A 41,012-nucleotide genomic window follows, 5' to 3' on the forward strand; every position below is an offset into this window, starting at 1 on the left:
CAATTAGTATAAAAAATTGTAGGAAAACCGACAATTTCAAATCGGTGTTTTCCTACATTTTAGAACCGGTGTTAACAGCTAGTTTCAATGCGCATTATGGGGTTACTGGTTTCCATCCGCTAGTGGCCTATATCGCGCAGCTGAATTTGCTTTTAGGAATCAAGCAACGTCCAGGCAATCAGTACACCAGCACTGGTGTCAAAGAATTCTTAGCCCCGATCTTTGCGGCTTTTTGCGAATTACCGTTTGATGTTCAGTTGATTTTACGAGGTGATAGTGGTTTTGCGACGCCTGAGCTTTATACGCTCTGCAAATTTTATGATGTAAAATATGTGATCCGCCTGAAGCGAAACGCCGCTTTAGACCAACTAGCTGATGAATTCACACCAGTAGTGCCCAAGCATTTTGATCAGAATTCGGTCATCTATGGTGAATTCAACTACGCGGCCAAGAGCTGGTCGATTGATCGGCGCGTCCTAGTAAAATCGACGCATCAAGTAGGCGAACTATTCTTTGAACGGCAATATGTGGTCACTAACATGACTGAAGCCGGGGTCAAATTATTGTACTTAGCCTATCAAAAGTGTGGGGCCATGGAAAACCTGATCAAAGAAAGTAAAGCAGGCTTTTTTATGGATAAGACGAATAGCCACACTGTAGCAATTATCGAAGATTTATACCGCAAATGGACCACAAGTATTTGATTTGAAAAGCGCTTTCACAACTGTTATAGTATTAGTGTAACCAATAGTTATGAAGAGGGGGGGTCATTATGACAACTTACAATTATGACTTTCCAAAATCAAAAGCACAACTCAATCAACTGATTGCCGATATCAGCCAATTAAAGGTCAACGTTCAACAAACACACTGGTATATGCGCGGTGAAAACTTCTTCCGCCTCCATCCGCTGATGGACGAATATAGCGATCAACTAAGCGAACAGCTCGATCAAATTGCAGAACGCTTGATTGCTTTAAACGGCAGCCCACTGGCAACAACTCACGAATTCATTGAAAATACTGGCCTACCAGATGACAAAGTCGCTTTTGATCAATTAACGATGACTGAATTCATGCAGCGGCTAGTTGATCAATTCAAGTACCTACGTGACCAATACCAAAAAGGAATCGAGGTTACTGACGAAGAAAAAGACTTCCCAACTCAAGATATGCTTAATGGCTTCAAGGATGAAACCGATAAAAATATTTGGATGATCAGTGCTTATCTAGGCAAAGCACCATTCGCTGACTAATATAAAAGACCATATGGCTATAAACGAGTAGCAATATGGTCTTTTTCTTATGCGGCGAATTGTCAAACTAAGTGCAACGGTTTATCAAAAAATACTTCATATGGGGTTTCATAATTTAACACTTTGCGCGGACGTTGATTTAAGGAAGCTAATACTGATTCTGAATTAAAACGAATGATGGATTGGAAGAAGCAAGTACGGGCGCAGTTAGGGGACTTGTATGTGAACCATATTGCACCGCTGCTTGATGACTAGCTGCTTTATAAAAGCAATATTTTACGAAGCTGCTTTCTTCGGCCTTAAAAAATGACATAAGTCAGCAAGTCCCAAAGCGATCAAGGATGATCGCTTTGGGACTTGCTTCGTATAAAAATGTATTAGTTCATGATTACCTTTTCAGAATAGATGAAAGATAAGTTCCAAGCTAAATAATCGATCAACTGTAGGTATCGTCATATAACCGTGGCGTGAATAGCCTTAAGGCTAAAATAATGCCACCGGAAAATAGTATAATAATCTTGAAAAGGCATTCACCTTGTTTAGATAGTGGGAAGAGGCGTCATTATTATGCTCAATGATAAGCAAAAAAAGATCGTTCATCATCGGTGGGTGATCTTTGCGATCATTATCGCGGTCCTAATCACCGTGCTCGGACTCTGGCCAATAGTCTTCTACTTTGGCGCTGGATTATTAATGTTATACCTTACCCTTGAAGGAATCAGCTGGTTGATCACGTGGCTCAGTGGTGAGGACCTAACCAATCCGAATAACCGGCACACTCCGGACGAGCATCACGACGACTCGGTGTCCGATACGCTGTGGGACATTGAAACCCTGCACGCAATGCACCACCACGATGACAGCTATGCCCATTACCATGATTACCTCAACGATGATGATCATAACGATGGCAACAATGATTTCAACTAAGGGAAGGGCAGGCTCTCTATAAGTCATGGAGTCAGGTGAAAACTGTGTTAACTTGATACCCCCTAGGCAAAGTTGCCTGGTTAATCATGAATAGAAGGATAATACTGCTTGACTTAAGTATCAGTAAGGTACTTTGTAAAACCAATATTTTACAAAAGACGTAACTAATAAAATAAGCTGGTACCTCACATTTGTGAGATATCAGCTTATTTTTAATCTCCTAGCAGTTCGCTAATACTAATTGTATTTTCCTGATTCTTACCGTCAGCTGTAGCTTCTCCGTCTTTTTGTGTCCAGTAAGTTACGGTGTCACCGTTAATTTGAAATGGGATGGTACTGTCGGCGGTTCCTTGACCAACGTCCCATTTATCGCCATCTTGTTGACAATATTCAGGATCATCATCTGTATCAAATACATATTTGTAAAGTGCGGTTCCAACTTCTTGAGGATCTGCATCTTCCTGTGGCTGTGTGCTACTTGAGCCTTCGCTGGACTGTTCCTCGGTGTTTGTATCCTTGGAATCATTTTCAGAATTATTTTTGCTCTTCTTGGCTTTGATTCCATCATCTTTTTTACTGTCTTTATTTGTTGATCTATGTACTCCTATACTCTGAGAAGACTGTTCGTGACTCTCATAGGTTTTAGATCCTATTAATACTACGATTAAAATAACTAATACCCCAATTACACTAATTAATTGGTATTTGAATTCCCGGCCACTTAAATGTCTTAATTGGCGTATACCAATCGAGATCTTCTTGCTTAATCTGCGTCACTAAATTCGTTCAAGTTATTTCTTGCAATCTGCCATATTCATTAATACATTCAAAAGAGGAAAGTGGCTGCAAAAGTCACTTTCCTCTTTTACTGGTATAATGGCAATACTACTAAAAAAGGTGGAACAGATCTTGTCAATTGGTACTGATCTAAAGACGACGTTTACCTATCTGATTGCAGTGCTGGGGATCCCGGTATTAGCAGTTATTGCCCTCACTTATATTAATCGGAACTCAAAGCAACGATTAGCCCAGCGTCTTGGGGCAAAATCGATTATTTACGTTAGCGGACTCGGGGTGATTGTGCATGAGCTCAGTCACCTTTTGGTCGCCCTTCTTTTTGGCCACCACATCAATAGCTTTCGTTTACTTATCACGGACGTTCCGGATGATGGAGGAGCGCTCGGTTATGTTAATCACTCCTGGAATAAGAAAAACTATTATCAGTTTCTGGGTAATGCGTTGATTGGGACAGCACCAATCTTTGGCTGTACACTTACCCTCATCCTGTTGACCCGGTTCCTGGTTCCCGGATTTTATCAATGGGGGTTGCAATATCTGGGAAACATACTAGGCTTGGCTACTCCTGCTAATGTACCGGCAGGATCTGGCAACTGGCTATTGACTATCATCTGGGTTATCCTGTCAATCAACATTACGATTGGTGGCTTTGACCTAAGTGATGCCGACCTTAAGAGCACCCTGCCGGCATTCGGTACCCTTCTGGTTATTATTAGCCTCGTATTGTTCTTGATGATTAAACTGGGGATGGCAGTAACCATCCATCACTATCTGCTCATCCTATTAACCTGGTTTGCCCTGGTCATGGTCCTTTCCTTTACCTGGTCGATCCTCGTAAACCTCCTTGTCCGAATATGAAACGAACCTCCAGAATGAATTATCTCTGGAGGTTCGTTTAATTTTACTAGTGCATTTTGGGCTGCTGCCAAAAGGGATAGCTTCGACATTCTAATTTAAGATCAAAGGTGTGTTTGCCGGGCTCCTCACCGTCGATTTGCCCATACTGCGCCGGGGTGATCCGGTAGTGAAGCTGTTGGCCGCGGAAAAGGTGGGCATAGTGTGACGAGGTCAGGCGACTGCTGGCAAACATCAGCATTGACCAGAGGAGAATGGGCCAGTGGCGCTTCTCGACCACGACCAGTTCCAGTTGCTTTTGATCAACCCGCTGGTCAGGTGCAATCCGCATACCACCGCCGATGTAGGGATGGTTGCTGGCTACTAGGAGAAAGGCACGGTCAAAGCAGCGGGTTTGTTTTCCGGCCTTTACCTGGACCTGGAAGGCCGGTTGGGTGAAGAGAACATGGATGGCCTTAAAAATGTAGGAAAAGGTTCCCAGGTGGTGGTGGTTGAGGAAGTCCTTGGCACGCGAGTTATTGGTGGCGTGCACGATCGCTGAATCGAAGCCGATTCCGAAGTTATTGATGAAGATTCCGCTCTGTTGGCGGCAGGCATCATGGTAATGGCCGATGTTAATCACGTGAGCGTGCTGATTGGTGAGGATCTGTTGGAGAGCCTGCAGCGGCTTGGTTGAGATCCCGTAGCCCCGCGCAAAATCATTGCTGGTTCCCGCTGGAATATAGGCAACCAGAAACGTTTTTTCCTGCTGACTTTCCATCAGACCAGTGATGGCTTCGTGAAGGGTACCATCACCGCCCACCACGACTAAGCAGTCGAGGTCGGTCCGCTGGGCAGCCTGCATTGCCAGCTCGCGGGGATGACCAGCATATTGGCTGACGACGTGGTCAAACCGAATTGAGAACTTGGCTGCGAGAAAGCTGTTGACCTGTTGCCAAACCAGTTTCCCCTTGCCTCCGCCGGCGCACGGGTTAACGAGAAAGAGATATTTCATTGATTAGCCTCCTTTCTTGCATAATTAACGATTACCATTATAGCGCACGACAAGGTATCTTTATAAGAAGTTAGATGGAAGCATGAGTCAATAAATGACATCTGTAGCACTATAAAACGGTGTTAGCGCAAACGTTGGTACAACCATGTAGTATGATGGAAGATAGTCAAATTAATGGTAATGGCAACTCTTTCCGTATTAAACTAATAGGGGCCTATAAAATTGAGAGGGGAATAACGTGGCAACACCAATTGACATTCTACATATTAACTTTGGTTTTGATCATTTCCGCGATGGGCAGGAGCAGGTTATCACCCAGGTCCTCAACCACCAGAATACCCTGGCCGTTATGCCGACCGGGGGCGGGAAGTCCCTATGCTACCAGATTCCGGCGCTGATCAACCCGGGAGTGACGATTGTGGTATCGCCCTTGCTTTCCCTAATGAAGGATCAGGTGGAATCCCTGCGCCAGAATGGCATTGCCGCCGTAGCGCTCAACAGCGCAACCCCGCGGGAAGAGGTCAACCCCATCCTGCGGAGTGCCTACAACGGGGAGACCAAGCTACTGTACGTTACGCCCGAACGGCTGGCAATGGAATATTTCCAGTACCAACTGAGTTTTCTTAATATTAACCTAGTGGCAATTGACGAGGCCCACTGTATTTCACAGTGGGGCCATGATTTTCGACCGGCTTATCGGCAACTCAATGCGGCAATCCAGCGACTTAAAACGAATCCGACTATTCTTGCCCTCACGGCTACTGCGACGCCGCAGGTCCAGGCCGATATTGGCGAGCAGCTGACGATCCCCCGGGAGAACTTTGTCATCACCAGCTTTGCTCGCCCCAACATCAGCTTTCGGGTGACCCATCCGCAGGGCAGTACCCGCCAATACATCGTTAAATATCTGACAGCTCACCAGGGAGAGGCAGGGATTATCTATGCCAATACCCGGAAGCGGGTGGAGTCTCTGACGTCTTTCCTCAATGACCGGGGCTTTCATGCGGCAATGTATCATGCGGGGATGACGCCGGAAGACCGGGCAAAGGTGCAGGATGACTTTCAATTTGACCGGGTCCCGGTGATCGTGGCCACCAATGCCTTCGGAATGGGGATCGATAAAAGCAATGTCCGCTTTGTCCTGCATGCGACCAGTGCGAAAAGCTTGGAGTCTTACTACCAGGAAGCTGGCCGGGCCGGACGTGACGGTTTACCGAGCGAGGCAGTGATGCTTTACCATGCCAATGATATCCAGCAGTATCGCTGGTTCATTGATCAGTCCACGGCCGATGACCAGTACCGGGAAGTTCAATACGAGAAGCTCCAGGCAATTACGGATTATGCCAATACTCCGCGCTGTCTTCAGCAGCAGCTCGTCGAATACTTTGGCCAGTCTTGTGACCCTTGTGGCCATTGCAGCAACTGCACCGATGACCGGCAATTGGAAGACATTACTCCTGTTGCCAAGGAAATTATCGCAACCGTCAACGAATTACATGGTCGTTTTGGCAAGTCGCTGGTCGCCAAGGTGGTTACCGGATCTCACGACCAACGGGTGCGTCAACTCCATGTGGACCAGCTTGACCACTACGGCGCCCTTAAGCTCTCCCAGCAAGCCGCCGGAAGCCTCGTGGATTATCTGGTGGCCACCGGCTTCCTTGAACTAGAGGGCGGCCAATTCCCGGTTGTCAAGGTTGGCAAGCCCGGTTGGCGGGTTTGGGCTGGCAAGGCCACCATTCAACGCCGGGTTGAGCCGCAGCCAACCAAGGTGGCAACTAAGATCGAGGAGACCCCAGAGCAAGCGGCCTTATTTGAGTGCTTGCGCAAGCGGCGGTTAGAGCTCGCCCGCGACCAGGAAGTCCCGCCATTCATGATTTTCTCTGATCGCACACTCCATGATATGGCCCGCTTACAACCACAGACACCTGCCGAATTTCTTGAGGTGAATGGGGTTGGTCAGGCCAAACTGAAAAAGTATGGGCAGATCATGATGGATGAGATCGGCGCTTACTTATCCGGAAATGAAGATTAGAAATAAAGCCGTATCTATGATGACTGAGGGTCACCGCAGATACGACTTTTGTTATACATTGGTTTTCATCAGCATCATTGTGCAGATGACGCCGATGAGGGCGAAGAGGGCCCCAACGTAACCAACTTGGCTGACTGGCATGAGATTAACACTGATGGCAGCCACCAGCGAACCAATCGAAACCCCAACGTTGGTACAGATCGGGTTGAGCGATGATGCCAGACTCATAGCTTCCGGGTAGTCGCGCTCGGCAACGTTGAGGAACATGACTTGCAGAATTGAACCAGGCATCCCCAGAATAAAGCAGATCAAACACAGCAGCGCAATGCCCGGCCAGGACAGACGGAAGGCCAACCCCATCAACAGCAGGAGGGCCAGACAGGCGGTGCTGATCAACGGCATCTTCCTGATCCCATAGTGGTTGGAGATAATCCCGGCACAGGTGTTACCGATGATAAACATCACGCCAATGATCCCCAGCAGCCAGTTCAGTTGGCTGGCGCTGAAGCCGAGAACGTCCGTAATGATTGGTCGGATATAGGTATAGAAGGTATACTCGGCCGCCATCAGGGCAATTCGCCGGTCGGTCATCAGCCGCAGCTGACTCTTGATCGAGCCGGTGACCTGCTTGGTTCCCCGTGGTACCAGCCAGTATAACCCGGCACCAATGAGGATTGTCAGGACTGAAATCACCAGAAAACTGATATGCCATGACGAGAGCATGCTGATAGTGGTTCCGATCGGGACCCCGATGATGGTGGCGGTGCTGAAACCAGAGAAAACAGCCGCGACCAACATTGACCGTTTCTCTAGCGGGGCAATTACACTGACGAAGACCAGGATCAACGAGATGATGGTTCCGGCCATCGCCGCGGTGATGATTCGGGAGATGAAGAGCCACGGCAGGCTTGGTGCTAAAGCCGTCATGGTGTTGCCCATCCAGAAGATTGCCAGCATGACCATCAGGACCTTGAACCGATCGTACTTACTGGTGATCGTCGTCAAGATCGGCGTGCAGATTGCGTAGGTGATGGCAAAGATCGTGACCAGTAGTCCCACAGTAGACAGCGAGGCGTGGTAGCTCTTGGCAATATTCGAGATTACCCCGACCACCATGAATTCGTTACAGCCGAGCAGGAAGGCCACGAGGACAAAGACAAGACTTTGCAAACGATCTTGATATTCAATTAATCCAATCCCTTCTTCAAGCAGATTATGCGGTAAGTTTGGTTAAGGCACGTTTTGTTTTTAAGGGGACAAAATGGGGAGATGCTTCTAAAACCCCGGAACAATAGACGAACAATTAATCATTATACAATATTCATTCGTTGTTAAAGCGATTCACTTTCTAACTACAAAAAAGGCCACTCGGATTAAAATGAGTGACCCAAATCTTAATGAGCAGGATGTTCAATCTTATGGTAGAGCTGGCGACTGAGGATCAGCGAGATGATCAACAGCAGCAGGCAGAGCAGGAAACCAGCTTGGATCCCTAGGTGAGAAGACGAGTTATGGATGATCCCGTTGACGATTCCGACCATCGCCACGATTAGGGCTGTCCCAAATGAGGCGGCAATTTGGCGGAAAGTGTTGAAACTAGCCACGGCATCCGGCACGATTTCGTTAGGGAGCAGGGACAGGGCCTGCGTCTGCAGTGGAATCAGCATGGTGACCAGGCCAAACTGGCGGACAGTTTGGAAGATGGTAATGATCAAAACAGAACTGTTAGCCCCGATCATTGCCTGACCGAGGGTCCCAATGATGTCGATGATCAGTCCGGTACCGACCAGGACCCGGATCGGGTAGATATCATAGAAACGGCCGCTGGTTGTCGAGAGCAAACCGGTCAGGCAGGCACCGGGCAGCACGGTCATGGCAGAGATGATGGTACTCTTGCCGAGGACGATCTGGACCAGGAGGGGGATCAAAATGGTGTTTCCGTACATCGTCGCCGTGATCAGCATGTTAATGGTGGTGGCGAGAACGAACTGCTTGTGATGGAAAATTGATAGGTTGATCAACTGGTGATCGCTGTGGCGCTGGGTGAAGTAGAAGAGCACCAGGAAGGCGAGCCCAGTCAGAACATAGCCGCAGACATTGAAGGAGACCAGCCGGTTGGCAGAGACATTGGACAGGCCCATCAATAGTGACCAGAGACCAATCGTGATCGTGACCAACCCGGTGGTATTGAACCGTGGCGATTCATTATGCGGAATGTAGGGCAGGAAGATGAATGATAGCACGAGGACAATCGCCAGGAAGGGGATGATCAGGATGAAGAGGTAGCGCCAGGAGAAGTAGTTGAGTAAGATCCCGGAGAGGACCGGGCCAAAGATCGGGGCACAGTTGAAAGCCAGCCCGATGATCCCCATGATTCGCCCTTTTTTGCCGGGATCGGCATAACGGATCGCCAGCACATTAACCAGCGGCATCATCATTCCGGCACCGATTGCCTGGATCATGCGGGCGATAACGACCATGTTGAAGTTAGGGGCGGTGGCACCGATGACAGTTCCCACTAGGAAAACCCCGCAGAAGAAGATGAAAAGCCAACGGAACGAGAAACGTTTGATCAGGTACGAACTGACCGGAATCATCAGAGCGTTGACCAGCATGTAGCCGTTAATCACCCATTGAACATGGGCTTCACTGATATTGAAGACCTGCATGAAGGTTGGCAGGGCGATGTTCATCAGGGTGGAGCAGAGAATACCGAAGAAGGTTCCGAGCACCATGATGATCAGGGCGTGCCGAATACGTTTGTTTTGCATTGGGTTTGTTATATGCTCCTTTGTCATTAATTACAGTGTATTAGTTTACCAAGTTCGGGAGGGAAGTCAATTCGGCTTGCGGCTTTGCAAGAATGCGAAATAATGTTAAAATTACAACTGTAATCGTAACGGAAAGGGGCAGTAAAATGACGAAAGGATTAGAGATTACCCCGGCTGAATGGCAGGTAATGCGGATCGTTTGGACGTTGGGGGAAACGACTAGCAACCAGATCATCACCATCTTACAGCGGAAGGTGGACTGGAAGCCAGCCACTGTAAAGACGCTTCTGCGGCGTTTAGTGGCTAAGGGAGCCCTTTCGACCACGCGGCAGGGCCGGTCGTTTATTTACCGGCCGCTCGTGGCGGAACAGTCGACGATGAACCAGGTGGCCGATGACCTCTTCAACAGTATTTGTGAACACTGTGTCGGCCAGACTCTTAACCATGTCGTTGACCAGGCTACCCTGAGCCAGGACGACATCAAGCGCCTGCAGCAGACGCTCAAAGAAAAGCTGGCAACAGCGCCGGAAAATGTTCAATGCAACTGTGTTCCGGGTGAGGATGCCCATTGCCAGCACTAACGAAAATAACCCGTTCAGAATTCTGAACGGGTTATTTTTAATAGCTATTTTTTCTTGTTACCTTTGTCTTGATTATCCTCATCCGTCTTTTTCTTCTTTGGCCGAATGTAGATAACCTTGAACTTGTTAACGTAGGCATTCTGAAGGTCCAGCGGAATGAAGGAGAAGTTGTCGACTCTAATCGGCTGGCCGACCTTCAGATCATACTGCCGCTCCAGGAAGAAACCAGTCAGCGTGGTTACTTCTGAGTTATCGAATTGCTCGATGCCGGTGTGGAAGTAGCGCTCAAAGTCCGCCAACGGCATCTTACCGGAGACCTCGTAGGTTGGGTTGCCCTTGCTGTCGGGTTCCTTCTTTTCAATCATGTCTGAGGTAGCGTGATCGATTTCTTCGCCAACCGTACCGAACAGTTCCTCGTAGATATCCTTGTCGGTGATGATTCCGGAAGTTCCACCGTACTCGTCTTGAACAACCACGATTGGCACTTGTTTCTTCATCATGATCTGCAGGACACTGGTGATTGGTTCGTTCTCGTAGACAATCGGAATCTTCCGCATAATCGTCCGAATTGACTGTTCGGGGTTGATCTGGCTCTGCCGCATGATGTCATAGGAGAAAATGTAGCCCAGGATGTGGTCCTTATCGTTATTGGCGACAACCGGGAACCGGGTAAACTTCTTCTCAAAGTACAGTTTAGCGGCGTCATCAATGGTAGCCTTGATATCGATGACGGACAACTGGGTCCGATCAATCATGATATCTTCGGCCACCTTATCATTCATCTGGAAGGCCCGGCGCATGAAGAGCACGTCCTCCTTGTCCATTTCCCCAGCCTTTTCGGATTGCTGGGAAAGGGTCATAATTTCGTTTTGGGAGTAGGTATCCTCTTCCGGTTGAACGTTGTAACCCAGCATCTTGGTGATCTTAGCCGCGACAACGGCGAACAGCCAAACAAATGGGTAGAAGATCGTGTGGAAGAATTGAACCGGGTGCACGATCGACAAGAGGATCGGCACTGGCCGGTCGATCGCCATGTTCTTTGGTACCAGGTCGGTGAAGACGGCATGGAAGAAGGTGAAAATCAGGACACCAAGAATTGGTGAAATGATTTCCCGTACCGTTGCCGGAACCACCGTGATCTTAAGCAGCAGGTCTGTAATGAACTGGTCACCAATCCAACCTAATACCAGGGAGGTCATCGTTACCCCAACCTGGGCGGTCGAAAGGTATTCATTAAGATTACCGACCATGTGCTCGGCGCGCTTGACTTTGCGTGTCTGCTTGAGCTCCTTCAGCTCGCTCGGCCGAACCTTAACGACTGAGTACTCCAGCAGCGTAAACAGCGCCGCCAGCAGTAAAATCAGAATAATAACAATTAGCTTAAACCAATATGAAGACCATAATGCAGCCATATTTGATAAACTCACCTATTTCCATAAAATAATTTCCGTAACTATTGTATCAAGTTTGTTATAGCCTGACCAACATTTTGTCGATTCTTTTTGCCGCGCTTTTGCGGTAAAATCGAAGTAAATATTCAAATCAGTAAGGATGATCAGCATGAATAGTGAGGCCGACATTGAAATAAAGAAGGGGCAGCGTCTGCGGGAGATAATGCAGGTGATGCGCGACCATCATTTTCTCAGCAACTTCTACCACCAGAAGAACCCTGAAGAGATCTACGCTGCCCTCCAAGAACTGGGACCGACCTTTATCAAGATGGGGCAGATCCTGTCGACTCGGCCGGACCTCATTTCGCCAGTCTACGTCAAAACCCTCCGTCAGCTCCAGGACCAGGTCAAGGCGGACCCCTTCAGCAGTGTCCAGCAGACGTTTAAGGAACAGACTGGCCACGATATTGATGAGGTCTTTGCCAGCTTTGATAAACAACCCTTTGCCTCGGCCTCGATCGGTCAGGTTCACCATGCGACATTGAAGGATGGCACTCCGGTGGTGGTCAAGGTCCAGCATCCGGCGGTCAGTCAGCTGGTCAACACCGACATTGCCCTGCTGCGGCGGGCAGTCAAACTGCTCAAGTACGTTCCCAATGAGATGACCGTGGTCAACCTGGACCGGGTTTTAGATGAGCTGAGCCGATCGCTTTTGAGCGAGGTCAACACGATGAATGAGGTCCACAACGGCGAGGAGTTTTACCGGCTCAACAACGGGGACGATATCGTCACGGTTCCTAAGGTCTATACCAAGTACTGTGCACCGCAGATCCTGGTCAACCAGACGATGGTGGGGAAGAGTGTGCGGCACCTCTTTAAGGAGAATTTCAAGGGGGAGGAAACACCGGAAGTGCTGGCCCAGCGTAAGTACATTGCCAACGTCCTGGTCAAAAACTTCATGAAGCAGGTCTTTGTTGACCACTTCTTCCACGCCGACCCGCATCCTGGAAACATCCTTATTCATGAACTCGATCCGGCTAGTCAGGCCCAGCCCGCAATGAAGATCACCCACCAACACCAAGTCCAGGTGGGGAACACAAACCTCAGTTACCACCAGGAGACGCCGTTGCCGCCGTACCGAATTGTGTACCTGGATTTTGGGATGATGGGAACGCTGACCCCGGCCATGGCTGACGGCATTGCCAATGTGGTTCTGGCGATCACAACCAAGAATGTCCGCCGAATTTCCCAAGCCGTCCTGGCCATCTGCAATCAGACGGGGCCCCTGGACGAGCCGGCATTTACCAAGGAACTGGGGAGTTTCATTCGGCCATACCTGGCGATGGGTGTGGGCGAGATTGACTTCTCAACGATGGTCTACCAGATTGTCCAACTCTGTCAAAAGAATCACCTGCAGATGAAGCCTGAGGTGACCCTATTGATCAAGGCCTTTGGGACCTTGGAGAGCACCGTGGCCCGGCTTGACCCTGACATTTCAATGATGGAGGTGGCCCGGCCATTTGGTTTGCAATACCTCAAGCGGAAGTTCAAATGGCGCGACAGCCTGGATGACCAGCTGATCGGCCTGGTCACCACGGCGCAGGAGACGGCCCACCTGCCTGATCGGATCAATGCTACCCTGGAGACGATCGCTAATGGGGACGCCCAAGTTAACTTCAAACTCAAGGGGCAGGATCGCCTGATCAAGCAGATTGAACGGATCACCAACCGTTTCCTGATTGTGATCATCCTGGCAGCAGTGATCCTCGGATCCTCGGTCCTTGTCGAAGGAAGCAGCCAGCACCCCCACATCTTCCGCCTCGGGGTCATCGGTTATTCGATCTCGCTGGTGGTAATTCTTGCCCTAGTATTGAGCGAACTCGGTCATCGCTGGAAGAATTGGCGTAATAAGAATAAATAGACGAAGGGGCTGTGACATAAGTCTTTCTATATAGAGCAAAAGCGAATAGCGCGGTACACAAATGAGGTCCAAAGCTCGGCAAAAGTCGAATTCTGGACCTCTATTTGTGCTCGCGGGGGCTCCCAACGGCTAGCTTCGCGTCGAAAAACGAAGTCGTAAACGACTTCTGTCCCGCTTCCTCTTTTAGCGCAATGTTGAAAGTTACTTATTCTTGTAGACCGCAATCTCAACCAGGTTATTATCTGGGTCGTGAACGTAGATTGAGGTCATCTCACCCTCGGAACCGTGTTTTTCAACCGGGCCGGCAACTACATCAACGTAATAACTCCGCAGGTGGTGGAGAATATCCTCGACCTTGTCTCCGGCAACCACGCACAGGTCTGCACTGCCAATGATTGGGCGGGCCGCCTTCAGATCGGTTGACCGGTCTGTTTTCTGCAGGCGGATCAATTGGTGCCCGCAACGCAAGGTGATGATATTATCGTCCGTCTGCCGGTCAATGATGGGCATGTCAAAGACCTCGTGGTAAAAGCGGCTGCTCTCCTCCAGGCTCGAAACAGTTAGTACAATGTGGTCAATCCGACGCATTTTCATGGTATTACTTCCTTATCTCTTTATTTGCCCCTTATTATACAGGCTGGAAGGGCTGATTGGCAAAGGCGGGGGAAGCGTAGTAATATAAGAGAGCATTTTTAATTAAGGGAGTTTTTTGGAAAATGAAACTGAAGAATGTCGTCAGTGTGGCCGCATTCGGCTTTGCTGGCGGGTGCTTCCGCTACCTCCTCAGCATGGCCTTCGATGCCCGGGGAGTCCTCATCGCCAACCTGCTGGGCTGTTTTTTGCTGGCTTTTCTGACGTATTACGTAATTGAACGTGACCTCTTGGCTGGTTGGCTGAACGCTGGACTCGGGACCGGACTGATCGGGGCTTTCACCACCTTTTCCTCGTTTACCACCACGACCATCAAGCTCGGTCAGCATAGCCTGCTGGGGGCCGGTGTCTACCTGCTGCTGAGCATGGTTGGCGGCCTGGTAATGGCGGGCTTGGGAATGCTTCTGGCGCGCCGCCTAGGAAGGACGGTGGAGCAGCATGCTTAGTGTCGGTTGCGGTTCTGCCCTCGGTGCCCTGTTGCGGTATTGGCTGACGACTTGGTGGAAGAGACAGCAGGTTGATTGGCCCTTGGCAACCCTGCTGATCAACTTGACGGGAGCCCTAGTGCTGGGAATATTGACCGGGCGCCTCGCTGCTACTGGATCAGCGATGCTCTTCTGGGGCGTCGGGCTTCTCGGCGGCTATACCACCCTTTCCACCCTCAATACAGAGATGATTGCCATGGTTGACGAGCACCGGTGGGGCAGCTTAGTTATCTACTTCGTGGTTTCTTACGTCGGCGGACTGCTGGCGGCGTGGCTTGGAATGAGTATATAAGAAAAGACCGTCAGTTAGACCGGCGGCCCTTTTTATTTGGCGAAGCGGTGCCAGTATTCAGCAAGGTACTTCGTGGTTAGACTGGTCGGGTTCTTGATCAGGTCCCGCGGGCGCCCGGTGGCAACAATCTGCCCACCATTCTTCCCGCCACGGGGACCCATGTCGAGGATGTAGTCCGCATTGGCGATCAGGTTGAGATCATGGGTGATCGTGATGATCGTCGCCCCGCGGTCCAACAGACGCTGCATGACGCCCAGCAGGGTTTTGACATCCAGGGGATGCAGCCCAATTGTCGGTTCATCGAAGACAAAGAGGGTTGTAGCCTGATTGCGGTCCAGGTGCTTGACCAATTTCAGGCGTTGGGCCTCACCACCAGAGAGGCTCGGAGTACTCTCGCCGAGGTGAAGGTAACCCAGGCCAACCTCTTCCAGCAGCTTCAGTTCCCGTTCGATCTTCGGTACGTCCTCAAAGACTGGCAGCGCAGCACGAACGTCCAGGTTCAGCAGGTCGACAATGGAGTAGTTGTGCCATTTAACCGCCTGCACGGCATTGTTGTAGCGTTCACCGTGGCAGACGGGACAGGTCTGCTGCATGTCGGGCAGAAACTGAATATCCAGGGTCACGATCCCGCTCCCGCCACAGTTCGGGCAGGCCCCCTGCTTGTTATTATAGGAGAAATAGCTCGGCGTGTAGTGCTTCTCCTTGGCGAGGGGCTGGGCGGCGAAGAGCTTGCGGAGGTTATCCATGATGCTGGTGTAGGTGGCTACTGTTGACCGCATCGTCTTACCAATCGGGGCCGCATCGACACTGACGACTTCCTTCAGTGGAGCATTCAGCTGCTTGACCTGTTTTGGCAGGCCAACCTGCTTCGCCTGGTCTTTAATGGCGGGAACCAGACTGTCGAGGATTAAACTGGTTTTACCGGCGCCAGAGAAGCCAGTTACCGCACTCAGCCGGTTAATTGGCAGCTGACCCTGGACGTCTTTGAGGTTATAGTAGTCAGCAACCTCAAAACTGATCTGCTTCTCAGCTTCCTCGTCAGCTACCCGGCGGGCCAGCAACTCTGCTGTTCCGTTAAGGTAGGGACCGATCTTGGAATCGGGGTCCTGGGCAATCTCTTCCGGGTTCCCCTGATCGAGGATCCGCCCACCATTAGCACCGGATCCAGGGCCAATTTCGATAATCCAGTCTGCCGCCCGAATGATATCGACGTTGTGGTCGACAACGACCAGCGAATTACCCTGGGCGACCAGCTCCCGAAAGACGTTCAGCAGGCCGGAAACGTTGTCGGGGTGCAGGCCGATCGATGGTTCATCCAGGATGTAGAGGACACCGGTTGTTTGGGTCCGCAGGGTGCGGGCCAGCTGGATTCGCTGCAGTTCACCAGTCGAGAGGGTATTCCCGTTCCGGGACAGGGTGAGGTAGTCGAGGCCCAGTTCAAGTAGGGGCCGGAGATTATCATCGAACTCCTTGAAGAGGGAGTGGGCCATCTTATTCATGTCGGCTGGCAATTCACTGAGAACGGCCTTTTTCCAGCTTGGTAAGTTCCCGAGGGTCAGTTGATTGACTTGGGCGATATTCAGCTTGCCGGCTAGCTGGGTGAGCAGGACCGGCTTAAGACGGGTTCCGTGGCAGATGGGGCAGGTGGAGTAGTGGAAGAATTCACTGATCCGCTTCTGGGCCCGTTCACTCTTGCTGGTTCGGGCTGACTCGTAGACTGCTTCGTGGGCGTTTTCGTAAAGGGCGTTGAAGTCGTGGAAGACCCGGCCCGTCCCGGAACGAAAGTCCATCTTGAATTTCTTCTTGGGACCGTTGAGCACGAACTCCTTTTCCTTAGCCGTCAGGTCGCGGTACGGGACGTGAATCCGGACTCCAGCCTGTTCCGCCACGTTGGGCATGAAGTTCCGGCCGGGGAGGTGCCAGGATGCCACGGCGCCGTCCGCCAGGCTGAGGTTTTCATCCTCGATCAGCTTGCTTTCGTCGATTTCACGAATAACCCCGGTTCCCTGGCACTTCTCGCAAGCGCCGGCCGAATTAAAGGCAAAGTCCTCGGCACTGAAGGCGGGGAACTTAGCACCACAGGTTGGGCAGGTGATCATCCCCATTTCGTCCCCGGACTTGCTCATTGACTCCGCAATTGCCAGACTTGGCTTAATCTGGTGGCTGTTGGGACAGCGGGGTGACCCCAGCCGGGAGAAGATCAGCCGAATTACGTTGAAGATCTCACTCATTGTACCAACAGTTGCCCGCTCGGACGGGATGCTTGGCCGCTGCCGGAGAGCCAGGGCCGATGGAATGTGCTTGACGCTAGTAACCTCCGCCTGGGCACCGAGCTTGATCCGCCGCCGGGTGTAGGTGGACAGAGCCTCCAGGTAGCGCCGGGACCCTTCTTCATAGAGAATTCCCATGGCCAGGGAGCTCTTTCCCGAACCGGATAGGCCGGAGATGGCAACGAACTTGTAGAGCGGGATATCGACGTCAATATTTTTCAAGTTGTGAACGCGGCCGCCCCGAACCTCAATCTTGGTCGGCAGGGTAGCTTGCTGCTTATTCATTCTTTAAGACACCTTTCTTCGTAATCTTATTTCAATTTTAGAATAGGCACGCTGGCCTTGGCAAACAAAAAGCCGCTTTTATCTTTTGTCAGAAATCACGTATAATAGCGGTGAGATGAGGTGAAAAGCTTGAACTATGAAGAACTAATTCCGAAGATTGCTGAGTGGGCACACGAACGCAAGATTGACGAGGCCGATCCACGGGTTGAATTCATGAAGATGGCCGAAGAACTCGGCGAACTGTCCGCAGCTTACAACAAAAAGAACCACGCCAAGCTGGTCGACAGTATCGGCGACCTTCAGATTGCCCTGCTAATTTTCTGCCGGTTAGTCGGCGTTGACCATAAGGAAGCCCTGAACGCGGCCTACCAGGAGATTGCCCACCGGACGGGGATGACGACGCCGGATGGGGTTTTCATTAAGAAAAGTGATATTGAAAAGGAGAACTAATTTTGAAATTTATCTCATGGAATATTGATTCAATTAACGCGGCCCTGACCGGAACCTCCAAACGGGCCGGCGAGACGCGGGACGTCCTGTACAAGATTGCCGCCGAAGACCCGGATGCCATTGCTATTCAGGAAACTAAGCTTTCAAAGAATGGCCCTACCAAGAAGCACCTGCAGGTTCTAGACGAGCTTTTCCCTGATTACGCCGTTGCCTGGCGGAGTTCCGTTGAACCAGCACGGAAGGGGTATGCCGGGACGATGTACCTCTACAAGAAGGAATATCAGCCAGCAGTCACCCAGCCGCAGATTGGGGCACCGGAACCAATGGATGACGAGGGCCGGATCATTACGCTGGAGTTCCCTAAATTTTACCTGACCGAGGTCTATACCCCTAACTCGGGTAGCGGCCTCAAGCGATTAGATGAACGGCAGGCCTGGGACGACCAGTACCGGCAGTACCTGCACCAGCTAGACCAGGACAAGCCCGTGATCGCCAGCGGGGATTTCAACGTTGCCCACGAGCCGATTGACCTGGCGCATCCTGAGAACAACCACCATTCCGCTGGCTATACTGACGAGGAGCGGGAGCACTTTACCAAGCTCCTGGCAGCGGGTTTCACGGACAGTTTCCGTTACCTGCACCCTGACCAGGCGGGTGCATACTCCTGGTGGGCCCAGCGAGTGATCACCAGCAAGCAGAACAACTCGGGGTGGCGGATTGACTACTGGCTGGTCAGCGACCGCTTAGCCGACAAGCTGCAGAGTTCAACCATGATTGATAGTGGGGCCCGCCGCGACCACGCGCCGATTATGCTGGAAATTGATTTATAAAATAGGACTATAAACGAAAACGCTCCTGATGTGCGAGATAATCACACGTCAAGAGCGTTATTTTAATATTTGATCTTAGACGGCCTCGTGTTCGGGGTGCGCATTAGCCATTAATTTACGCACGATCAGGTAACCGAGCAGAATGACCACGATGGCAATCACTGCGATGATGATCCGCTTGCCGTCGCCCCGGAAGATAGCATCCCCACCAAAGGCGTAGATAAAGGATGTCGGCGCCATCCCCACAGCGACCATGGTTAAGAAGTGCGCCCGGCTTAATTTCAGCCGCGCCCCTGCATAATTAACCAGGGCGCTGGGAATGATCGGGATCATGTAGCTGATGGTCAGCCCGACCAGGGGATGCTTCTGGTGAAGCAGGTAGGTCAGCAGCTTGGACTTTTTGGTACGTTTGGAGATATCGACCTCCCGGATCAGGCTCATCACGGCACAGTTACCGAGAATATTGCCGAGCCAGTTGATCAAAAAACCGATCCAGGGTCCGTAACAGAGACCGGCAAAGATACAGATGACAGAATTGGACATTCCGGGAATGGCATTAAAGATGGCGATCAAAAGCAATAGCAGCAGCATCGTCGACAGGCCGTGACTGCGGATCAGGTGCAAGAGGATCACCTGGTTATGCGAATTGAGGTGCAACAGCAGGTTAATCTCCGGGCGGTAGTCACGGTAAATGAAGTAGATGACTACCAGCGCTGCAATAAAGGCTAAGATAATCAGCGCAGTTTTATTAAGGTGCTTTTTCATCGGGCAATCCTCCTCTTTTGGCAGTTGCAGACCCGCGGCAGCAAACAGTTCGCAGAGGGTTTGCCGCAGCAGGGGGTCATGGGCGTAGATGTAGGTTCCGTAAACGCCGCGTTTGAAAAGAACATTCAGCGAGTTCATAATCATCCGTTTCTCCAGCCGGGTGATCTCCTCAGGATCGGTGAGGTCGGCCCGCTTCTTAAAGGCCTCGGTATCGGTGTAACGATCCAGGTTGATCTGGAGGCGTTGGGTGTTAGGGATCTGGCTGATCGGCGGCCCCAGGATGATTCCAGTATAGTTGAGGTCAAAGCCCTGGCAGGTATAAATCGAACCCACCTCGTCAATTGTCTGGGGAAGCTCGGCCCACGGGGTTACCGTGTAGTTATATTGGTCCCACGGCATCTTGAAGCGTCCCTCCTTGATATAGTGCTTGCCGCCATCAAGGGTGGACGGGTAGCCAGATGTCGAGAGGATTCGGGAAAGGCCAACCTCCTTATTGCGGCGAACGATCGCCCGACGCATCTCTTCCGCATCATCGTAGATTCGAAAATCGTAATGCTCGCGGGCATTCTTCGGCAATGGGGTCAGCTGGTAGTCATTAGTGAAAGTGTTGAACCAGTTGACCAGCTGCGGGATGGCATTCATCCGGAACATCTTCGTGAGGTGGTACTCCTTGTGCGGGTATTGATCCGTAATGTGGTGCAGCCGTTCTGGGGTCCAGAGGCTCTTCATCCGCAGTACCTGGTATTGGTCAAAGACGATTACTACGACCTTGGCCCGCTTGATGATTTCAACCAGCTGGTTATCGTGGTAGAAGTTGTTATAGTGGTCCGGTTTGGACAGGAGCAGGTGAGCCTCGTCAATGATGGCCACATCGATGTTCGCTTGCTCCTTGTCGAGCTGGTTAATCAGTGAGGTTGGCCGAGCAAAATCCTTCTTGTATAGCTCTGGGAGGTGTCCCGCAATCTCGCGATAGACCTTCAGAATCTCCGGGTGGTTGACCAAAAAGTAATTGGTTGTCCGGTAAAAGGGTGAGGAAGGATCCTTCCGAGCAGCCTTTTGCAGCCGGTCAAAGAGCTGGGAGAGGACAACACTCTTCCCGGTTCCGGCGTCTCCGACAATGGTGTAGGTTGCTGGATAATTCCCTTTGAGATGGTGCGCTGTGAAGTCGAGGATATCTTCAACCAGTTTTTCCTGTTCAGTTGTCAGTTGCTTGAATGGCGAAAGCTTATCAATCGCTGCATTACTTGTATCTATCATTATTTATTCGGTCCTTCATGCATAATCTCCTTAATGGTATCTTAAGAAGCCGCTAATCGTCAATTTGATTACTAAATGATTTTCTTAATTTTACTAAGTAGTGTTAAAATATAAGTTAGCAAACCAAAAAACATAGACGAAATTTTAGCTTAAAGGAGTGGGTATTAGATGAATCTGCATCCTGATTACCTCTTAAATGATGTAAATGAGCCTAGCGACATCAAGCGGATGTCTTTGGATGAACTGAAGGAATTAGCAACGGAAATGCGGCAACTGGTTCTAGAACGCGACGCTGCAATCGGCGGCCACGTCGGTCCCAACCTTGGCGTCATGGAACTGACCATTGCCTACCACTACGTCTTCAATTCACCACACGATAAGGTGATTTGGGATGTTTCCCACCAATCCTATGCCCACAAGATGTTGACGGGGCGGAAGATCGGCTTTATGGATCCCGATCACTACGAAGACATTACGGGCTATACCTCTCCTGAAGAGAGTGTCCACGACTTCTTTGAAATTGGTCATACATCGACCTCAATTTCATTGGCAGTAGGCATGGCTCAAGCGCGAGATCTTTTGCGGCCAGAAAAGCACAACAACATCGTCGCCGTCATTGGTGATGGTTCGCTGAGCGGTGGGTTAGCCTTTGAGGGCTTGAATAACGCTGCTAAGTTGCACTCTAACCTGATCATCGTAGTCAATGATAACCAGATGGCAATTGATAAGGACCAGGGCGGATTCTACCAGGGGCTCAAGGAGCTGCGTGACAGCGATGGTAAGTCGCCAAACAACATCTTCAAGTTCATGGGCTTAGACTACCGGTACGTTGCCGATGGGAACGACCTGCAAACGATGATCGATGCCTTCCGTGATGTTAAGGATATCGATCACCCGATTGTCCTGCATGTTAATACGCAAAAGGGGAAGGGCTTTGCCCCAGCCGAAGAACACAAGATGGAGTATCACTGGCGCGATCCGTTTGACCTCAAGACAGGTGAGGACAAGCATCCGGTAGTCAATGGCTACAACAAAGCCGTAATGGCCGAATTGGATCGGCAGGTCAACGCTGGTGCGCCGGTGGTTGCCATCAACGCTGCCATTCCTGATGTCTTCGGCCTGAAAGAGTTCCAGAAGAAGCACCCTGGCCGTTACTTTGACGTTGGAATTGCTGAGCAGGATTCAATCACGACGGCGGTTGCTATGGCCTCTGCCGGTGCCCGGCCAGTGGTTTTCCAAAACAGTACTTTCCTGCAACGGGCTTATGACCAGCTGATCCACGACATGGCTCTTAATGACTCGCCAGTAGTAATGATTGTCCGGGGCGGAACCATTGCCAATACTTCGGCAACCCACCAGGGATCATTTGATATCTCAATGATCAGTGATTTGCCGAACATCGAATATCTGGCGCCTACCAACGTGGAAGAGATGATTTCCATGCTGCGGTGGGCAATCAAGCAGACCGATCAGCCAGTCGTTATCCGCCAACCAGAGAAGACTCTTCTGCATGGTCAACCGAGTCAGGATGATTACAGCACCATCAACTATGACGTGGTTCACCACGGAAGCGAAGTCGCTATCATGGCCGTCGGTGACTTCTGGCAGCTTGGCGAGGAGGTCTGTGAGCAGCTAAAGAACAAGCTCAACATCGACGCTACCCTGATTAACCCAAAATCAGTTACCGGGATTGATCAACACGACCTCCACCACTTGGCGGAAAACCATGACGTGGTGGTTACCCTGGAAGATGGCAACCTGAGCGGCGGGTTCGGTGAGACGATTGCCCGTTACTATGGTCCAACCAATATGAAGGTGCTTAACTTTGGGGCCCCACGGGAGTTCGCCGATAATGTCCCATTGGAGGTCATGAATGAATGGTACCACCTGACGCCTAAGCAGATTGTTGACGATATTGAGAAAGTCATTCATTCGTTATAAAAGATTATTTTACTGTCAACAGACACTTAAGCCTGTTGGCAGTATTTTTTTAGTTTGATTCGCGTGATTTCTTCTTTTGACCGTATATATCTAGTGAAGGCCATAATAGTAAAGGAGAAATCAAATGAATATGAAATTATCACATCACAGCTACCGTTCATCACTGATCGGAATCTTGTCAGCGTCGGTATTGCTGTCCTTGTCAGCGGGAAATGTCCTGGCTGATGCGAATACGGGGCAACCAGCGTCCCATCTAACCACAGCGAAAAGTCATGATCACGGTCAGGTCACCACTAAGGAAGTCACCCGTACGATTAACTATGTCGACCCTTTGACCAAGGAAAAGCACACTATTAATCAAGTAGTCCGCTTTCAATTTGACCAGGATGGCAAGCTTATTAAGAAGGGGACTGTCTCAGCCTGGCAAGCTTATTTTGTGCCATATTTTGAAGGGTACGCTCCAAACTGGTGTGAAGTTCCACCTAAGGTAATCACTCCAGATTCTGCAAATGAAACGGAAGATGTCATTTATACAAAAGTGTTAAGTGAAAATCCTATTGGTTCAGTTTTGATTAAATTTATTCCAATTGATGGAAGTAATGTTCAGTACCTGACGATTGGAAATTCTGATGGTAAGCCATTGTCGACTTTTGAACTTCCTGAACCCCCGGAAGGCTGGAAATATGTGGGCAAGGATCAATTACCAAAAATAGTGCAAATTACGCCCGGCGCAACCCGCTTCAATTTTTTAATTCAAAAAAACGATACGGACACCCATCAGGAGAAGAAACAGGAGAACAAAGAACTCAGTCGAAAGATCATCTTGCACCTGCCAACAGGCGATAAGGTTATTACACAACATGCGCGCGCAACTCGTGATGTATCAGTAGTTGATGGCAAAAACAGCTACGGGGAGTGGCAGATAAGTCCATTTGACGAGTTTGTATTACCGCAGGTTGACGGTTACCAATCATCACTGACTAAGGTTGCCTCGCTCCAGCTGACTGCCGACCAATTAGAGAAGGAGCCGGTTACCATCAAGGTTGATTATCATAAGGTCAATGACGAAGGGACCAGCACAGATCCTTCAAAGGATGCATCGACGGAAACAGATCCCGTACCAGGTGTCGATGAGGGTACCCAGACCGATCCTTCTATCGGTACTGGTACGCAGACCGATCCACCAGCGATGAGTGATGCAGGAACTCAAACGGAACCATCAACTGGCAAGGATGAAGGTACGCAGACCGATCAACCGACAAAGGAAGATGAGGGGAATCAGACAGACGACACTCCAACCGTCGATACTGGTGTCGGTGATGACACAATCACAGGAACTGATGAGGGTACGCAGACCGATCATCCAACCAAGAGCGACGAAGGGAGTCAAACCATTGATACGCCAACTACCGATACAGGAGTGGGTGATGATTCAATTGCAGGAACTGATCAGGGCACGCAAACTGAAACAGTCCCGGGCAAAGATGAAGGTACGCAGACCGATCAGTCAACTAAGAGCGACGAAGGCAGTCCAACAGTTGATACACCAACTACTGATACGGGAGTAGGTGATGACACAATCGCAGGGACTGATGAGGGTACGCAGACCGAACCATCTACTAATGAGGATCAGAGTACCCAAACAGGTACTACAAAAGATGACCAGGGAGCATCAGCTGTACCAGATCAAACAAGTACTCAACCAACCATTCAGGAGAAGGCAAAAGGACAAGATGCAATTGATCCAGTCGCATTTCATAATGAACTGAATCAATTGCAACGGCCACTAAAAGAGTTGGCAACGAGCCCTCAACATCACCAAGCCGCTGTCCTTCCTCAAACAGGAAACCAAACGAATTTGAAAGTATTTTTAACAGGGATCCTGACAGTGCTAACGGGGGCTTTACTGGCGATGTTCCACCTGCAAAAGCGTCACTAATTATAAGGCTGATTGTATAGCTAAAGAAAAGTTTAAGATTTTCCTTGCAATTTTAATTTTCTAATAGTATTCTAATAACAACGAAAGAAAAGGGAATTGGAGGAATGCAACTATGCAATTACAGTTTAAATCGATTATTCATCTAACCTCCACCTCAACCACAACAACAAGCACCGTGGTTGAGCACCTTTAATATATTCGAATAAGATATGCTAATCAAAAGCTATCCAAAACGACTCAACCACTTAACTAATTTGTAGTTTTACTGGTTGGCGGTCGCAATGGGTAGCTTTTTTCGTATTAAGAAATGGGGTTATAAGATGGATAATCAAAAGAAAGTTAAGTTAAATCGGACGATGACGCCTGGACAGATGGAAATGATTGCCATCGGGGGAACCATTGGGAGTGGGCTCTTCATGGGGGCAACTTCAACCATTAAGTGGACCGGGCCATCAGTTCTTCTGGCCTACGCCTTCGTTGGCCTAGTGCTGTACGGAGTCATGCGGTCCCTCGGGGAGTTGATCTACATCAGTCCCGGAACCGGGTCGTTTGCGGACTATGGTTCCAAATACATTCATCCCCTGGCCGGCTACCTGACCAAGTGGAGTAACGTCTTCCAGTTCATCATCGTGGGGATCTCGGATATCATTGCGATGAGTCAATACCTGAACTACTGGTGGCCGAACCTGCCAGACTGGATCTCCGGATTGGTCATGATCACGATTCTGACTCTGGCTAACCTGGCAAGTGCCAAAGCCTATGGCCGACTTGAATTCTGGTTTGCGATGATTAAGGTGGTAACGATCATCGCCATGATCATCCTGGGACTGCTAGTTATCGTCGTTGGGCTGGGAAACAATTGGCACCCAGTTGGGATCTCCAACCTCTGGACGCACGGTGGCTTCTTCACCGGCGGTTTCATGGGCTTCATGTTCTCACTGTCCGTGATTGCTGGTTCATATCAGGGAATCGAACTGCTGGGGATTACCGCTGGTGAAGCGGCCTCACCACGGAAGGCCATTGTTAAGTCTGTCCGGTCCGTTATCTGGCGGATCCTGATCTTCTACATCGGTGCTATCTTCGTGATCGTTTCGATTTATCCATGGAATCAACTGAAGGCGGTTGGTTCACCATTCGTTGAAACCTTTACCAAGGTCGGGATCACCGGTGCTGCCGGAATCATTAACTTTGTTGTCCTGACGGCGGCGCTCTCAGGTGCCAACTCCGGGATCTACAGTGCCAGTCGGATGCTCTTCAAGCTTTCTATCGATGGTGAAGTGCCAAAGGTATTCAGTAAGCTTTCCAAGCGGGTCGTGCCAAACGTGGCCATCCTGACGATTGCCTTCTGGATCTTCCTCGGCTTTGCCATCAACATGTTGCTGTCCGCATTCAGCTCAAGTGCTCGGAATGTCTTCGTGGTCGTTTACAGTTCTAGTGTTCTGCCAGGGATGGTACCATGGTTTATCATCCTGCTGTCCGAATTGAACTTCCGGAAGAACAATCCTGATCAGCTGGTCAACCACCCGTTCAAGATGCCACTGTACCCGGCTTATAACTACTTCAGCCTGATCGCCTTGACGGTTATCTTGATCTTCATGTTCTTCAACCCAGACACGCGGGTTTCAGTATCTGTCGGTGTAATCTTCCTGATCATCATGACCCTGATTTACCGTTTCCACACTGCACACAAACTGCAAAAATAATTATAAAAGGTAGGCAATTCAGCCTGCCTTTTATTTTTTGGGACCATTTGTTCGCCCAAATATTGTACAATAGAAGAAAAGCATTCAAAGAAGGAAGATTCTATGTATCGCATAAAGAAAAAGATCTGGCATATTGTCTTCGGCCTGATCGCCCTGCTAGTGGTGGGTGGGGTAATCCAAAAGCCAACCGAGGGCGATGCATCCCTCACCCAGGGTATTCAGCGTTTCATGGCCTGGGGGCAGAGCAATTCTGCTCGTTCTGGCAACTATGGAAGCCAACAGCAGCTGCCGCCGACCAAGCAGCAGGCAGCGGTCGTCCTGACGCCGGCAGTTCGCCAGCAGTTAGGGAATAATATCGTGTGGAACGGTCATGGTGCCTTTATCATCAATAACAACCAAGCGGGCCTGAACACCAACATCAGCAGTGCCCCTTACGCCGTTAACCAGCTGGATAGTCAGGGCCGGGCCTGGCGCGGGGATGCCTGGCTGAACAAGACGACACGGCAGTATCAGAATCGTGCCGCCACCGGTAACGGGGCAACGGATTGGAAACCGGCCGGCTTCTTGCAGGCCCGCAACCTGACCGGTGGTTACAACCATGCTTATGACCGGGGACACCTGCTGGGGTACGCCTTGGTGGGCGGAATTCAGGGCTTTGATGCCTCCGAGTCCAATCCCAAGAACATTGCAACCCAGACGGCCTGGGCAAATGAGGCCCGCAGCAGCACCTCGACCGGGCAAAACTACTACGAGGGAATTGTCCGTAAAGCCCTCGACCAGGGCAAACAGGTTCGTTACCGGGTAACCGATATCTATAGCGGCAATAGCGTTGTTCCTGCCGGTGCCCATATCCAGGCCCAATCAAAGGATGGCAGCGTTAATTTCAACGTCTTCGTGCCGAACGTCCAACGTAATATCGACATCAACTACGCCAACGGGGCGGTTAAGCAACGATAGCTAAATAGGGCGGCAGAAACCCAATGTTCTGCCGCTCTTTTTTTACTGCCATTACCAAACAATCAAGATGGACCTTGCAAAATCCGCTTAAATCAACGAAAATAGGCTATAAATATACTAGATTGTAAAGGATAACGTTTATGGTTAATGATCCAAGCTTAAAAAAGATTCACATTGTATTTAACGGTCAGGAAACGCCGCCGATGAAGATCAGTCAGCTGTTCGACGCCCGGCGTTTCAACCGGCTTACCGCGGTCACGGGGAACGTCACCGCCGACTTCTTCAACCGCTACCTCAGCAACTTCATCAAGGTCGAACTGGCTCTGCAGACTCCTAAGGCCAGTGATGCCAAGACCGCGGACGAGGTGATCACCAAGGAAGCATTAGCCAACGCCCTGCTTGCCGTTGCCAATAAGCGGCCGGCTAAGCTTTTTGAGGGGCTGACCAGCAGCAACCAAGCCAATGTTCTGAGCGGCTTGTTTACCGTGGAGATGTCACCTGTTCAGGCCCTGCACTCCCGTTTCTACCTGCTGAGCAACCATGAGACTCACGATACGCGGGTCATCCTGGGAAGCATTGACCTGACGGCGGACTCGTTCGACAAGGATCGGAACCAGTTTGAAGAAGTGCTTGTTTTCGACAATGACATCCGTCTCTTCCAAAACCTCAGCGAACACTTCAAAAAGGATATTCGTCCGGTTCTGCGGCCGTACTTCACCGATAACCTCCTGAAAGCAGCCCAGGCTCAGTTGGACGAGGGGGCTAAGGATCAGAAACAGGCAGTACCGGAGAACCAGGTGGTTATTTTAGATAATGACACCACCGACCAGATCGCGGCTGCCGACATGACTGATATCATCAGCCACGATGTCCAGAAGCAGATGGATGCCAAAATTATCCCAACGACCACAACCAATGCGATGCGGGAGGTCACGACGGCCCGCTCCCAGACCAAGGATGACATCGCCCGGGACGTCAAGCAGCACGATACCGTCTACAACCTGCAGAAGACATCCGTGTCCCCGCGGGCGGCCAAGCCAAAGATCAAGACCCGTGAGAAGATCTACCAGCAGGTCCAAGAAGCGCTGATCAGCGGGATGACTCCGCAGCAGCGGCAGGCTGAGAAGAAGTACACCACCTTCCTCTACGACCGGCCAATGGAACGGAACCTGGTTCGCAATAACAGCGGGCTCTATGTTCCTAATGATGCCGGTACCCACCCGATTCCGTTTGGCAAACTGGCTACTACCAGTCAGATCCGTGATGGCCTTCGCAGTATTGACGCAGTGATGAAGGGCTATCAGAAGTTCGTCGTTGACTATACCGATGACTACGGCAAGCGTTTCTACGAAGCCATCCTTTATACCTTCACCGCCCCATTCCTGTGGGAAATTCGCCAAAAGGCTAGTCTCAATCCTGAGGACGGTAACGATGTGCCGAACTTCTTAGTGCTGGGAGCGACTGCCGGTTCCGGCAAGTCAACCCTGCTGCGGATCATCAACCAGCTGACTTGGAATACCGACCGGTCGCTGATCGACTTTGGGACCATTTATCCCACGGAAACGGTCCAGCGGAAGGCTAAAACGGTCGAGGCGATTGAGCACTACATGAAGCAGGGGAGTTCTTACCCGGTGTTGCTGGATGAAATCGAACCATACTTCTTCCAACAAGATCAGTACAGTCGGCACCTGGTGGTTGATACCATGAATGAACTGGTCAACAACCCGCATGCCATCGCCCCACTGATCGGGACCACCAACTATGACTCTGGGTTCACCATGTTGCGGGAAACTGCCCGGCGGACCTACTACCTGCAGATCGATAAGGTTATCAACGACCAGCTCAAAGGCGAGGCCAACAAGTACATCTACAACGTTCGGCAAACCCTTGACAACACGCTCTTCAAGGACTTTGTAATGCGGATGGCCAACCTCCTGGAGGACGATGAGACGCCATGGCGGGACTTCAACACCGAGAACGGCCGGCTTGACTTCCTGTCCAACACCCGGAAGATCTTCCGCGACTACTACCAGATGGCTGGAATGGATGTGCCTTCCTACTTTGCCGACCAGATCTGCGATGACTTCCAGGAAAGTTCCCGGAACAGCTGGGCAAAGCTTTACGTCACCCAGGCTGAAGATTTCAAGTACCGGGAAGCGGATAAGAGTCTGCTCTTCGATATTTCAAAGCTCAATACCTTTAACGGCTTCACCGCGGACAGTATTGAGAAGTACCGGAATGCCCTGCCGATTGAGCTCTGTGTCGATGGGATCAACGGCAAGCGGGGGAAGTTCGTGGAGATCAAGGCACCAGAGTTCTTCAAGTGGATCGGCGAGCGCAATCCTTACGAGACACCGCAACCCGTTCATACGGAACAGCCAGCAACGAAGATCGAAAATTCCAAGCTGCCATCATCGGCCATTACGACCGAGAAACCGAAGAAACGGGGCTTCTGGGCCCGGCTGTTCGGCTAGAAGCGATACTTAGCCTAAAATGAAAAAAGCGTTGTGTGTTTGAAATTTTTCAGACACGCAACGCTTTTGTATTATCTGAATTAGTATGTCCGACCGTAGATCAGCAGGTCGTGCAGGCGATCGTTGAGAGTGGCAATGTGACGCAGTGTGCCCCAGTAGGTGAAGCCGGCCGCCTTGAAGAGCCCTTGACTTGGCTGATTTCCCTGATAAATATAGGCCACGACCGATTTAATTGGCAAGCCGGTTCGGATTTGCTGGTCAACGAAGGCCAAGAAACGGCGGCCGAGCCCCTGGTGCTGGGCCGCCTGACCGACGTAGATCGAGATCTCGGCGGAGAAGCGGTAAGCTGGATGAGGATAGAAGGGTTCCAGACCGCACCAGGCCACGACATTCCCGCCATCATCGGCCACCCAAAGCGGGTAGTCATCATTGAAGCTTGCCAGCCATTCCCGCCGACTTTCCGGCGTGATCAGCTCAACCTCATCATTGATTGGCAAGTCGACCGATTCGTTGAAGATTGCCACGATTTTGTTAAGGTCCGCAGGTTGGGCTCGCCGAAAGATAATTGCCATTTTTATCACTCTTTCATTTGTTAATTTTTTCGCCGGTGCCGGTACTTCCTTACCCTCTTCACTCCGCACTTGATGACCAGGTATAAGCAGCAAAGCAAGAGGAAGATAATTACCAGCGGAATCAGCTGCTTGAACTTTAAGGCAGAGATAGCATGGCCGCTATATGCGTAAAGGAAGGTTATTGGTAACGTTCCTAACGCCACGGTAGCCAGATAATAGCTCTTCTTGATTTTGAGCCGCAAAGATGCGTAGTTAGTGATCAAGTTAGGAATAATTGGGACTGCAAAGGCGGTTGCCAACCCCAGAATCGGGTACCGTTGGCGAAGCAGGTAGCGATAAACCCGATTTTCCCGGGTCTTAGTAGAAATCTTACTCTTGTCGATTGCTATTCTAACTAGGCAATTACCTAGGATATCGCCGCACCAGCTGATCAAAAGCCGAACAGCGGTCCGTAGCAAACCCCGGTAAAAATGCAGACAACCGAGTTAGGCGCCCCGGGAATCCCACAGAGGATCGCAATCAGGATCATAAGCAGCAAAACGTCTGTGATCCCGTGACTATGCACCAAGGTAAGCAGCTTGGCCTGGTTGGCGGGCGAAGGATTAAATAAGAGGACTAATTCGGTCCAATAAGTTTTGATAATCAATGCGGTCAAGGCGACGATAACCACTGTTTCGATGACCGTAAGTGCCTTTTTATTGATATGCATAAAACACCATTTTCTTTATTGCAGAAATAATTATTTTAATTTTAGCATTGACCGCCTAAAATGGGAATCCATTGGGTTGCATTATTATCTGTCGCCTTAATTGTGTAAGTGAAAAATTCGGTATGAAATATCCGCAGTGCGGCAAGGATAGCGATATAATAGAGGCATTAAGGCAATAAGATACTTGTTGAAGTGGGGTGGGTTGCTTGCAACGTTTGAAGAAGATCAGTAAGGTGCTGGGATATAGTATTGGAGGAGTTTGTGTTCTCCTCTTGCTCACCCAGGCCTTTTTGTTGCGGGGTACTCCGGGAAAAGCGATTGATCCTGCAGCGGGGCCCAAAGTAGTCCGCTACTCAAAGGTGCCAACCCTGCTGATTCCTGGCTGGGGCGGCAATACCGTTACCTATAATCACCTGATCAAGTATTATCAGAAGCGGAACATTGCTCAGAAGGTGATGACCGTCTGGGTTTCGCCGCATCATCATATCCGAGTCAGCGGCGATTGGCACGGTCAAAAGAACGCGTTGATTCAGGTACTCATCGACTGGAATTACAATGCCAGTTATCATCCCCAGGTGGGGCAGCTGCGCCAAGTCCTCATCTATCTCAATAAGCGCTACGGGATAAAGCAGACTAATATCGTCGCGCATTCCTACGGTGGAACAGAATTCATGCACGCCTACATGGGATCTAAGTACCTGCAGCGTGCAACAAGGTAGTCCTTCTGGGGGTCCCGGTTGAGGAAAAACTGAGTGACCACCTGCCGTACCACTACCCGCTGATTCATGATTCCAAGGACAAAAACTTTTACCGGCTCCGGACTCAGATGAAGGAGTGGCAGCTGAACTATCCTATTGAGATCTATAACCTGATGGGATCCAAGGATGGCAGCAAGCTGACCGATGGCGCAGTGCCTCATATTCAGTCCGAGATGCTGCGGGCACTGATCAAGTCGCACCCAACGATCACGTATCATCAGAAAATCTATCCTAATACGACCCATAGTCAATTGCACGATCGGCCATTAATTTTAAGGCAGATTGAACGAATCCTGTGGGGAAAGGAGTAATTGTAATGAAGAAAGAACATGGCCAGGTAACCGGCATTATCTGGCGGGGCCCTGATGACCTCGCTGCCTACCAGCAACTACGCGATTATGCTGAGCAGCACCATTTAACCGTATCGGCGGCTGCCAAGGAGCTGGTGGTACGCGCCCTGAATGATGCAAAATCCTGATAGGTAGCAATGAATAATAATTATTTTACTTCTGTGATGGTTCTTACTAAAATAAAGTTACCAACATTCGACGAAAGAAGGACGTCTTAAAATGAAAGAAATAATTGACCAATACTTCGATGGTGAACGGCCGCTGTTTGGTGAACATGATGCCAAGATTACCCGGACCACCTTTGGCGAAGGGGAGTCACCACTGAAGAATGCCCATGACCTGGAGCTGAATAAGGTGATTTTCCAATGGAAGTACCCGCTTTGGTATGATCAACACGTCAAGGTCAACGATTCCATCTGGGAGACCATGTCGCGTTCTGGGATCTGGTACACTAAGGACATCGAGATCAATGACAGTGCAATCCAGGCGCCGAAGCAGTTCCGCCGTTGCGACGATATTCGGCTTAACAACGTCCACTTTGGGGATGCCGAAGAGACCATGTGGTCCTGCAAGAACATCAAGATGAACAATGTCCAGGTCAACGGTGACTACTTCGGTATGAATAGTGAAAATATCTACGCTGACCACCTTAACATCATCGGCAACTACGCCTTCGATGGGGCCAAGAACGTGGAAATTCACAACTCCACGATGGTCACTAAGGACAACTTCTGGAATTGTGACAACGTGGTGGTTTATGACTCATTCCTGAATGGGGAATACCTGGCCTGGAACACCAACCACATCACCTTGATCAACTGTACGATCGAGAGTGACCAGGGCCTCTGCTACACCAAGAACTTGACCTTGAAGAACTGCCGCCTCCTGCACACCGACCTGGCCTTCGAGTACTGCGAGAACATTGATGCGGAGATCAACTCCGACATCATGAGTGTCAAGAACCCGATCAACGGGAAGATCAAAGCGCACCACATTGACGAGATTATCATGGATCCACACGAGATTGACCCAAGCAAGACGACGATCACCACGGACGATGACTCAGCTCAGCACATCAAGCAGCACTAGGAGGTAGACGTACAAAATGCAATACGATTTCGACACAATTCTAGATCGGAAACACACTAATTCCGAAAAGTGGGCGGTCAAGGACGGTGAATTGCCGATGACGACTGCCGACATGGACTTCAAGACAGCGCCAGAGATCATGGCTGCCATGAAGAAGAAGATCGACCAAGGTGCCTTTGGCTATGAGTACCCATCGCTGGAGTACTTCCAGGCCGTGGCAGAATGGTATGCGAAGGAACACCACGCGGCTGCTGAGACCGATTGGATGCGGTTCGCAACCGGGGTCATCCCGGCGATCACAGCCAGTGTCCACCACTTCAGTCATGAAGGGGATAATGTTCTCCTGATGGAGCCGGTCTACAACACCTTCTACAACTCCATCATCAACAGCGGCCGGCACGTCATCGCCAGCCAGCAGCTGTATGACCGTGACCAGCACACCTATCATGTTGACTGGTATGATCTGGAGGACAAGCTGGCCAACCCGCTGACCACCCTGATGATTCTCTGCAACCCGCACAACCCAACCGGCTATGTTTGGACAAAGGATGAGTTGACCCATATCCTGTCGCTGGCCAAGCGGCACGGGGTCATTGTGATCAGTGATGAAATTCACGGTGACCTGGTACTGGAGGGGCCCGACTATACACCGACCTTCTCACTGCCGACGGAAATTACCAGTAATCTGATCACCCTGGTTTCTACCAGTAAGACCTTCAACCTGGCAGCCCTGCACTCAGCTACCGGGATTGTCCCGAACCCAATCTTGCGGGAACGCTTCGATCGGGCCATCAACAAGTACGAGGTTGCTGAGCCTAATCTGCTAGCAATCCCCGGTGCTATTGCGGCCTACCAGCAAGGGGGCGACTGGCTCCACCAGCTGAAGCAGTACGTCCTGGGTAACAAACACTACATCGCTGACTTTATCAAGCAGCATCAGCCGGAAATGCACCTGGTACCTGGAACGGCAACCTACTTGCTCTGGATTGATACGAGTGAGATCACTGCGGACAGTCAAAAGCTGGCAGAGTTCATTCGGCAAGATAGTGGGCTGATTATCAACCCCGGAACGTACTACCACGGTAACGGTGCCGGCTTCATCCGGATCAACATTGCCTACCCACGCAAACAAATTGAGGACGCCATGCAGCGCCTGCTGAAGTCAGTTAAGGATTTCAAAAAGTAGTGAATAATAAAAGCGGCAGCCGATTACGGTTGCTGCTTTTTCATCGCGTCTAGTTTACATAATATCTTGAGTGAGAAACTGTTTACATTGATCAACAATCCGCTCGGCTGCGTGTCCATCCCCATATGGATTCCTAGCCTTCGCCATTTGCTGGTATTGTTGATCATCGTTCAGCAAGGTAAGCATTGCCGTTTTGACATCAACTGACTAACTTCAGCATTCCGGCTGCGGTTCCTAGAAGAACCAGGATCAGCATGGCTGTTGCCACGGTGGTTGAGTAATTTCCTGCCCACCACATTAAAACTGCAATTAAGGCCCCCATCAGAAAGAGGATGGTCAGGCCAAATTCAACTATATGTCGCCGTATCAATTTAGAAATCTCCTTTATCATATTTCGATTAACAGTTTAGGCTTTTGAAAAGTAAGCGTAATCAACAAGATTATATACTTTATCAGTCCTAAATGGCTTTACTAATTAAGTGGTAGATAATATTTTTGTTGCGAAATGGCTCACTTATTTGCTATGATAAAACACATAGCAAAGCATACATAGAGGAGATTATTATGAAGAGCAAGACCGTTTATTTCTGTGCCGGCTGGTTTACTGATAAGCAGAACAAGGCATACAAGCAGGCAATGCAGGCCATTGAGGATAACCCAACGATTGACGTTAAAAACTCATACATTCCGCTCCAGCACCAATACAAGGGCCTGCGAGTTGATGAACACCCTGAACTCCTGGAAGACCGGGAATGGGCAACTGCAACTTACAATGGCGACCGGGTTGGTGTCGAAACCTCAGACATGCTCCTGGCAGTCTACATCCCGGAAGAAGAGGATGTCGGCATGGGGGTTGAACTGGGGATGGCCCGGGCCCTCGGAAAGTACATCATGGTAGTGATTCCTGATGAAGATTACGGCAAGTCCATCAACCTGATGAGCTGGGGAATTGCGGACAACTTCATTAAGATGTCCGACCTGGCCAAGCATGACTTTAACAAGCCAAGCTACAACTTCTACGATGGTGCGGTATATTAATAAAATGTAAAAATGGAAGGTTTCTTAAGCTAAAAAGAAGCCTTCCATTTTTTATTTAAGATACAGCTATATTAGGATGCGCCCCCCGGGAATCGGACCCGGATCATGAGGACCGAAATCTCATGTGCTATCCTTTACACTAAGGGTGCTTTATGTACAATATTAATTATAGCGCGTACCTGCTGAAATGGTAATACAAATACATGGTAAAATGTTTCTTCCTATTATGTAGAAGGAGTTTGAAAATGGAAAAATGGCAATTTGTGGCAATCGATGTTGATGGGACCCTCTTAGATAATAATGACCATTATGATATACCGCGCTTTAACCGTGTTGTTAGTCAGTTAACTGCAAAGGGGATCCATTTCATTGTAGCAAGTGGTAATAGCCTGGATGCGCTTCGGGCCATTTTTGCTGATAGCTTAGTGAAAAACTATGTGGCCGAGAATGGGGGACGAATCATTTGTGGTGGTCATGAGAAATTCAGCCGGCCACATGATCGGGCGACGATTGCCCAGCTTTTGAAATGGGAACAGACTCTGCAGCCCCAGCCTGACCTATTTTCACTATCAGGAGCTAACCAAACATTCATCACTAGCCAGTTCAGGGATGTACCGGTTCCTTATTATCCTCACCACACTTATTTTCAAAATTTGGCAGAGGTCGATGAGCCAGTGTTTAATCTCAACCTCAACTGGTTTAGACAGCGGCCAGCCCTAGAGTGGATCATGCGCCAGGCAAGCCAAATTAATCGTCAGTTTCCGCAAGTGCATGCAACGTATAGCGGTGCCTTTGGAATTGATGTTCTTCCAGCCGGCGTCAACAAGGCCGTCAGTCTTGCAAGGCTCATTCACCAGCTTGGAGGTAACATGAACGAGCTGGTGGCGTTTGGTGATACCGCTAATGACCTGGAAATGATTCAGCAAGCTGGCTGTGGTTATGCGATGAAGAATGCAACCACTGACTTACTCGCGGTTGCTGATCGGGTTACCAGCCGTGATAATAATCATGACGGGTTACTATATGAGTTAGAGATGCTGTTTAACCTAAAGGATTGAATTGATGAGGACGATGGGAATTAACCATCGTCTTTTTTATGTCGCGGTAACTTCAGAGAAAATTATTAGATTTGAGGGCGATGTGACTTTAGCCCATCTCATTCTCAGATCTGGTTATCACGAAAAATATTATGTAAACTAAAATTATAAGAACTAAGTCAAACGATTAAATAAATACTATGTAGTGACTATCTTTGATTTGTTATCATGACAGATATTATTAGATTCAATTTTAAGAATAGAATTTATGGTCTTGAATACTATTAGATTAACCTATAGCACAAGCTAAAATCCCATTATTTAAGATTGCCTCTCAGACAACATGAAATAATTTTACACGGGTAGTTGATCATCTCAATTCGTCTCAGGGGAAAAATCAAAATTAGCCCAGATTTGCCCCAAATTGGCACCCAAAACAGGTGTTATTTCTTACAAATAACACTTCATGAATACCGTTATTATAGGAATCTGTAAATTAGATTTCATATGAAGTGTTATTTATTTTGAATATAGATAAATAACATTTATCAATTTTGCCTCTTTTTTAAGACTCTCAATTGATCAAAAAGCATAGGTAACCCGAATTTATCATATTAATCATCCGTTCAGATATTATGTAAACTTCATTGAATGAAAAATAGCGCCGTGCTCAAAACATGGCGCTATTGATTAACCCGATAATAATGACGAGGTGCGTTTGCAAATGGCGGAGTGTAGTGACCATAGATCCGGAGGTTGCCATCGCCGGCTGAACGGTCATCGCTATCGTTCTCATTCATATAGGTAGGAACGTAAACCCGTGAATGCTGATTAACCTGCATCGTACCCGTCTGATAGTCAAAATTGACTCCTGGTTCAACGTTATATAGGTAAACATTAAAATTCAGGGTACCATCCGTCGACAGGGCCTGCAGATTAATTCCCCGGGCCATCGTCTCATTACCGCGGAAAATCGGGGTAGCCTGATAAATTACGTGCTTGCCTTGCTCAATGGTATGACGAACCTGCGTTTCATAATATGTTTGCAGAATCTCGTTGGTAAAGTCGGTCTCAGTAAACAGGTTACGAGGATTGTCCTGATCGCCGAGAGTACCGGCCCTAAACTTGCCAGTGTGCTGATCAATGCCCCCGGTCAGGGAATAGGCAATCAGGTGGCCCCGGTTATAGACAAGGTTACCGTCGCTGTTGTTGTGCCAGCCGGTGGGTTGGAACACCTGAGCTGTCCGCAGACTGGTATTGGCGTGGTTACGGCTATTCAGAAAAGCAGTGTTGCTCCCGGAGGTCCGGTGGGCCCGATCGAGCTACTGGTAGATGACCTGGTCACCACGCCAGGCGTTCGGGTTGAGGGTCGACCGGCCGTGATTTACCAGGATAACCGGGTTGCTTCCGGAGTGGTATTCCAGCTGTGCCAACTGGCGGTATTGCTTCTGCGTAAGCCCGCCAATCTGGTTGGCAGGGTGGTGATCACGCTTGGCAAATTCCAGCCGTGTTTGTTGGGCGTTACGAAAGTCATGGTAGGCCGCCAACCCGCCACCAGCGGCTAAGCCAACGCTCAGCAAGATAATTATTCGACAAATTTTAGTATTCTTGGACAGCAGTGTCACCTCATTAAAAACTCAATGTACCTATTTTAGCAATGAATTCATAATCGTCAAGTTTACCTGCTTCTTGATGTGTTATCCTAGAATAAATAACACCTGAGGATGATCATAATGAGACAAATCGTTTTACCAATTAAGGATTCCAATGTCTTAAAGGAGGTCCAGGACACCCTGCTCCATAATTTTAAGGCGGGGCGGCGCAACTACACGATCTTTCAGGTCGGCAAGGCCACTTTGCTACGGGTCAGCGACGTGCTGCGCTTGAAGCAGACGGACGTTTTTGATGACTACGGCGCCATCCGCCAGCATGCTTTCATCAAGGATAAGAAGACCGGGAAGCCTAACACACTGTACCTGCGTCCCGTCATGAACGACCTGGCAATCTACCAGCAGTGGCTGAAACGCAACCGTTACGAGGGGAAGACGGAGTGGCTCTTTCCCTCAACTACCCGTCCGGACAAGCATATCGATGAACGACAATTCTACAACGTCATGCATCGGGTAGGGGACCTGCTGGACATCAACTACCTGGGGACCCACACAATGCGGAAGACTGGCGCTTACCGGGTCTACGTCCAGAGCAACTACAACATCGGACTGGTGATGCGGCTGCTCAACCATTCCAGTGAAGCAATGACACTGGCTTACCTGGGATTGGACCAGGTAAGTCGGGAACAGATGCTGGATAAAATCGACTTTGGTTAAAATTGTGGGGATCGTGTAAATTCCCACAATTTTTTAAAATATTTTATGTCAACCGGTTGACATAAGAAACAAAAACAAGTATTATTAAAAGCGTTGAAAGAGAAAAACTTCACAAACTTACTTAAGGAGATGGCTTTCGATGGCATTTAACAAGAGCCTCGCCGGATACTTTGACGATCTGGCACACGTTGGAATTCCAACTGATGATATGAACAAGACGATCGTTTTCTGGGAAAAGCTTGGTTTTAAGAAGCAGGGTCAATTTGACACTGACGATCAAGGACACCAAGTAACCTTCATGAAGGCTGGTCACCTGATGCTCGAAATCTGGGACAGCGATGGTGCCGTTCACCAGACCGGCGCAATCAACCACATTTCATTGAATGTGGAGGATGCGGACAACGCCTTCAAGGCTGCCAAGGCAGAAGGTTTCGCTGTCAAGGAAGATGAAGTTCAACACCTCGACTTCTGGAGCCACGGGATTAAGTTCTTCAACATCACTGGTCCCAACGATGAAACCATCGAATTTTGTGAGATTGTTAAGGATTGATTAGGAGGATTTTTTGATGAAAGCATTAGTTTTAACTGGATTAAAGCAGCTTGAAGTTCAAGACTACGACAAGCCAGAAGTTAAGCCCAACGAAGTATTGATTCACACCGCTTGGGCTGGTATCTGCGGTACTGACAAGGCCCTTTACGGTGGTCTGCCAGGTTCTGCGGACGCGGTTCCACCAATTGTCTTAGGTCACGAAAACTCCGGTGTTGTTACTGCGGTTGGTTCCGAAGTTGAGAACTTCAAGGTCGGCGACCGGGTAAGTGTTGACCCTAACATCTACTGCCACAAGTGCCAATACTGCCGTTCATCCCGTCCAGAACTGTGTGAACACCTTGATGCTGTTGGTGTTACCCGTGACGGTGGTTTTGAAGAATACTTCACTGCTCCTGAAGAAGTTGTTTACCACATTCCGGACAACGTTTCCTTGGAAGCTGCTGCCGTAATCGAACCAATCTCCTGTGCTGAACACGGGGTTGACTTGCTTGAAACCCACCCATACCAAAAGGCTTTGATCATTGGTGACGGTTTCGAAGGTCAACTGATCGCCCAAATTCTTAAGTCCCGTGGTGTCCACGAAGTTACCCTTGCCGGTTCCAACGACGACAAGCTTGAAAACAACAAGAAGCACTTTGGCTTCAAGACCATTAACAACGTTAAGCACCCCGAAGAAGTCAAGGCTGACTCCTACGATATCGTTGTTGAAGCTGTTGGTCTGCCACAAACCCAAGAACAAGCCGTTGAAGCTGCTTCCCGTGGTGGTCAAGTGCTGATGTTCGGTGTTGGTAACCCTGACTCAACCTTCAAGGTTAACACTTACAAGGTCTTCCAAAAGCAACTGAAGATCCAAGGTACTTTCATCAACCCTTACACCTTCGAAGACTCCATTGCCCTGTTGCAATCCGGTGCCGTTGATCCGCTGCCACTGATTTCCCATGTCTTAGACTTTGACCATGTTGAAGACTTCGTCAGTGGTAAGCTGAAGGGTGTTTCTAAGGCAATCGTTAAGGTTGCTGGCGAAGAAGCCTAACTAATAACCAATTCAATCAAAAAGTCTGTCCCGCCGATACGGGGCAGGCTTTTTTGTACCGGAAAATTTAGTTTATCAGTGAGCATTAAAAGTATTATTATTAAAAATAAAATTAAAAGGCGGGTTGTTTGATAATACACAAGCTAGGGTAAGACTCCCTTCAAAAGGGTGATTCTTGAAATGAGGTGAATTATGAGTAAGCCACATCAATTAAGTCGCCAGGCATCCCTGGTCTACGGGGCCATGCTCCTGCCGATTAATACCTTCTTGAAACTTTACCTGCGTGATCAGGAGCGCTATGAGGCGGCACACAAGTCACCAGGCAGGTTGCCAGACAACAGTGATCAGTCAAAGTAATAAAGAATTACATATTTTAAGAAAAAGTCAGCTTTTTTCCAAAATATCCTTGCCATTTGGGCTAATTCTTGATAAGATAGTTTCTGTTGTCAAGTGAAAATGTTTTGGAGGATTAGCTCAGTTGGGAGAGCGTCTGCCTTACAAGCAGAGGGTCACAGGTTCGAGCCCTGTATCCTCCA

At 49.5% G+C, this 41,012-nt stretch carries 40 protein-coding genes, 1 tRNA gene and 2 pseudogenes; 28 read left to right on the forward strand and 15 right to left on the reverse strand.

What is annotated here, in order from left to right; all coding sequences use genetic code 11:
- The 4 genes from QOS10_RS04145 to QOS10_RS04165 all read left to right on the forward strand — a co-directional run.
- Nucleotides 1-704: transposase (locus QOS10_RS04145; RefSeq protein ID WP_283593913.1), on the forward strand; the 704-nt coding region annotated here is incomplete at its 5' end.
- A 68-nt stretch (nt 705-772) separates the two neighbouring features.
- Entirely contained in the window at nt 773-1,255 is a 483-nt protein-coding gene (locus tag QOS10_RS04150) for a Dps family protein (protein ID WP_283593914.1), read from the forward strand.
- 567 nt (nt 1,256-1,822) lie between these two features.
- Nucleotides 1,823-2,185, forward strand: coding sequence for a hypothetical protein (locus QOS10_RS04155; RefSeq protein WP_283593915.1), 363 nt, complete (start codon nt 1,823-1,825; stop codon nt 2,183-2,185).
- 876 nt (nt 2,186-3,061) lie between these two features.
- Nucleotides 3,062-3,841 carry a hypothetical protein gene (locus tag QOS10_RS04165; protein ID WP_283593917.1) on the forward strand — a complete coding sequence of 260 codons (780 nt, stop codon included), beginning with the start codon at nt 3,062-3,064 and terminating at the stop codon, nt 3,839-3,841.
- Nucleotides 3,842-3,887: 46 nt separating this feature from the next.
- Here the strand turns inward: QOS10_RS04165 and QOS10_RS04170 are convergent, their stop codons facing one another.
- On the reverse strand, nt 3,888-4,832 hold the full coding sequence (locus QOS10_RS04170; RefSeq protein WP_283593918.1) for a diacylglycerol/lipid kinase family protein: 945 nt from the start codon (nt 4,830-4,832) through the stop codon (nt 3,888-3,890).
- Between the two features lie 238 nt (nt 4,833-5,070).
- Here QOS10_RS04170 and recQ point away from each other — a divergent pair, with 238 nt between their 5' ends.
- Nucleotides 5,071-6,864: a DNA helicase RecQ gene (gene recQ, locus QOS10_RS04175; RefSeq protein ID WP_283593919.1), complete on the forward strand. Its 1,794-nt coding sequence runs from the start codon at nt 5,071-5,073 to the stop codon at nt 6,862-6,864.
- Between the two features lie 51 nt (nt 6,865-6,915).
- On the opposite strand, the gene QOS10_RS04180 is transcribed toward recQ, so the two are convergent.
- Both QOS10_RS04180 and QOS10_RS04185 read right to left on the reverse strand, forming a co-directional pair.
- Nucleotides 6,916-8,034 (reverse strand): MFS transporter, encoded by a 1,119-nt coding sequence (locus tag QOS10_RS04180; protein ID WP_283593921.1) that lies wholly within the window; start codon nt 8,032-8,034, stop codon nt 6,916-6,918.
- Between the two features lie 224 nt (nt 8,035-8,258).
- On the reverse strand, nt 8,259-9,635 hold the full coding sequence (locus QOS10_RS04185) for a DHA2 family efflux MFS transporter permease subunit (protein WP_283593922.1): 1,377 nt from the start codon (nt 9,633-9,635) through the stop codon (nt 8,259-8,261).
- Between the two features lie 146 nt (nt 9,636-9,781).
- Here QOS10_RS04185 and QOS10_RS04190 point away from each other — a divergent pair, with 146 nt between their 5' ends.
- Nucleotides 9,782-10,216, forward strand: a complete 435-nt coding sequence (locus QOS10_RS04190) for a CopY/TcrY family copper transport repressor (RefSeq protein ID WP_283593923.1) — start codon at nt 9,782-9,784, stop codon at nt 10,214-10,216.
- A 44-nt stretch (nt 10,217-10,260) separates the two neighbouring features.
- On the opposite strand, the gene QOS10_RS04195 is transcribed toward QOS10_RS04190, so the two are convergent.
- A complete protein-coding gene (locus tag QOS10_RS04195; RefSeq protein WP_283593925.1) occupies nt 10,261-11,628 on the reverse strand; it encodes a hemolysin family protein in 1,368 nt (455 codons plus the stop codon).
- 148 nt (nt 11,629-11,776) lie between these two features.
- On the opposite strand from QOS10_RS04195, the gene QOS10_RS04200 reads away from it, so the two are divergent.
- Nucleotides 11,777-13,528 (forward strand): ABC1 kinase family protein, encoded by a 1,752-nt coding sequence (locus tag QOS10_RS04200; protein WP_283593926.1) that lies wholly within the window; start codon nt 11,777-11,779, stop codon nt 13,526-13,528.
- A 201-nt stretch (nt 13,529-13,729) separates the two neighbouring features.
- Here QOS10_RS04200 and QOS10_RS04205 read toward each other — a convergent pair whose 3' ends face one another.
- Nucleotides 13,730-14,122, reverse strand: a complete 393-nt coding sequence (locus tag QOS10_RS04205) for a VOC family protein (RefSeq protein WP_283593927.1) — start codon at nt 14,120-14,122, stop codon at nt 13,730-13,732.
- A gap of 122 nt (nt 14,123-14,244) precedes the next feature.
- Here QOS10_RS04205 and QOS10_RS04210 point away from each other — a divergent pair, with 122 nt between their 5' ends.
- Nucleotides 14,245-14,625 (forward strand): fluoride efflux transporter FluC, encoded by a 381-nt coding sequence (locus QOS10_RS04210; protein WP_283593929.1) that lies wholly within the window; start codon nt 14,245-14,247, stop codon nt 14,623-14,625.
- A complete protein-coding gene (locus tag QOS10_RS04215) occupies nt 14,618-14,956 on the forward strand; it encodes a fluoride efflux transporter FluC (protein ID WP_283593931.1) in 339 nt (112 codons plus the stop codon). The genes QOS10_RS04210 and QOS10_RS04215 overlap by 8 nt, the downstream gene beginning before the upstream one ends.
- A gap of 32 nt (nt 14,957-14,988) precedes the next feature.
- On the opposite strand, the gene QOS10_RS04220 is transcribed toward QOS10_RS04215, so the two are convergent.
- Nucleotides 14,989-17,511, reverse strand: coding sequence for an excinuclease ABC subunit UvrA (locus QOS10_RS04220; RefSeq protein ID WP_283593932.1), 2,523 nt, complete (start codon nt 17,509-17,511; stop codon nt 14,989-14,991).
- A 129-nt stretch (nt 17,512-17,640) separates the two neighbouring features.
- Here QOS10_RS04220 and QOS10_RS04225 point away from each other — a divergent pair, with 129 nt between their 5' ends.
- Both QOS10_RS04225 and QOS10_RS04230 read left to right on the forward strand, forming a co-directional pair.
- Entirely contained in the window at nt 17,641-17,961 is a 321-nt protein-coding gene (locus tag QOS10_RS04225; protein WP_283593933.1) for a MazG-like family protein, read from the forward strand.
- 2 nt (nt 17,962-17,963) lie between these two features.
- Nucleotides 17,964-18,791, forward strand: a complete 828-nt coding sequence (locus tag QOS10_RS04230; protein ID WP_283593934.1) for an exodeoxyribonuclease III — start codon at nt 17,964-17,966, stop codon at nt 18,789-18,791.
- A gap of 75 nt (nt 18,792-18,866) precedes the next feature.
- On the opposite strand, the gene QOS10_RS04235 is transcribed toward QOS10_RS04230, so the two are convergent.
- Both QOS10_RS04235 and QOS10_RS04240 read right to left on the reverse strand, forming a co-directional pair.
- Nucleotides 18,867-19,556, reverse strand: a complete 690-nt coding sequence (locus QOS10_RS04235) for a TVP38/TMEM64 family protein (RefSeq protein WP_326520595.1) — start codon at nt 19,554-19,556, stop codon at nt 18,867-18,869.
- 12 nt (nt 19,557-19,568) lie between these two features.
- Nucleotides 19,569-20,813, reverse strand: a pseudogene (locus QOS10_RS04240) (DUF2075 domain-containing protein); the annotation flags it as partial.
- A 168-nt stretch (nt 20,814-20,981) separates the two neighbouring features.
- Between QOS10_RS04240 and QOS10_RS04245 the strand changes: the two are divergent.
- The 5 genes from QOS10_RS04245 to QOS10_RS04265 all read left to right on the forward strand — a co-directional run bounded on the left by QOS10_RS04245 (nt 20,982) and on the right by QOS10_RS04265 (nt 29,827).
- The gene (locus QOS10_RS04245) at nt 20,982-22,754 is read left to right on the forward strand and encodes a 1-deoxy-D-xylulose-5-phosphate synthase (RefSeq protein ID WP_283593936.1); all 1,773 of its coding nucleotides are present in this window, start codon (nt 20,982-20,984) and stop codon (nt 22,752-22,754) included.
- Nucleotides 22,755-22,878: 124 nt separating this feature from the next.
- Complete coding sequence (locus QOS10_RS04250) at nt 22,879-24,693, forward strand: mucin-binding protein (protein WP_283593937.1); 1,815 nt, start codon at nt 22,879-22,881, stop codon at nt 24,691-24,693.
- A 320-nt stretch (nt 24,694-25,013) separates the two neighbouring features.
- Entirely contained in the window at nt 25,014-26,396 is a 1,383-nt protein-coding gene (locus tag QOS10_RS04255) for an amino acid permease (RefSeq protein ID WP_283593939.1), read from the forward strand.
- A gap of 102 nt (nt 26,397-26,498) precedes the next feature.
- Nucleotides 26,499-27,353 carry a DNA/RNA non-specific endonuclease gene (locus QOS10_RS04260; protein WP_283593941.1) on the forward strand — a complete coding sequence of 285 codons (855 nt, stop codon included), beginning with the start codon at nt 26,499-26,501 and terminating at the stop codon, nt 27,351-27,353.
- Nucleotides 27,354-27,493: 140 nt separating this feature from the next.
- Nucleotides 27,494-29,827 (forward strand): P-loop NTPase family protein, encoded by a 2,334-nt coding sequence (locus QOS10_RS04265; protein ID WP_283593943.1) that lies wholly within the window; start codon nt 27,494-27,496, stop codon nt 29,825-29,827.
- A gap of 80 nt (nt 29,828-29,907) precedes the next feature.
- On the opposite strand, the gene QOS10_RS04270 is transcribed toward QOS10_RS04265, so the two are convergent.
- The 3 genes from QOS10_RS04270 to QOS10_RS04280 are packed head-to-tail and all read right to left on the reverse strand — an operon-like array spanning nt 29,908 to nt 31,108.
- Complete coding sequence (locus QOS10_RS04270) at nt 29,908-30,399, reverse strand: GNAT family N-acetyltransferase (protein ID WP_283593944.1); 492 nt, start codon at nt 30,397-30,399, stop codon at nt 29,908-29,910.
- Between the two features lie 20 nt (nt 30,400-30,419).
- On the reverse strand, nt 30,420-30,857 hold the full coding sequence (locus tag QOS10_RS04275) for a VTT domain-containing protein (RefSeq protein ID WP_283593946.1): 438 nt from the start codon (nt 30,855-30,857) through the stop codon (nt 30,420-30,422).
- Nucleotides 30,830-31,108: a hypothetical protein gene (locus QOS10_RS04280; protein ID WP_283593947.1), complete on the reverse strand. Its 279-nt coding sequence runs from the start codon at nt 31,106-31,108 to the stop codon at nt 30,830-30,832. The genes QOS10_RS04275 and QOS10_RS04280 overlap by 28 nt, the downstream gene beginning before the upstream one ends.
- 215 nt (nt 31,109-31,323) lie before the next feature.
- Here QOS10_RS04280 and QOS10_RS10335 point away from each other — a divergent pair, with 215 nt between their 5' ends.
- The 5 genes from QOS10_RS10335 to QOS10_RS04305 all read left to right on the forward strand — a co-directional run bounded on the left by QOS10_RS10335 (nt 31,324) and on the right by QOS10_RS04305 (nt 34,491).
- Complete coding sequence (locus QOS10_RS10335) at nt 31,324-31,827, forward strand: alpha/beta hydrolase (RefSeq protein WP_283593950.1); 504 nt, start codon at nt 31,324-31,326, stop codon at nt 31,825-31,827.
- A 41-nt stretch (nt 31,828-31,868) separates the two neighbouring features.
- Nucleotides 31,869-32,177, forward strand: a complete 309-nt coding sequence (locus QOS10_RS10340) for an alpha/beta hydrolase (RefSeq protein ID WP_283593966.1) — start codon at nt 31,869-31,871, stop codon at nt 32,175-32,177.
- 5 nt (nt 32,178-32,182) lie between these two features.
- Nucleotides 32,183-32,344 carry a hypothetical protein gene (locus tag QOS10_RS04295; RefSeq protein WP_283593951.1) on the forward strand — a complete coding sequence of 54 codons (162 nt, stop codon included), beginning with the start codon at nt 32,183-32,185 and terminating at the stop codon, nt 32,342-32,344.
- Nucleotides 32,345-32,435: 91 nt separating this feature from the next.
- Complete coding sequence (locus QOS10_RS04300) at nt 32,436-33,305, forward strand: DUF3737 family protein (RefSeq protein ID WP_283593952.1); 870 nt, start codon at nt 32,436-32,438, stop codon at nt 33,303-33,305.
- Between the two features lie 16 nt (nt 33,306-33,321).
- Nucleotides 33,322-34,491 (forward strand): MalY/PatB family protein, encoded by a 1,170-nt coding sequence (locus QOS10_RS04305; protein ID WP_283593954.1) that lies wholly within the window; start codon nt 33,322-33,324, stop codon nt 34,489-34,491.
- A 54-nt stretch (nt 34,492-34,545) separates the two neighbouring features.
- Here QOS10_RS04305 and QOS10_RS04310 read toward each other — a convergent pair.
- Both QOS10_RS04310 and QOS10_RS04315 read right to left on the reverse strand, forming a co-directional pair.
- Nucleotides 34,546-34,689: pseudogene (locus tag QOS10_RS04310) on the reverse strand (UDP-N-acetylglucosamine 2-epimerase); the annotation flags it as partial.
- A 1-nt stretch (nt 34,690) separates the two neighbouring features.
- Nucleotides 34,691-34,861 (reverse strand): hypothetical protein, encoded by a 171-nt coding sequence (locus QOS10_RS04315; RefSeq protein WP_283593955.1) that lies wholly within the window; start codon nt 34,859-34,861, stop codon nt 34,691-34,693.
- A 191-nt stretch (nt 34,862-35,052) separates the two neighbouring features.
- On the opposite strand from QOS10_RS04315, the gene QOS10_RS04320 reads away from it, so the two are divergent.
- Nucleotides 35,053-35,529, forward strand: a complete 477-nt coding sequence (locus QOS10_RS04320; RefSeq protein ID WP_283593969.1) for a nucleoside 2-deoxyribosyltransferase — start codon at nt 35,053-35,055, stop codon at nt 35,527-35,529.
- A gap of 245 nt (nt 35,530-35,774) precedes the next feature.
- On the forward strand, nt 35,775-36,587 hold the full coding sequence (locus QOS10_RS04325) for an HAD-IIB family hydrolase (protein WP_283593956.1): 813 nt from the start codon (nt 35,775-35,777) through the stop codon (nt 36,585-36,587).
- A 662-nt stretch (nt 36,588-37,249) separates the two neighbouring features.
- On the opposite strand, the gene QOS10_RS04330 is transcribed toward QOS10_RS04325, so the two are convergent.
- Nucleotides 37,250-37,801: a DNA/RNA non-specific endonuclease gene (locus tag QOS10_RS04330; RefSeq protein WP_408621581.1), complete on the reverse strand. Its 552-nt coding sequence runs from the start codon at nt 37,799-37,801 to the stop codon at nt 37,250-37,252.
- Between the two features lie 87 nt (nt 37,802-37,888).
- Nucleotides 37,889-38,146, reverse strand: a complete 258-nt coding sequence (locus tag QOS10_RS04335) for a hypothetical protein (RefSeq protein WP_283593957.1) — start codon at nt 38,144-38,146, stop codon at nt 37,889-37,891.
- A 153-nt stretch (nt 38,147-38,299) separates the two neighbouring features.
- On the opposite strand from QOS10_RS04335, the gene QOS10_RS04340 reads away from it, so the two are divergent.
- The 5 genes from QOS10_RS04340 (at nt 38,300) to QOS10_RS04360 (ending at nt 41,012) form a co-directional block, all read left to right on the forward strand.
- Complete coding sequence (locus QOS10_RS04340; protein WP_283593959.1) at nt 38,300-38,893, forward strand: site-specific integrase; 594 nt, start codon at nt 38,300-38,302, stop codon at nt 38,891-38,893.
- Nucleotides 38,894-39,032: 139 nt separating this feature from the next.
- Nucleotides 39,033-39,443: a VOC family protein gene (locus QOS10_RS04345; protein WP_283593961.1), complete on the forward strand. Its 411-nt coding sequence runs from the start codon at nt 39,033-39,035 to the stop codon at nt 39,441-39,443.
- 16 nt (nt 39,444-39,459) lie between these two features.
- Nucleotides 39,460-40,476, forward strand: coding sequence for a zinc-dependent alcohol dehydrogenase family protein (locus tag QOS10_RS04350; RefSeq protein WP_283593962.1), 1,017 nt, complete (start codon nt 39,460-39,462; stop codon nt 40,474-40,476).
- Nucleotides 40,477-40,668: 192 nt separating this feature from the next.
- Nucleotides 40,669-40,833 (forward strand): hypothetical protein, encoded by a 165-nt coding sequence (locus QOS10_RS04355; protein ID WP_283593963.1) that lies wholly within the window; start codon nt 40,669-40,671, stop codon nt 40,831-40,833.
- 106 nt (nt 40,834-40,939) lie between these two features.
- Nucleotides 40,940-41,012 (forward strand) — tRNA-Val (locus QOS10_RS04360).

The organism is Limosilactobacillus galli (assembly GCF_947381495.1).
GTDB classification, from domain to species: domain Bacteria; phylum Bacillota; class Bacilli; order Lactobacillales; family Lactobacillaceae; genus Limosilactobacillus; species Limosilactobacillus galli.

Coding starts and splice junctions, on each gene's coding strand:
- QOS10_RS04150 (WP_283593914.1), top strand. CDS start 773: ATGACAACTTACAATTATGACTTTCCAAAATCAAAAGCACAACTCAAT.
- QOS10_RS04155 (WP_283593915.1), top strand. CDS start 1,823: ATGCTCAATGATAAGCAAAAAAAGATCGTTCATCATCGGTGGGTGATC.
- QOS10_RS04165 (WP_283593917.1), top strand. CDS start 3,062: ATGGCAATACTACTAAAAAAGGTGGAACAGATCTTGTCAATTGGTACT.
- QOS10_RS04170 (WP_283593918.1), bottom strand. CDS start 4,832: ATGAAATATCTCTTTCTCGTTAACCCGTGCGCCGGCGGAGGCAAGGGG.
- QOS10_RS04185 (WP_283593922.1), bottom strand. CDS start 9,635: ATGCAAAACAAACGTATTCGGCACGCCCTGATCATCATGGTGCTCGGA.
- QOS10_RS04190 (WP_283593923.1), top strand. CDS start 9,782: ATGACGAAAGGATTAGAGATTACCCCGGCTGAATGGCAGGTAATGCGG.
- QOS10_RS04195 (WP_283593925.1), bottom strand. CDS start 11,628: ATGGCTGCATTATGGTCTTCATATTGGTTTAAGCTAATTGTTATTATT.
- QOS10_RS04200 (WP_283593926.1), top strand. CDS start 11,777: ATGAATAGTGAGGCCGACATTGAAATAAAGAAGGGGCAGCGTCTGCGG.
- QOS10_RS04205 (WP_283593927.1), bottom strand. CDS start 14,122: ATGAAAATGCGTCGGATTGACCACATTGTACTAACTGTTTCGAGCCTG.
- QOS10_RS04210 (WP_283593929.1), top strand. CDS start 14,245: ATGAAACTGAAGAATGTCGTCAGTGTGGCCGCATTCGGCTTTGCTGGC.
- QOS10_RS04215 (WP_283593931.1), top strand. CDS start 14,618: ATGCTTAGTGTCGGTTGCGGTTCTGCCCTCGGTGCCCTGTTGCGGTAT.
- QOS10_RS04220 (WP_283593932.1), bottom strand. CDS start 17,511: ATGAATAAGCAGCAAGCTACCCTGCCGACCAAGATTGAGGTTCGGGGC.
- QOS10_RS04235 (WP_326520595.1), bottom strand. CDS start 19,556: ATGAAAAAGCACCTTAATAAAACTGCGCTGATTATCTTAGCCTTTATT.
- QOS10_RS04245 (WP_283593936.1), top strand. CDS start 20,982: ATGAATCTGCATCCTGATTACCTCTTAAATGATGTAAATGAGCCTAGC.
- QOS10_RS04250 (WP_283593937.1), top strand. CDS start 22,879: ATGAATATGAAATTATCACATCACAGCTACCGTTCATCACTGATCGGA.
- QOS10_RS04255 (WP_283593939.1), top strand. CDS start 25,014: ATGGATAATCAAAAGAAAGTTAAGTTAAATCGGACGATGACGCCTGGA.
- QOS10_RS04260 (WP_283593941.1), top strand. CDS start 26,499: ATGTATCGCATAAAGAAAAAGATCTGGCATATTGTCTTCGGCCTGATC.
- QOS10_RS04265 (WP_283593943.1), top strand. CDS start 27,494: ATGGTTAATGATCCAAGCTTAAAAAAGATTCACATTGTATTTAACGGT.
- QOS10_RS04270 (WP_283593944.1), bottom strand. CDS start 30,399: ATGGCAATTATCTTTCGGCGAGCCCAACCTGCGGACCTTAACAAAATC.
- QOS10_RS04280 (WP_283593947.1), bottom strand. CDS start 31,108: ATGCATATCAATAAAAAGGCACTTACGGTCATCGAAACAGTGGTTATC.
- QOS10_RS04295 (WP_283593951.1), top strand. CDS start 32,183: ATGAAGAAAGAACATGGCCAGGTAACCGGCATTATCTGGCGGGGCCCT.
- QOS10_RS04300 (WP_283593952.1), top strand. CDS start 32,436: ATGAAAGAAATAATTGACCAATACTTCGATGGTGAACGGCCGCTGTTT.
- QOS10_RS04305 (WP_283593954.1), top strand. CDS start 33,322: ATGCAATACGATTTCGACACAATTCTAGATCGGAAACACACTAATTCC.
- QOS10_RS04325 (WP_283593956.1), top strand. CDS start 35,775: ATGGAAAAATGGCAATTTGTGGCAATCGATGTTGATGGGACCCTCTTA.
- QOS10_RS04340 (WP_283593959.1), top strand. CDS start 38,300: ATGAGACAAATCGTTTTACCAATTAAGGATTCCAATGTCTTAAAGGAG.
- QOS10_RS04345 (WP_283593961.1), top strand. CDS start 39,033: ATGGCATTTAACAAGAGCCTCGCCGGATACTTTGACGATCTGGCACAC.
- QOS10_RS04350 (WP_283593962.1), top strand. CDS start 39,460: ATGAAAGCATTAGTTTTAACTGGATTAAAGCAGCTTGAAGTTCAAGAC.
- QOS10_RS04355 (WP_283593963.1), top strand. CDS start 40,669: ATGAGTAAGCCACATCAATTAAGTCGCCAGGCATCCCTGGTCTACGGG.